The following is a 53,733-nucleotide window of genomic DNA, read 5'->3' as shown; positions in this document are numbered from 1 at the left end:
ATGTTCAGTTTTCAAAGGTCTACCAAGTTATTTACTCTCGTAAACAACTTAATCATCATATCATTTAATCAATATGATGTCAACAAGAAGTTTGATTTAGCAACGTTTCTCGTTGATACGTTATCAAGAAGCGACAACTTAATTAATATAACATTTTGTCATCATAACTGTCAACAACTAATTTCAATCTTTCGAATTGGTCTAGCTGGTTAATCGCCGTGACAACATAAATAACTATACCAAGCACTAGCGTGACCGTCAACTAAAAATATGAAAATAAATGAATCTTTTTTCAAAGGCATATTTTATAATTGTAAACGTCAAAATAGTTATCTGACGGCCGTGTGTTCCCTAGCTTATCGTCCATAACCGTTCGTCTTTATTTTGCACAGAAAAAAGCCTAACCAGCCACATGACCAGTCAGGCTTTCTTAAATGACAATTTAACCTTCAACTCGTGCTAAGAAGTAACGCTTCTTCCCACGCCGAATAATGACAAACTTACCGTCAAAGGCACTTGCTGGATCAATCTCAGCATCTGTATCCGTAACCTTTTCACCGTTGACCCGAATTGCACCGTTCGTTAAGTCTTCGCGCGCTTGACGCCGTGAAGATTCAATCTTAGTGTCATCAACTAGCCATTCAACGATGTTCTTCTTAGCTACACTAACCGTTACGGCTGGCATCTTCTTGAAGCCCTGTTCAATTTCACTAGCCGTCAACTCAGCCACATCTCCGGAGAACAAGGCCTTCGTAATGTGTTGGGCTTCCACGACCGCCTCGTGACCGTGAACAAATTCCGTCACTTCTTCAGCTAATCGCGTCTGTGCTTCCCGCTTCTCTGGATGAGTAGCCACGGCATCGGCCAACTTCTGAATCTCATCTTGGCTTAAGAACGTGAAGTACTTCAAGAATTTCACCACGTCGCGGTCGTCCGTGTTGATCCAGAATTGGTAGAACTCGTATGGCGATGTCTTCTCAGGATCCAACCAGATATTGCCACCTTCGGACTTCCCAAACTTCGTCCCATCGGCCTTCAATAGAAGTGGAATCGTCAACCCGTAAGCACGCGCATCGGCACCCTCTTGTTTGTGAATCAAATCGATGCCGGCTGTGATGTTGCCCCATTGGTCAGCCCCACCAATTTGTAACTGGACATCTTCTGCCTTAAACAAGTGCAGGAAATCAATTGATTGCAGAATTTGGTACGTGAATTCCGTAAATGAAATACCGACCTCCAGCCGTGAAGCAACAACTTCTTTACTCAACATGTTGTTGATGTTAAACAGCTTGCCGTAATCACGCAAGAAGTCCAACAGGGAGACCTTAGACAACCAATCGTAATTGTTCACGATACGGAATGAGCCATCTTGCCCAAACAGATTTTCCATTTGTGCCGTCAAGCAATCCTGGTTATGACGGACTTGATCCATAGACTGCAAGACCCGTTCAGCTTTCTTACCCGATGGATCACCAATGGATCCTGTAGCCCCACCAATTACAATGACTGGCTTGTGGCCCGCTAACTGGAATCGCTTGAGAATCATAAATGGAATCAAATGGCCAATGTGCATGGAATCCCCGGTTGGATCGATTCCCGCATACAAACCAACTGCCTTTTCGTTCACTAACTTGCCTAGACCCTCTTCATCAGTTTGTTGATTGACGGCGCCACGCCACTTTAACTCATCAATAATCGACATTTCTTTTCCTCCTATACTGATTACCAAATAAAAAAGTCCCCAATGGCTACTGCCATCAGGGACGAATTGAACTCCGCGTTACCACCCAAGTTATTGTCATTTAGACAATCTCTCGTCATCTTTAACGGAATGACCCGCCGGAAAACCGGCCGCTCCTCAGCGTAATTCGTGGTTACGGGCGTCCTGACTCTCAGCACCGTCAGGTCTCTTGACCGGAGCCGTTTCCACTACTAAACTGATTCATCGCTTATGAAACGATAATACGCAGATAGTCGCTAAATGTCAATACGTGTTCAATCGCTGCCCCCACGCGGCGCCCAAAATTTATTTTCAATTCCTAGAACAATCCAGTCACACTACCCCAAATAATCTGGAGGTTCAGAATCGTTAAGACAATCGTACATGTCCATGCCAATACCGTAATCCAGCGCTTGTTGACCCAGCGTTCACCCATAATCTTTTTAGATGAAGTGAAGATGGTCAGTGGAATCATGGAAAATGGCAGTGCAATCGACAGGAAGACTTGTGAGTTGACCAGCAAATTATCCAATGCCGTTTCACTCCCCCCGTACAGGATGGTGCAGACAATCACAGGGACTACCGAAATCAGTCGCGTCACTAGACGGCGAACCCACAGGGGCATCTTCAGATTGACAAAACCTTCCATAATGACCTGTCCCGTCAGTGTTCCCGTAATCGTCGAATTTTGACCGGAAGCCAGCAAGGCGACCGCAAACAACGTTGATAACACCGGTGACGCCACTGCACCAGCTAAGTGGTTATCCTGCAACGCCGCGTACAGGTTCCCGAACGTTCCCAGTTGACTAGCGTCCTTACCAAAGAACATCGCCGCCCCCAACAGGAGTAAGAGACAGTTGATGATAAACGCGCCGAATAGCTGAATGTTGGAATCCCAGGTTGTAAACTTAACGGCCCGCGCCATTTCTTTGGGATCACTCCGGTCAAACTTCCGGGTTTGTGAAATGGACGAGTGCAAGTACAAGTTGTGTGGCATCACTGTCGCCCCAACGATTCCTAACGCCATCGTCAGCTGACCGGGATGCATAATTTCTGTCCGCGGAATGAAGTTGGCTACCGCTGCCCCCATGTTGGGTTGCGCAATAATCACTTCGTAGGCAAAGACCACTAAGATCACCGTGATCAGACAGAGCACAATGGCTTCGATCTTTCTGAAACCCAGCTTGGTTAATAATAATAGTAATAACACGTCAAAAACTGTCAGTGAAACACCCAAAATCAGAGGAACCCCAAACAGCAGTTGGAGGGCAATTGCGCCCCCTATAACTTCGGCAATGTCGGTGGCCATGATTGCTAGCTCGGTCACGACCCAAAGAACTGCTCCAATTCGCTTTGTCGTATGTGCCCGAGTTGCTTGGGCCAAGTCCATCTGCGTCACAATGCCCAGTTTAGCCGCCATATATTGAAGCAACATCGCGATTAAACTCGAAATCAAGATAACAGACATCAGCAAGTAACCATACTTGGCTCCCCCACCGATTGACGTCACCCAGTTCCCCGGATCCATGTACCCCACGGCAACCAAGGCACCTGGTCCCGAAAAGGCAATTAAATTCTTCAAGAACCCCTTCTCTTTTGGCACCGCAACAGTACCATTGACTTCTTCTAATGACGGGCCGTTGGCGTAGCCAGTCAGTTTGCTGGTCTTCGTTGAAACGTTGTCGGTCATATTTTCCACTCCTTTTCTCTCTATGCTTCTCACCATTATACAGATAGGAGTAGGCCTGTAAAGACTTATTTTTGACTAGCCTAACTTAAATTTTATATTACCCAGCAACTGATTATTGACCACAACATTTGTTTTCGGCGCTATTTCACGACTCATTCGTCGTTTGAAAGTCGTCATCTTCATTTACAAAATAAATCTGCCAACGCAATAAAAAAACGGTAAGCTCCGAAATCTGACCGTGCTTACCGTCCTGGCTATTCTGCCGCTGACCCCAACTCTGCCAACGTCGTATGTAAAACTTCTGGTAACTGCTGTTGAATCAACAATAATTTTGCCTGCCCCAATGCTGTCAGCGCCAAATAACGACGTCGCCGATCATTGGGCGCGACATGCTGCTTTAAGTAACCCCGTTTACATAGATCCACAACTAGATTCGACGTCCGTGTCGCTGAGAACCCCAACCGATTCGCAACCTGGGCGACCGACAACCGTTCAACCGCGACATCGTTCATCAATTGACACTGGGGGAGATTCAGCGCGAGGCCCGCCACCGGCTGATTGTAGCACCGCGTCACCATCGTATAAATCTGGGTCAACTTCTGTAATTGCTTTTGCTCGACCATCCATCCGCACTCCAATCGACAAACTTTCTCTTAGGGACAACTTCCACATGACTACCAAAATTGGCGCACTGACTAGTAGCTAAAGTCGCTGCATTTGTCCATTTGCCAAAATGTATCCGCTTACATTATAACACGAGCCCTCATCGCTGAGGGGTGACACCTTAGGCCAAACGGTAGGCAACAAACGCAGCGTAGTCCTTCTGCACTTGTTCGGCGTACGCCCAGGCAAAATCGGCAATCGCCACGTCAAACTCCTTGCCACCACCGATATAGCCCCGAATCATCGCCGCCGTTGGGCTTTGACAATGGGCAATCGCCAACGTCCACGCACAGGTCTGCGCGTAAAGTTTAAATTGATCCCAGTCGAGCTGCGCAAGATCAACTGATTCCTTCATATCCCGGAATTGTCGGACGTAAAAGCTCTGTTTCTGACCCGCAAAGTAGCCCAAAAATGGATCGGACGACGACTGGAGAATCTTCTGACAGTCGACGATCCGTTGACCTTCCGTCTGCTCCAAGGCTACCGTGACATCCGTTGCCAGCTGACTTCCTTGCCGTCTAGTTGGGAGCGCTTCTTTCACCTGTAAGACCAAGTGGGACCCGTCGATACTGGTCAGTAAAATCAGGTAACACCGTGAGCCAAAGCTTCCCACCCCCACACTGTGACGAACGACATCCGTGATGTGGTACTGCGACAACAGCAAGTTCACATCTGGCCGCACCGTCTGCCGGTATGCCGCAAAGTAAGCATCCACGTTACTGGTCACATCATCATCCACGTGCGTGGTCCGCGGCGCGTTTTCTCGAAAACACAGGTTGCCCCGCACATCGAGCGTTGTAAATTTCCGGACGACCTGTTCAGAGTCACGCTTATTGGCCCGATTAACGATGGCCGTCAACAAGTTTGAGCTGTCCTCATCCAGTGCACTCGCGGCCACCAATTTACCAACTTCATTTAACGGGTAGAATCGCGCAAGGGTCGTCTGGTCAAACATCTGCTTGATACTCTTGCGGTAACTCTCGGCAACCTTGGGTAATAATTGTTTGAGTTTCTTTTCCTTGAAATCATTGGCCTGTCCCGCCAGTAAGACACTGACCAGTAGGCGTTTTAAGTCCCACTCCCAGGGGTTGATGCCCGCTTCGTCGAAGTCGTTCAAGTCAAATAACAGGCGTCGTTCAGCCGAGGCGTAAAACCCAAAGTTCCCAACGTGCGCGTCACCACAGATGAACGTGCTGATGGTTGAGCTGGGTTGCTGATTCAAGTCCGCTTCCATTAATTCTGCGGTTCCCCGGAAAAATGAAAAAGCCGAAGCTCCCATTCGCTGCGTGCGCTCCGGCAAAAGTTCTGGAATCAATAATTTTCGAATCTTGTCCATCATGTGATTACTGTTACGTTTGACTGGCCGATAAGTTCCTAAAACTTCATAAGGGACTTTTTCCCGTGCTTGCTTCCCCAATTGTCGAAGTTCCGCAATGGTCTTGTTGACCTGCACCCGTCCCGTACTAAATGCTGCTGGCGTCATGGACGCCACCTCCCGCTATGTTTTGCCCTTATTCTACCGCAAACACCCGTTGGCCTCCAGTTCTAATCTAAGCCGTTTACTCCCCATTGTTCCGTGGCTGCTTAACGGCTCAACTGGACTCCTCTGTCCGGTGTACTTTGTTGTTGAAATCCAGTGCAAATAGCGAAAGTTCATGGTGCCGTAACGTTTTGATTAGCCGGTCAAGGTTCTCACCATAGTCCAGTTCCTTGATCCAATGAAAGGTTTCCAATTGGTTGTCCTTCGCAAACGCTAAGGCCAGTGTGTCCGTTCCATATAACACAAGGTAGTTTGAGCGGTGCGCGGCATCAATAACGATTTGATCCGTCAGCAAGCTGAGATGAACGACCCCACTGAGTAGTCGATTGAAAATATCCGTGGTGACCCCGATCATGTCATACGTCACCAGAATCTCAACCCGGGCTGCGGTCAGTGTTAATCCATTCGTATACTTGCTCAAATATTTCTGCACCAATCGCAGGTCTGCCGCCCCGATCTTTCCCGGATACAGCCGACTCATACTCTGAGCAATGGCCAGCGCGGGTGCCGTTGACGCAGCTGTGGGTTGATAGAGTGCGGTAATTTCTGGTCGAAGTAAGGGATCCACGCGAAATAGCAGCATAAACTGACACAGAGCAAATAGCCAGTTGGCGAACCAATTTTTTCCAGTCGCGTAATCTTTTAATTCCGTCACACCGGGGGCTAGCGTATATTCGCCAACCCGCTGTTTCAATCCAGCGTACAGGCGTTGCATCCCCGTCGGCTGTAAAGCACGCACAAAATACGGCGAGCTCGTCAATAAATAATCCAACGTCGCCAGTTCGTTCAAGGCCTGCTGTGGCGTATCCCCCAACGCTGCCATCTGTCCCGCTAATGCCCGTAGATCCGTCAAATGTGCCAGTGGAAAACGTAACGGTGCGTAACGGTAGCCCTGGTCTAACCTAATCAGGGCCAGTCTGATCAAGAGATCCTTGCGTTGCTGCAAGCTGACCGAATCCTGATACAACTTGTCATTCTGATACGTTTTCAAAATTGCCGCATGTAAGCCGCGCAAGCGTGGTGCCAGTTCCGGGAGCTCCTCCGGCGTCGTTAGTGTCGTACTGAACAACATAAAGTAGAGTAACTGAATCAAGGTTTCATTCCCAGTCACCCGCAACGGATTGGCGACCAACTGCAAGTTATACTGCCCCAGCTGCACCTTCATCGCCCGCAAGCGTCGATTGAACGTCGACAAGCTGATTCGATGCTCCGCACAAAATTCGCTGGTCTGTTGATAGCTCTGCTTTAACGTGGCCACCATGACCTGATACGGAATACTGCTGACGTACAGCCAATGGCGATAGTGATCGATCGTCACGGTCGTCACCATTTTATCCTTCGTTAAACTCGTGGTGCCTAACTGCTGTAGGTCTAACCGCAAGCCCAGCAAAATATGATAGGCGCGCGAGTAACTGACGGCTGCCTCCGCTGCAAACTCAGCCAAGTTAAATTGGCCACCGTGATCGTTGATAAACGTCATCAACCGCAGCTTCAGAATATCCTTAGGCGTCAACATGGCAAAATCAATTTTCACGATTCCTCACTCCCCCCTGTTTAGATAGCGAAAACCCCTGAGCTTTGGCTTTCACCAATCACTCAGGGGAATCGCTTAGTCGATACTAGTTATCGTCACACCCTGCGTATCGAATTCCGCCAACGTTTCTTTTAAGATAATTCGGGGATCGTCGTAGCGAATTCCCGGTAAATTGGTACTGACAAAGTTGCCCGTCAACTTGCCCGCCACCACTTCCGGTGAAATACGAACATCTTGGCCATCCTCAGTGGAGAGGGTCACACTCTGCCCCTCAGTCAACCGATCAATTAACGGTAAAATTGGCATCTGCTGCATCATTTCGCTCACCCTCCAATATTTTTTAATCAGCTTTGGTCGTTCTCAGCTAGCTAACAGCGATCGTGGCCACCAGACTGGTCGGTTCTCGCATCGCCCCAGTTTGGCCATTCTGCTCGACCTAACTGCGCTTCGCTTTTCTCCTACATTTTAACACGGCACTTAAAAATACTCGCACGAACCCACTCAGGTATTTACGAGTTGTTATAAATATAATTATTAAAGCTTAGGAATTTACCACGTTTCCCCCAACCCGTTTTCTCACAATGCCGGGCATGCTATGCTCAAGGCTACGTTAGTTTATGCTATTGATGTTTTATTTTAGGGGAGAACAATAAGTTATGTGGTTTAACAATCTAATTTCAGCCTTCGTCGTGGGGTATCCTATCCTGGTGGCCATCATCTGGATCGTCGGCTGTTTATTCTCAGGGCTGCTCCGTAAAAAGCAAGCCCGCACGCTATTAAACGCTGCAACCGAGCCATTTGTTTCAATTTTAGTTCCGGCGCATAATGAATCAGAGACGCTTACTTCAGCAGTCCAATCTTTAGCCGGACTAAATTATCAGCACTATGAAATTATTCTAATTGACGATTGTAGCGATGATGATACTCAGGAAATCATGAGCCGGTTAAAGACACAGTGGGCACCGCAATTGGCCATTACCATCGTCACACTTCCCGTGAACCAAGGGAAGGCGCAGGCGCTCAACCAAGGTTTACGTGTTGCCAAAGGAGACTACCTTGTCGCCATCGATGCCGACAGTCTGCTAGCCCCCGATGCCGTCACACAATTAATGACAACGCTACTCGACCATCCTGGCTATGGCGCGGTTACCGGCAAACCAGTCGTCCGTAATCGGTCCACCTTACTGGGGCGCCTGCAACTGCTCGAGTACATCGGTGTGATTGACTTGATCAAAAAGGCACAGGCTTATTTGACGGGAAGTATCACCACAGTCTCCGGGGTCATCGTTGCCTTTCGCCGCGATGCCCTCTTAACCGTTGGCGGATGGAACCCAGCCGTCATGACCGAAGATATCGACATCACTTGGCGACTGTACCGTCATCACTGGCGCGTCGCCTATGAACCCCGGGCCATCTGCTGGATTTTAGTGCCTGAACGCTTGCAGGGACTGCTCAAACAACGTCAACGGTGGTCCCGCGGTGGTCTAGAAGTTTTGGTCACTAATTGGCGTGGCTTCTATCAAAATCCTTGGGGCCAACGCTTTCTCCTTCTGGAAACCGTGATCAGTAACCTTTGGGCCCTCGTGACCGCATTCAGCCTGTTGGCCTACGCTCTAAAACTCCTCTTCTTACACGAACTCTCGCTCGATGGCAACTTACTCTTGATTCTACTAGTTCTGAGTAGTATTCAATTTACCGTCGGTTTTCTGGCCTCACAACTGACTGCCAGACTGGCCGGTCCAGAGCTCCTATTGGTGCCCGTCTACGTTCTGTACTACTGGATGGTCAACCTGATCAGTTGCCTAGCCGCCATCGCCGCATACTTTATCAGTCCGCAACGTAAAGGCACTTGGCACAGTCCAGATCGGGGGATATAGCATGAAAAAAGCACCATTTGATCCCATCATCCGCCACCAAACGAGTCGTGGGAAACGCTGTATTCGTTTTCTTATTCTGATAACGCTCTGGCTATTTGTTGCGCTCATCGTTGTCGCCAACGTGAGCTTTTCCCTTGGCCTTTACAGTGATACCCTAGTCAGTCTCTACCTCCTACTTAATCTGCAGCCCCACGCGGCACATCACATTCTCGCGTTAATCGGTTGGCTGCTCATCATCGTCCCCCTCTTCTGTGGCTGGCGGTGGTGGCTACTCAGAAAGGCGGCGTCTAAATGAATCCACGTCGGTTCCGTCAAGGGCTTCTGCTTACGCTCCTATTCACCCTCGTCTTTGGCTTGGGGTGGACCTACCAGCGCCAAGCCAATAAACAGCACCGCACTCAGGAAAGTTACGTCTTACCGGCACGCTACCAACAATTGAAGAACGGCATCATGGTCTTTTGTTACCACCGGGTCTTAGCCGACACTTTACCCACCCGCCTTGCGCAGGGCTTGTCCACTAACTCTCAGTTACACGAATTTAACGTTCCCGCAAGTGAATTCGCCGCGCAGATGAAGTTTCTCCACGACCATCACGTCAAAGTGATTTCCAGTCAACAAATGACGCGACTTGTTCGTGCGCACCAGCCCATTCGGGGAAAATATGCGGTCCTGACCTTTGATGACGTCGACCGCAGTGTTAGTGATAACGCCATCCCCATCATGCAGAAATACAGCTTCCCTTTCACCGCCTTTGTCATCACTGGCAACACCGGCGAATACCGCGAAGGCAGTCAAATGGCAACGTGGCGTGAAATCCGCCGTGCCAAGGCAGCGGCTGGTGACCGCATGACGCTAGGTTTACACACCCATAATCTGCATCACCTAACTGCCAAACTTCAGCCAATTTTCACACAGCCACACTACACGGGCAAGTTCAAGCGAGACTTCGACTGCTCACGCAAGACACTGCAGGCGCACACGGGTCTCGCAGCGGATTCCTTTGCCTACCCTTATGGTGGTGGCACCCCCGCCATCAGCCACTTCTTGGCCCAACAGAACCTCAGCTGGGTCGCAACTTTAAATTCAGGAATCGTCACGGCTGACACTGACCTGAATGAAACGCCTCGCCTAATCGTGAATCAGGAAAGTTGGCCCTCTATTCGAGCTTGGCTGACTTAATGGTGTAACTGCTTACCCATGCCATGTATGGGTAAGCAGTTACATCATTAAATTAGGCTAAATTGGGCGCACTCCGGCTGCCAGGGATTCCGCCTGCTGTGGGGTGGAAAACCACAGTCTTCTCGCTCACGACTGGCTCCATCCCTGGCCTCCTCCGGCGCTGATTGTGTTTTATCACGACAACAGTTATAGACCACTGCTACCTGAAATTTTTTGATTCAGCTGATAACAACCGTTACATTGCATTTTCATTGTCGTCCGAAAGCACAATGTAAGCCGAGAGGTCGGCAGATATGAGCTCAGGCGCGTCGTTCTACTAAGTCAGTAAGTGATCTTCTTACTGGCTTAGTAGAAAACCAAGCTTGTAGACTCGTGGTTTGCGAGGCTTCAAGTTGTGTTCGCACCGATCCAGCCCATATCTGCCGGCCGGTAAGGCGACCAGGCCACCAAGTTGCCTACTTTTAGGGCTACTGTTGTTGGTAGAACAGTCATAGTCGGTATTTTGCAACCCATAACCTTTAGCTAAATATGTAAAAAGCAGGCGCTGGGCAAAGGTCCCAGTGCCTGCTTTCTTATTTGTCGTTATTTTTCCCTTACTTCGTTTGAACAGCCTGATCAGGCTTAGGTTGTACGATCCGCATGCCGATCCAGTAGATGACCGCGGTGATTGCCATCGCGATAAAGGTCGCACCAATCGTCGTTGCCACCGCTGGAACCTGCTTGAGGGCCCAGTAAGCAACCACGCCCAATGCCCAACTGGCAACAGCAATCCAGTTGACGCCGTGCGTGTACCAGTAAGCACCACGCACCTTGGTAAATTCACTCAATCGGTACTGCTTGCCCTTTAAGAAGAAGTAATCCACCAAGAAGATGGCGATTTCAGGTCCTAAGAACATGCCAATGCCGTCCAAGAACGTCTCGAAAACATCCAGGAAACTAGCGAGATAAACGGGAATGAAGGTCACCAGTGTGGCAGCAATCGTCACGATCCAGAGACTGACCCGCAGCGACAACCGGTGGGTCATGTTGGTCAATGCGGACCCAGCTGACATCAGGTTGACGGCATTAGCCGTGGTACTGGTCAAAACAATGACCAGCAAGGCAATCACACCTAGCCCTAATTTTGCAGCCACCGTGCTGGGGTCAGAGTTGTTCGGATCAAAATGATTCAATGAAACGGCCGTCCCAATCGTGGCAAACAGACCGATGAAGGCAAACCAGAACAGGCCAAAGTTGGCGCCCAGAAATGATGAGGTCGTGGCTGCCGACTTTTTCGCCGTGAAGCGACTAAAGTCTGATGCCGCCGTGACCCAAGCCAGGTTAAAGGCAGCCAACGTATCGGCTGCGACGCCGGAAGACATCCGCATATTGTGTGGCGGCTGCCAAGTCACGATGTCATGGAAGGAGACCGTCTTGAAGACCACGACGGATTCCCACATCACAAAGATAACCACCAGCACGATTCCGATTCGTTCGATCATCTGTACTGATTTTTCACCAACAGAGATGCTCAATAAATGCAGGACACTCATAATCAGAATGCCCACGATCAGGCCAAATGTGCCACCTGGTTTACCATACAGTGGCCAGCCAAATAATTCCCCAAAAATATAGCTGATCGACGTGGCGGCAATAAACGTGTTAACGGCCGCCCACCCAATGAACTGGACCACGTTGATCACGGATGGAATGAAACTCCCCCGCAATCCAAATGAAGCACGGGTTAATGCCATTGCGGGTAATCCCGTTTGGTAGCCCATATAACTCGCTACGGCTAACAACGCGTAGGACACCAGCCCGACAATGACTAATGTCGTCGAAGCGGTCAAAAAACCGCAGGCCGCAATGACCCCACCAATGTACCACGTTCCGTTGTTCGCGTTGGCACCGACCCAAGTGGCAAAGAGATCCCAATTGGACATGCGCCGGTGCTTGTGCGGAATCGATTCGACACGGCCAAATTCCCGCGGTGCCGCTTGTGATGTCTCAGATTTACTAACCTTCACTTCTTGTGCCATCGATTCTCACCTTTCCCCTTAGTTAAACTTACGACTTACAGAATTTCCCCAACAAATTCGCCAGCAGTCAACGTGTTGAAATCGTACGTTTTGAAATCGTCGACGTTCTTGGTGTACCAGTGCATGCTCTCAGTAATCATCAAGTTAACGGCTTCATCCTTCTCCTGCAGGGCCAGGATCGGTTTGTTGCTCATCGTGGCAACGCCCAGTTCGTACGCCGTCCCAGAATCTAAGTTCTTAGCTTCGAAATCGATGACCGTGACAATCACGTCAGCGGCTGCGATTTGATCCATGTCACGATGGAAAATCTCCGTTGCCCAAGGCTTCGTGAACTGCTCGTTAGCAGCGTCTTGGTGCAAGCGTGGTGAATAGAAATCTTTCACCGTTGGGTTCGCAGTTAAGGCAGCCTCCAGGCGTTTCACCCGGTCGACCTGTTCGGGACTAAAGAACGGACTTGCAACGTAAATCTGTGCCATGTATAAACTCCTCCATGAGTATCGATTTCAACCGCCCGGCCATGAAAAAAGCGGCCGGATCCCGCAAGGATTCAGGCCGCTAGTTCACGTTTAAAGACAGTGAATTCTACCGGACCCTTCTTAGCCTCACGGGACTAAGTTAAAAGGACTATTTGGTTGTTGTTAGGTATTATACGGGGTGCGTCAAAATCCGTCAATCACGCTTCGACAATTTGAAAGGTGAGTTAACCGTTTGACGCCCCGCCTGACTTGCCTTCAAAATTTTCTGAAAATAATTTTAGATTGGTTTGATCACAACCCAACTGTCTAATCGACCAGATAGACCATCCCCTCAGACTAATAATCCACTGGTTTCAATCACCCACGTCCTCAAAAATGTTCACGCCTCCTGGTTGTCAGCGCCCCCGACGATTGCTACACTTAGACTACCAAGGAGAGGAGTTTTCGTATTATGCAACCAACCACACATCATCTACCCCTGCGCATCAAACAGATCTGGGGATACAGCGCCTTGGGGAGTTTTTTGGTGCTGTTCATCATCACCGGCTTACTCTGGCTGACCTACCGCTACTGGGACTGGGCCGTGTGGATTCCTATCGCTGGCCTTGTTTTGACCATCGTCGAACCCATTGTGGAATTGGCCTTCATTCCCTACCGTTATCAGTTTACCCGCTACCAGATCTCTGACTTAGCCGTTGAAATGCAGGCTGGCTTTATTTTTCAAAAACGGGTGGCTATTCCTATTGCCCGAGTTCAAAACGTGACGCTCAACGCTGGTCCCCTGTTGCAATGGCAAAAATTGACAAAGGTCACCGTGGCGACCGCTGCCACCAGTCACAGTATCGAAGGACTTGAACTGCCAGAAGCCGAACAGTTCCGTGAACAAATTATGCGGTTAGCTCGGGAGGCGCGTCATGACAACGCCTAAACGAACCCACCCGCTAGGTCTGTTCCAGCACATCGCCAAGAGTCTCAAGGCCTATTGGTTTCTATTCATCCTGCTACTGTCACAGTGGCACCACATCAATTCCATTTGGTTCTGGGGCACGCTGACCTTAATGATCTTCGTCTTTCTAATTTGGCCCACGTTGAAATGGCTAACGCTGTCCTACATCGTCACGCCCGATGCCATCATCGTTCATTCCGGTATTTTCGTGCGGCACCACGAGCACATCCCTTACTCACGAATCCAAACGGTGCAGCGGAAGCAGTGGTTCTATCTCCGACCATTTCATTTAGAGGAAGTCCTGATTGAAACTGCTAGCCACGACGATAGTGCTCCGGAAGCCCGGCTGGCCGCAGTGCCGACCAGCGTGGCCACCACCATTGAGCATTATCGCCACGCTGCGCCCGTCCCGGCGACGACCGCTGAGGCAACGACCACGTCAGTATTGCCCGCCGAGGCCACAACCACTGCCGCTACCGCTTTAGCACACTACCGCATCAATTCGCGGGACCTGATCAAATTTGGACTGACCTCACTCATCTTTATTCCCTTCTTGTTAGTGCTACTAGGACTGTACAACAAGATTCCGAAGTCCTTCACCAATGCCTTGATCGATGATGCCAGCCATATGGCACTAGCTCTGCTGATTGGCGGTGCGCTGCTCATTATCGTTTTGGCTTGGCTGGGCGCCTTTTTCTGGACGTTGACCCGTTATTACCACTTTGAACTGGAACGGGAGCCCGACCAACTCAGAGCCGCCAAAGGACTTTTTCAACGCAACACCATCACGGCACCGTTAGCGCGCATTCAAGCCGTTCGGATCAAGCAAAATGTCTTGCGCCAATGGTTGCATCTCCAGACGGTTCAGGTCTTGATTGCCTCCAAGGCGGCCAGCGATGACGATGACAATGACTTGGTCATCATGCCGGTCATTGCCAATCAGACCGTCTATCAGACGATGACGCCCTTTATTGACTGGTTACCCCAAACTGCGCCAGATTTAAGTATTCTGCGTGTGCCCCGTAACTGGTACTTGATACGGAATGCCATTTTATTTGTGGCACTACCCGCAATCATCATCGCCTGGTTCTGGCCACATTTGAGTTGGATCAGTCTTTTACTGGTCATCATTGCCGGCCTGCAGGGGCGCTTCGCTGGCCGCAACACGGCCGGGGCGCTACTTAAAGCTGACTTACTTGCCTTACAAACCGGCCACTTCTGGACCCGTGAAGTCTATTACGTCCCTGCCGACAAAATTCAGTCCATGCGCTTTCAACAATCCATCTGGATGAAAAAGACGCAGTTGGCTCATTTGACCGTCAACGTCCGCCACGGGAATCACAACCAAGCGATTGAATTACGTTACATCCCCGTGACCGCCGCACAAGACTTGTATGACTGGTACCTGCACCGAGCTTAACTGACGACCACTTACGGTCTGAAACGTCCCCATGGTAGCCATCGTGCGCCCGATTGGGACTAATTTAACCAATAAAAAAACGACCCACCACGATTGCTTACCGTGGTGGGTCGTTTTCATTTCAAGCCGACGTTCCCCAACGCTGACTTGCTCCCCTTGGTCACGACTGCGCTTCCCCGAGCCGTTTAGTCACCAAACAAATCAATTCTAAAACCTACTCTCTAGCCTCTACGTGAACGCCATCGGTGAAACATTTCGCCCAATCGCGGCCGCCATAACCAGCAATAGCCAAAAATGGTAGACGCCAAGAACCAAAATACCAATGACCAGCCGTCCGTGCCCCACACACTCAGTGAAGTCACGTACACGACGAAAACGATGTATACTGGCACTTTTAACTTCGGAAAGAGTAAATACTCTCCATTATGTTCCAGCGACAAATGATTGTAGAGCGCGGCGCCCCACACGAACAGAATACTTGCCGCCACGAGCCAACTCCCGGCCATGAACCAAGTATTTTGTTCCGCGTTCAGGGTGATGCCACTCTCTCTTAAGATATTAACACTAATCGTGGAAGAACCAACTAAAGAAAGTGTAAAGCCGACGATGGTCACAATCAGTGCACCGGTCTGGCCGACAATCAATGCCGCAAACCAAGTCAACGAAAACAGGCCGATCGATGTGAGCCACCCCACGATCCACGAAGTTAGCACGCCGGGCCAGGCTAAATGAAAGCCAACATCGGCCGGTTTCATTGCCCACACCATGCCATATTCTAAAGCAATTGTGAGGATGGCAATGACCAGTAAGGCCCCCATGGCAACCTTGATTTTAGACCAGTAAACGCGCCGCCGGGAGAACCCACTGCTAAATAAGAATTGATTGAAATTATCCTTCAGGTCCTGATTCATTAATAAAAGACCGACGATCCAGTAAGCCGCCAGTAGCCAGTAAGGATAACCGGAAAAATAGGACTCTGAGTACATATCCCATTTTTGAATGTTGCCACTCACCAGTTGTGTTGCAGAGCTCGGTAGGGTGTGTAGGGAAAGAATCGTGGACATGAAGCATCCCAGTAACGTCACCCCGCCAATGACCAAGAAAAGTCGCCGGTGTCGTCGCCAAATGAGCCGATCTAATTGATTATGCATCCTAATTCCCCCTACTTCATCAGTTGGTAACCTGTATCGTGGGCCAAATTGGCGCGGAACAGGTCTTCCAACGTTAACGGTAATTCTTCAAACAACACGGGTTGTAAGGCTTTTAACTGTTGATCGATTGCCGGCGTGTAATCCGTAATCACGACCACCAGCACGCGCCCGGAAACCCGGATCAACTGGCTGTGTTCCTTGAGCACAGTTGGAATCTGCTTATCCTTGAAGACTAATTGAAGCTTCTTCGCTTTAGCCCGTACATCTTCCAGGTTGTAGTCATGGGCTAAGTGGGTGTCCTTTAGTAACAGGACCCGGTCACTTAGGCCGTCGAGTTCGTTTAAATCGTGTGACGAAATCAAGAACCCTTTTTCTTGGTCCGCAATCTCATCAATAACCATGGTCGCGATATTCTCCCGAACGATAACGTCTAAGCCATCAAACGGTTCGTCCAAGATGATGTACGTGGCGTTTGACGTCAAAGCCAGAATCATATTGGTCAACGCACGCATCCCCTTAGATAACCGGCGATACTGACTATTCTTATCTAGCTTGAACTGGGCCAACAGCGTCAAATAACGCTGATGATCAAATTGCGGATAGACATCCCCATAAAATTCAGGTAATTCCCACAACCGGTAGTTATCTAAGAAATTATATTGCACATCCAAAAAGAAAATTCGGCGCTGCTCTGCCGGCGTGGTCACAATATCATGCCCATCCACCGTCACCTGGCCGGCGTCCGCAACGTACTGGTTCATCATGGTCCGAAACAGGGTCGTCTTCCCGACACCGTTACGGCCGACCAACCCAATGATTTCGCCCGGTGCCCACTGAAAACTGATGTCTTCAATTATGGTCCGGCCGTTGATCTGCTTACACAATTGCGTTACTTGTAATGTCACTACTCTGCCCCCTCATATGCGGCTTTGATCCAGCCAACGACTTCTTCTAACGGGACGCCTAGATAGCGAATCTCCGTTAACAGTGTTAAAAGTTGTTTTTTACTGGCGACGACCTGCGCACTGTCACCATATGCAGCCGCCTCCCGGACATACGTGCCCTTGCCGTGAACCGTGGTGATCACATGCTGGGTCTCCAACTGTTTGTACGCTTTACTGACCGTGTTCGGATTCAACTGTTCCTGTCGCGCCATGTCTCTGACAGATGGTAACCGGTCTCCCGGCTGCAAGATTCCCTGCACGATTTGCTGTTTGACCTGCAGGACTAGCTGCTCATAGTACGGCAGACTAGAATCATTTGCTTGCATTGTTCCTCACCCCTTGGTGTTTGGCTACGTGTCCTGTGTGTACTATTATACCTAGTACACTTGATTTAGCAACCCCCAGATTAAACTTATTTTCTGCAGTTCCACCACCCTTGGGCCCCAAACCAATGGCTGAGCTTGCTACTGTCGAGCCATCATCTTTGCCGACAAAAAATAATGACTTGAAAAATCAGCGATAGATAGTTATGCTATATATAGTTAAACTGTATATTGTTCAACTGCATATTTTGCTGAAAGATTAGGAGACTTAACATGGCACGAAATAAGAATCTGCCGCTGACCGAAACCACTTACTATATCTTACTGGCCCTCACGCAACCCCGCCATGGCTACGCAGCCATTCAGGAGATTGCACAGCTCAGCCAAGACACGGTCCACGTTGCCGCGGGAACCATGTATGGTGCCATTGAGAACTTATTAAAACTGAAGTGGATCAAAGAGGTCCCCAGCAATGATAAACGGCGACGCGTCTACGTCATCACGACCGCTGGGAAATCCATTTTACAATTAGAAACACAACGTCTACGCCACTTGGGGAATTTGGCCGAAGACTTCGGCTATTAGGGAGGAGCAACATGAAAAAATTTCGCGTATTTTTGGACCTTAATCGTGAGGAAGACTGGATCAACGCCGTTCAAGCAACCGGTTATCGGTTGACCCGGGTCAATTCCTATTTTCACTACTATACATTTCAGCCACTGGTAGCTACTGACCAGTTCAATCCTTACACTCGGCTGGACTTTCGTGATAAATGGATGAGTCGCCGAAACTACCAAAATTATCGTCAATTTTTCAGTGACAGCGGTTGGCGGCTCATTGCTGGGGGGCGTCACGGGGGGATTCAGTATTTTCAACAGAAAGCGGCAACCTCAGATCGTGATATTTTTTCGGATGAGCACTCCAAGCTGAGCTGCCGCCAACGGTCCAGTCGCTACAGTGCGCTCTGTGGTGTTCTCTTTCTTTTATATGTTTTCTACATTCTGAAGATGATGTCAAACGTGAACATTTTCGACGTCAAAAGCTGGTACCTAACGCCTGGTTTATGGCAAATGCAGGGCGACTTGTTATGGAAGGCCATTCTATTTGAAACACCGTTTGCCCTCCTGCGCGTGTTGCCGGTATTTCTTTTCCTGATTGTCGGGATCTATTACCTGTGTCGGGCGATTGATGGCTATCATCGGTAACTATTCTGACTAACTAAGGTTGCGAGATGAAATTATGATTGTATCCCAGTATTGGTAAGCATTCGCGCATTAAATTAGTCTAACTGGGCGCACTCCGGCTGCCAGGGATTCCGCCTGCTGTGGGGACGAGCCTGGAAGAACACCAGTCTTCTCGCTCGCTTTGAAGCCACGAAGAACACGTGTCTCCAAAGTCGCCCGGGTTGTAAGCTGGCTAGAAACACCAGCTAACAACCCCTTCACGGCCAGCTCCATCCCTGGCCTCCTCCGGCGCTGACGGTGTTTTATCAAAACAACAGCTATAGACTACAGCTACCTGGCCTTTTTGAATTCGACTGATAACGACCGTTACGGTTATTCTCAAAGTTGTCTGAGAACGCAATGTCAGCCATGAAGTCGACAGATATGGGTTCAGTCGTGTCGTTCGCACCATTTCTAGTCCATATCTGCCAGCCGGTAAGGCGACCAAAGCACCACGCTACCTAGCTTTAGTTCTACTGTTGTTGCTAGAACAGACATGGGTCGTACTTTAAGGCTTTCAACCTTTAGCTGACGCCACCCATAGCCATAATTAAAAAGCGGTGCGTTGAGAAAATTCAACGTGCCACTTTTGTTTGGTGCTATTTGACCTGTTTTACAAAAAGCTATGTGACCACTTTACAGCGTACTATCAGAGTCGTCACTACCAGCATAATCCCTGTTATCGGCATCATCCATGACGTGTGACTGATTCTCCGTTTGCCGCCAGACCAGTTGGTTGTAGAACTTGGCCCGTGCCAAATCGTAGTATGGCATGACGAACAGGAAGGCTAAGCCAAACGTGATGCCACCCAGGATGAACCAGAGAATAAAACTCAGATCCATGATAAATAGGAATGACTTGTAGCCGTTCATCATTTCTCGTGAACGCGTAATGGCTTCCAGCGCCGTGATGTTTTCACCCCGATCGTAGGCATCTCGGTAAATATAGAACGATTGCGAATAGGCGTAGGCCTTGATGATTCCCGGGAAGAACAGGAGTAACGACCACAAGAACGTGAAGATTCCCACCAAAATACAGATGAACAGCCAGCCCAAGAAGTACTGCCCCTTATCAAATAAAGCAAAACTCCGTTGGATCGGGTTATCCATATCTGCCGTTGCCCGGTCGAGGTCGATCATGGTCAACTGCGTCCCCATATGCATCATTGAAGCCACAATAAAGAATAGGCCCGCAAATGAAAATAAACTGTTGAACGACCAGTTGGAACTGGCCTCATTGATCCGAGCAATGAGATTGACGTCTCGGGTGTACATGGTGTCCCCAATCCACCAAAGTGCCAGCCATAAGATTGAGAGTAGCACATAAAATTTATAGTGATCGAGGACCTGTCGTTTGGCCCCCATTTTCAAGTTAACGCGATCTTGTGAATCCATATCTTCCTCCTCTAATTGCGATTAGTCGGTCTCGTTGTTGCTTACTCTTAGTATACAAGCTTACGGCAATTTGACTAGGGGTTAACCTTATTTTCGCGACCAATAGCTAACCTTATCCACCGTTTATCCGGCCAGACCGCCGACCCACTAGGTTGTTTTCACCAATTATAATTGCTAAAATGACACAGTTATCCACTACTTAATTAACAGGTGAGTTATTTAGCAGCTAGCTGATCCGTTATTTCCTGTCAATCCCCCAAAGGAGTTTTACATATTATGAAAAAGTTTTGGAAGATCACCCTTGGCCTTCTGCTGGCCGTGATTATTATCGGTGGCGCAACCGCCTACCATGAGCGCCACAACCTGCGGCAGTTTCTATTAGTCCATCAAAACTACCACCGGAAAAACGTGTTGGCCACGCCCCAAATCAAGCTAAACCTGCGGCCCGCCCTGTCCACCAAGAATACCACGGCGACCAATACGTTAACGACTAAGTACCGGCAAGAACTCCAGGTATTAGAGCCCGGAACGACCAACGCGAAAGTCATCGTGAACCCCTATAAGACCTCACCGTTATCTGGCCTCATCTTAGTCAAGACGCAAGCCGCAACACAGGTCACACTGACGGTGCATGGCGATACGCCGGCTACCACGATCACCAAAAAGTTAGCCGGCTACCATACGACCCATCAAGTTGGCGTGTTAGGCCTCTACGCCGACCGCACCAACCGGGTCACACTAACGTTTACCAAGCACAACGGTCAGAAGTCCTACGCGACCTACACCATGAGGACTGCGGCCGCACCGAAGGCCATTGGCCGCAACGTGCTCAAGACCAGTCACCCGCAAAAAATGGCGTTGGGGGCTGGCCACACGCGGCTCACCTTTGCCGTCAGCAGTCAGGGGATCACCTACGGCCTGGATGCTGCGGGTAAAATTCGCTGGTACAGCACCGAAAAGATCTCGCACATTTTTAAACAACTTTCCAATAACCACCTGTTGATTCTTACCAAGATTTCGCCCAGCGAACACAAGTACAATGCGCTCCGGGAGACGGATTTCTACGGCCGTGTTTACCGCCAATACAACTTCAATGGCCGCTTTCCAACTCGTCAGGACCATAGCAAATTGGAAACCAACACGGTCATTCACCACGACGCCATCGAACTGCCGAACCACAATCTCCTGTTAACGGTAGACGACGGATCCAGCAAGTACGTCGAGGACACCATGATCGAAATCAACTACAAGACGGCTAAAATCGTCAAGGTCATCGACTTGAAGCGCATTTTACCCAAGTCGGCTTACACCCAATACGACGGTACCCAGCGGCCCGACGGCAAGATTGATTGGTTCCATCAGAATTCCATGTACTACGACCAACAGCGTGACGAACTGATTGTTTCTGGGCGCAATCAGGACATGATGTTTGCCATCAACTACCGGACCACCAAGCTCAAGTGGATTTTGTCTTCACCAGAAAAGCTGCCACAGAGCTACCAGAAATATTTGTTAACGCCGAAGTCGACACACTTCCGGTATAGCGGTGGTCAGCACGCCGTCATGCTTCTCCACCCCAACCAGACGACTGGCGACACGATTGACTTGCAGTACTACGACAACAACGTTCCGGTCACCCGGGGCAAGACCAAGCAATCGAAACAGTGGTCCGCCGGTGAAATCGTTCAGATCAACCAGCTGAATAAGACCGTCGACAAGACCTGGAGCTTCGGCAAGACGCTGGGCAAACGTAACTTTACCAACATCGTCGGTAGCAGCTACGCCGTCGGTAAGGGCAATACCCTGATTGGCTTCGGTTATGCCGACAGCGGCAAACGTAGCGAGTTCGTCGAAGTCAACCGCAAGACTGGCAAGATTGTCTTTGATGTCGACCGCACCAAGTTTGCCCACGGTGACTGGAGCTACCGGGCCCAACGGATGTCCCTGTATCCCGGCTCTGCCAAGGTGGGATTGACTGCGATCAAGTAACCTGATTCAAATCTGAAAGCTGGCCTTAAAAAAACAGGTCACAATCTACACAAATAGGCATTCTAGCTAGTCCTTCACGCGCAGGATTAGCTGGAATGCCTATTTCATTAAGTCTTTGGTTTTACATCAGGCCACATCTCTCAGTATGGTAAGTAGTCATACCGTTAAATTAGGCTAAATTGAGCGCACTGCGGCTGCCAGGGATTCCACCTGCTGTGGGAACGCTTCAGCCTGGAAGACCACCAGTCTTCTCGCTCGATTTGAAGCCACGAAGAACACGTGTCTCCAAAGTCGCCCGTGATGTAAGCTGGCTGAAAAACGAACCGCCAGCTAACACCACTTTCACGGCTGGGGCCATCCCTGGCCTCCTCCGGCACTGATTGTATTTTGTCAAAAAAACAGCTATAGACCACAGTTACTCAACGTTTTTGGTCCCGTCAATAACAACTTATCGTTAGTCTCAGTGTCGTCTAAAAGCACAACGTAAGCCGAGAGGTCGGCAGATATGGGCTCAGGCGCGTCGTTCTACTTAGTCAGTAAGTGAATTTCTTACTGGCTTAGTAGAAAACCAAGTTTGTAGACTCGTGGTTTGTGAGGCTTCAAATTGTGTTCGCACCGTTCCAGCCCATATCTGCCGGCCGGTAAGGCGACCTCAACCACCATGTTGCCTAGATTTAGTCCAATCGTTATTAGAACCGGCAGGCACTTTCACCTTTTAACTTACAGAATAAATTTGAGACCATTTAATCGTTGCTCGTTCTTCAAGTAGACGCTCATCGCGTACGTCGAGTCGAAGCGGTGTTGCTTTAAATAGTTGAAGCTCTTTGCCATTTTTCTAACTGATTTAGTCGTTGCCTTATCGAAAACAAACAATTGACGGTGTGCCTTTTGGGTTTGCTTAATGTGGTTATTCAACTGTGGATCCTTGAAGATAGCCTGACCCACTAACGCCGCGTTACCCGCCGTCGCCCAGTAGTCCTGACGTAATTGACTAGCGCTGGCATGGCGATAATAGTCCATGTGACTTGGACTCAACTCCGTCCAAACCACCCCGTATTTGGTATGCTGCGGCGTCTTCAACGTCCCGGCCTCATCATCTGCATCGTTGGCTGGCTGCCAGAGGAGGATCTTCTGATACAGTTGCTTCTTCCCCTGCTTGACCGTCAGCTCTGAAGCCACGGCACCAGTATTGCCCTCTTTTACCAGAAAATAAATAAACCGGATGCCCGAACGGCTTTGGCTCAATTGCAGGCCGACCTGGCCATTCACCTGAGCCTTCAAGCCGTGAAAGGTGTAGCCCGCATGTGCCGCTTGTTTCGTGAGCCGCGCGCTGTCGGGCAGATCAGCCGTCCGCTTGACCTTCGCCGCCGCTGTGACCCCACCCCAACTAACACTGATTCCTAAAATAATGGCGACAATACTAACTTTTAACCATTTTTTCCACTGCACTTAAACTCTCTCCCCGTAAACCAATCTATGGTTAATCCAGTTATACGATTAACCAATAAATTCTAGTATGCCGCTAGCTCAGGCAGGTGTCAATCACCAGTTAATTCAAGGGGAAATGTCGCCGCAATCGCTTAAGACTCGCCTAGTCTCAGATGCTTACGCGCAAGCACATTCCGTAGTGACACGCTACCTATCGTTGCTTAGGCTGGGGGACAAAACTCTTACGCTGAATCAGCTCACAGTCCAGTCGAATCTCGCGCTTAGCCTGCGTTGGAAACAGAATACCATCGCGTAACGTGCTGATAATCGAGCGGGCAATCTCGGTCGTATCAATTCTGAACGTGGTCAGCGGTGGCGACACGTACTTGGCAATATCAATGTCGTTGACGCTGATGATTGCCGTGTCGACAGGAACCGTCACCTTATTTTCATTAAACGCCTGTAGCACGCCAACCGCCAAGGGGTCTGAGGCCACAATGAAGCCCTTCGGTAACGGTTGCTGTGCCATCATCGCGACCAATTTCAGCCCCATTTGATACCCGCAATGCACTGAAAATGCTTCACCAATCAACACGAACCGGTCATCAAAGATTCCCAACTCGCGCATATAACTTTCAAAGTATGTCGTTCGTGGGTCATCCGGGAAGTCCGCGTGCCAGAATTTACCCCCAATTAACCCGATTGACGTGATACCAGACCGGCGAAAGGTATCAATCGCGACGTGGACCATCGACTCATAGTTTGGTTGAACCGAATTAAACGCATGCGGATCGGGATTGACATCCGTAAAGACGGTATTGACCGTCAGTTTTTTCATCGCCTGAATGTCAGCAGGGGTGAATGGCCCCAACGCAATTAAGCCATCGATTCGCTGGGGCACATCTTGCACGTGTCGGTAAAACTGAACGTCCATGTCCGCAGCTTTGCCCGCCGCAATAATGTTCTGCCGAATACTACTAAAGTAAGAATCTTCCAACTCTTTTTGCGGATCAACCGAAAAGAGGACCGCAATCTGATACTGACTACGCTTGGCATTGTCTTCATGGTGATAATTCAGTTCATTTGCCACCCGCATGATGCGTTGCTGGGCCTTCTCCGAGATGGAAAAGGTGGGGTCATCGTTGAGAAAACGGGATACCGTCGCTGAAGAATACCCCGACTTCTGAGCAATTTCTTTAATCGTCGCCAATTTTCTCACTCCCTAATGATACTCGAAATTTCTGTCATGAGTTGCAGTGACTGCAGTCATGCTTTAATTAAACACAAGTCGTTAACTATTTACTAAAAGCGACATAGTAAGCGCTTGCATTTTACTTATATTTAAAAACAAGTTTATCTCTATTTCCCTTCAATCATACCTTAAACCACAATTCAGTGGTACACTAAATCGCTAAATCTCGCTTAAAATCTGTTTACCAATCTTTACTAGTTTACCATTTTTAAGCGCTTTCATTAACTGAATTTTTAGTTTAATATTTACCTTGAACTTAAGCAAATCCGTTAAAAGGAGCGCAATTAATCAAATGACTACTCAATTAAATGTAAGCGATTTCTTACACGGTGGCGATTACAACCCAGAACAGTGGTTAGATCACCCCGAAATTATCGATCAAGACTTTAACTTCTTTAAAGAAGCCAATATCAATGATGTGTCCCTGGGCATCTTCTCCTGGGCACAGCTTGAACCAGAGGAAGGCAAATTCGACTTTTCCTGGTTAGACCATATCTTTGACAAGGTCGAAGCTCAACATGGCCACGTCATCTTAGCCACTCCCAGCGGTGCCAAGCCCCGCTGGCTAGCAGAGAAGTATCCCGAGGTTTTGCGGACCAACGCGGACGGCTCCAAGAACATCTTCGGCGAACGTCACAACCACTGCTACACTTCCCTCATTTACCGGCAAAAAGTCCAGGAGATCAACCGCAAATTGGCCGAGCGGTACGGTCACCGCAAGAGCCTGATTCTCTGGCACATTTCCAATGAATTCGGTGGGTCCTGCTACTGCGACCTGTGCCAAGCCGCCTTCCGCGACTGGCTCAAGGCCAAGTACCACACACTGGACAACCTGAATCGGGCCTACTGGGCCAAGTTCTGGAGCCACACCTACACCAGTTGGGACCAAGTTCACTCACCGTCCCCACTGGGTGATCAAACCTTGTTGGGCCTGAACCTTGACTGGAAACGATTCGTCACCGACCGCACGATTGATTTCTACGAAGCCGAAATCAAGCCATTACGTGAGTTGACACCGAACATCCCCATTACCACTAACTTCATGGGCGGCAACCCACCTGAATCTCACGTCCACTACGATTTAGACTACCAGAAGTTCGCGCAGCACGTCGATATCGTCAGTTGGGACTCCTACCCGAACTGGGCTAACGACTACGAGAGTACCGCTCACCTCGCTATGAAGACGGCCCTCATGAACGACGTGATGCGCAGCCTCAAGCACCAAAACTACTTGATCATGGAGAGCACCCCTTCCCAAGTCAACTGGCACCCTTACAACCGGGCCAAGTTACCCGGCATGCATCAAATGGGGTCACTGCAACAAGTTGCTCACGGCGCAGATGCCGTCAACTACTTTCAACTTCACCAATCCCGTGGCTCTTCCGAAATGTTCCACGGCGCCGTGATCACCCATCAACTCAGCGACCAGACCCGTGTCTTTAAGGAAGTCGCGCAGGTTGGTCAAGACTTAGTCAACTTAAAACCGGCTAAGGACACCCATCATCAACCGGCCAAGGTCGCCATTATTTACGACTATGACAATATGTGGGCACTCGATGATTCTCGCAATTATTCAAATGAAACTAAAAAGTATTGGCGCACCATTCAGGAACACTACCAATATTTCTGGGAACATGACATCCCCGTTGACTTGATTTCAACGCAGGACGATCTGACTCTCTACACATTGGTTATTGACCCGATGCACTTCATGATGAGTACGACCTTTACCGAAAAACTTAGAGATTACGTGCAACAGGGCGGCCACTTAGTTGGCACCTACATGACCGGCCTCGTCGACAAGGACTTCTTAGCTTATCTTGGTGGCTGGCCTAAGGCACTGCATGACGTTTACGGCGTTGAATTTCAGGAAACGACGACGCTCTACCCGAAGCAGCACAACCACGTGACCGCTTTTGACAAAACGTATACGGTGAACGACTACGCCGACACACTTACGGTTGACACTGCCCAGACGCTGGGAAAGTACCAAGACGACTTTTTCGCCGGTAGTAGCGCGTTGACCAAGAACAGCTGTGGTCAAGGTACCGCCTACTATGTCGCTGCCCGCACAGAAGTCGCCTTCCTTGAAGACTTCTATGACCAACTCGCTGACAAGTTGACCTTAAAACCCACCCTGCCCATTGAAAAGCAAGGACCAGCCGTCTCCATTCAGGTTCGTGAAAAGGCAGGCCAACAGTTCTTCTTCGTGATCAACTTCAGTGACAAACCAGCGACCGTTACCACGACTAAGTCATTGACCGAGGTTCTGTCGGGGCAAGCCGTAACCGCCGGTGCCCAAGTGCTCAAGCCATTCGACGTGAAGGTCTACACCGTCTAAAACCTTTGGCAAGTTGTCTATCCGTAACTTCAACCTGTCATCACCAATCGACTGCTACTGAATTTTACAAAAAATGAGGCATAAACATGGAAAATACAAATCAACCAGCCGCCGTTAAGCAACATTTAACGGGGCGGCAATGGATCGAACGGATTTCATTTTCATTTGGGAATTTAGGCCATTCCGCTTTCTATGGTGCGTTAAGTACGTACTTCATCATCTACGTGACTAGCGGCATGTTCGCTGGCCTCCCAAAAGCCATTGCTAGCAAGCTTATCGGCCTGATTACCGGGTTAGTCGTGATCATCCGGCTGGCCGAAGTCGTCATCGATCCCATCTTAGGAAACATCGTCGATAATACCAATACCCGCTGGGGCAAGTTTAAGCCCTGGCAAGTGATCGGCGGGGTCACCAGTTCCGTTCTGCTAGTCATCCTGTTTACCGGGATCTTTGGCCTTGCCAAGGTCAACTGGGTGCTCTTCGCCGTGGTCTTCGTGATTCTCTTCGTGGCCCTCGATATCTTCTATTCTCTCTGTGACGTTTCTTACTGGGGCATGGTCCCCGCTATCAGTGAGGATAGTAAGGAACGGGGCGTCTTCACCGCGTTAGGCTCCTTTACTGGGTCAATTGGGTGGAATGGTCTGACCATGATCGTGGTCCCCGTAACGACCTTCTTCACCTTTATTGCCACTGGTAAGCATGAACAAGGTCCCCAAGGATGGCTCGCTTTCGCCATTATTATTGCCATCGTTGCCATTCTATCCGCCTTGGCCGTGGTCTTTGGGACGACGGAAAAGCAAAACGTGATTCGCGACGCTGCCAAGGAAAAGACCAGCATCAAGGACGTCTTCTTAGGCATCATCCACAACGACCAGATTCTCTGGACCAGTTTGGCCTACCTGATGTACTCAATTGCTTACGTCTCAACCAATGGGGTTCTGTATTACCTCTTCAAATTTGTCATTGGTCGGCCCAACGAATTTTGGATTGCCGGGTTAGTCGCCACCATCATTGGGTTCTGTACGGCACCCCTCTATCCCATCTTCAATAAGTTCATTCCCCGGAAAATGCTCTTCACGATTGGGCAGGTCAGCATGATTCTTTCCTACATCCTGTTGATCACCGCCCGGACCAACCTCATCATGGTCATTATTGGTCTGGTTCTCTTTAACTTTACGTTTGCCCAACTGGTCACCGTTCTGACATTGACTGACTCTATCGAATACGGCCAATTGAAAAATGGGAACCGGAACGAAGCCGTTACCCTGACGATTCGGCCAATGATCGATAAGATCTCCGGCGCCTTATCAAATGGGATTGTCGGCTCCATCGCCTTGGTTGCTGGCATGACCGGTAGCGCCACCGCTAAGGACATGACGTCGACCAACATTCATACGTTCGAACTGTTTGCCTTCTACGCGCCGATGGCCTGCGCCATCCTAGCGTTACTGATTTTCTCCTTCAAGGTTAAGATCACAGAAAAGATGCACGCCGAAATCGTCGATGAACTCCAGGCCAAATTAGCCAAGGGAGACATCGCCGTTGCACCAGAAGACACGACCCCAGTAGCCACTGATGCAGCCACGACTATCTTGGCACCAGTCGACGGTGAGCTCGAAGACTTAATGGCCATCCCGGATGAACTAAACGGCTTCCCTGGTAAGGGATTTGCCATCAAACCGACTGACAATCACCTGTTTGCGCCATATGACGGTACGGTTAAGTTTACCTTCTCGACCCGTCACGCCCTGGGAATCGTCTCCGATTCCGGTGTGGAAATGATCATTCACGTTGGTATCGACACCGTCAACCTGCGTGGTGAAGGCTTTGTCACCCACTATGAAGACGGGCAGAAGATCAAGGCCAACGACTTATTGATGACCTTCGACCTCGACCGGATTCACCAAGCCAACTTGGATGACACCGTGGTCGTCTTCTTCACCCAACCCGCTCGCGTGCAGAACATGACCACCCTGACTAGTGGCTCTATTCGCCACGGTCAAGCGGTGACGGACGTAACGTTGACTGCTAAGAAATAATTAGGTTGCTGTTAGGTGCCTGACTTATCCCGTGATGTAACTTCCAATTACTACCACCTAAACAGCTAGACTAAAGGACCTCACCACTCAAACTCACTGGTGAGGCCCTTTAGGTATCCTGGTACTTGGTAAAAAAGGTCCAGCAAAATTTACAATTTCCGACTATCCTAGAGAGGTAAACACGCCGAAAACTGGAGGTCTTCAAGATGGAATTTAATGTCACACGTGATGGCTTAACTTTAGCCGGAATTTATGAACCAGCCCCCCAACCAACTGGGACCATCGCCATTCTGATGCATGGATTTACGGGCGACCGCGGTTATGTGAGCACCGCCCTACTGGTCCAGCTCGCGCAACACTTACGCCACCATGGTGTGGGTACCGTGCGTTTCGATTTCAACGGTCACGGCCACAGCGATGGTGACTTCACTAACATGACGGTGCTCAACGAAATTGCTGACGCCCAAGCTGTTTTAGCCGCCGTTCAGACTCGACTCGCACCGCAACGAATCGATCTCTTAGGCCACTCTCGGGGCGGGGTCGTGGCGAGCATGCTAGCTGGTTACTATCCCGATGTGATTCACAAATTAGTGCTGATGGCCCCTGCCGCAACTCTCAAGGATGATGCCATTGCTGGCCATACCCGCGGACTCGTCTACGATCCCCACCATATCCCAGACCAATTGCCAATGGGTAATGGTAAAACCTTAGGCGGCTTCTATCTCCGAACAGCCCAATGCCTTCCAATCTACGAGACCGCGCAGAACTTCACTGGTCCCGTTTGCCTGATTCACGGTGACGCTGACCACATCGTTGCCTATCAGGCTTCACAACGGTACGACGACGTTTATCAAAACAGCACCTTTCACCTGATTCCCGGTGCTAGCCACGGGTTAGACGGTGATGCTCGCGAAACGGTCCTTCAATTGGCGACTGACTTTATTACGGACTAAAGGTTGACCCTACCAAAAAGGCCTCACCAGCAAGTTCAAACTGGTAAGGCCTTTTGTTTTATCATAATGAGGCTCATTTTTTGCAAACCAGACCGTCCGTGTCCGGCCTACAGGTTAAAGCTATCATTTTCAATGCTGCCTTCGCGCAGGCCAAGAAATGCCGTAAGAATCAACAGGTCAGCTGATCCACCCAGGCTCAAATTGTCGCGATCAAACACTTGATTTAGGTCCACCAATTTTGCCCAGCCAGCGGTGGTCTTACTGCCGCCCGCCGCCAGGTAGTCCCGCGCCTGTTGATGCGCCCACGGAATGATCTCCGCATTGCCGGCCCGTTTAACTAGGTTCGTATCCGTGGAATTGGCCACGATAGTCAGCAGGGTGTCCAGTAGGCGCTGATTGAGGGTCCCCGTGCTCTGACGTAACGCTGGCAGCGCCATGTCAAAGACGGTCGGATACCCCGCCTCGGCTTCTCCGCGAATTCCGGTAATCCCATCGCGCAGATACAATTTTTCTCCCGCTGTCAATTGGTCAACTGGCTTGTCAGCTAATCCGTCAAAGTCATGCGTGGTCAGTCCCTGTAACATTGCCTTGACCGTTGCCCGCAAGTCCAAATCAGCTTGCGCGGCGTAGGCACTGGCCGTGACCAGAATGCCCAGTGAGAAAATCGCACCTTTATGCGTATTCACGGCATTCGTCGCGGCGCGCATCGCCTGTTCGGCAGCGACCCCGAGTGGGCGAATCTGGCCAAATAACGCCGTCAGATCACTCCCCGTAAAGGCTTCCCCCGCTGCCACACACTGCGTGAAGTAGGGTTGAAGACTCAAGGCGCTGTCGATGAAGGTGAACACCGTCATATCCGGATGCGGCCCCTGTGAGGCAGGGTCTACTAGTCCTGGTTTCGGGGTCACTGACACCTCATAGAGCAGTGCTCGTAAGGCATCCGTTGCTAACGTTGCAGTTGGTTTAGTGGTCGTCACGGGTCATATCCTCCTCGGGGTCAAACAGCTGGTGGTACCGATCATCAATATAAGCTTGTAGTTCAGCAACGCTGTGGCGACGCGACCGGGCGCACTCCTTGGCCGGTCGATTGCAAATAAAGCAGCGCCGGGATTCGGCTCCCAATTCGGTGCGTGACCAAGAATGCCCCGTGCCGTCCAGCACATCAACGTCAAAGATCCGTCCCAGGTCGGTCGTATCTTCAAACGTTGCGGCCAGCTGCTTCACGGTCGCAGCGGCAGTCGTTGTCCGTAAAAACAATTCATTGCCGGCAACCGTTCCCCAACTGGCTAGCTGTTCGACAGAGATCCCATTAGCCGTCAAAGCCGTCCGCAACTCCTGGACACCGCGTTGGAAAAGTTGGGTGATGGCCGCATTATTCTTAATGGGACCGGGAATATTCAGCTTGATGGCCAACAGCGTCTGGTTCGGATCGGCCCGTAGTGCTTCTCGTTGAAAAGCAGCCCGCCGATCCTTGTTTGCCAGCACCCCCGCAATGTCCAACGGCGTTCCCGTTTCAAAAATAGATGTCGTCATCACAAACTCCTCCTCGTCATTCTTTACAACAATAGCCATTGTAGCCAGCCAAGTCGCCAGCCGCAATGGCTATTCGCATTTATATGGTTAATGTATTCGCCTTACCGGCCGGCAGATATGGGCTGGAACGGCGCGAACACAACTTTAAGCCTCGAAGAACACGAGTCTTAAAGATTGGTTTTCTACTAGCCAACTAAGTAGAACGACGCGCCTGAGCCCATATCTGCCGACCTCTCGGCTTACACAGTCAATGCATGGCAACACTAAGTTACACTGGTCATCCCCCAATTGTGGGGAATTTACCGCCTGTAGCATTGGAAATCAATCTAAACCAGAGGCGACCAGGGGATGGAACGACCTTGAAGACACGTGATTTCCGTGACTTTGAAGCATTCCCGCCGCAGTGTGTCAATTCAAGGCTAGTCTTTAACTTCCTTAACCGTGTCGATCACAGTCCCATCGCGGTATTCGATCAGGGCAACAGTCCGGTCAGTAAATTCCAATGGCTTTGGCGTACCAACGCGCTTTTCAGCCATCTTCTGGAGGTCTTCGATCTTGTAGACTGGCAGCCCAGGAATGTTACTCAAGACAGCGATCAGGTCGGTGCGCTTGGGGTTGATGGCAATCCCAAATTCAGTGACCAGGACATCAACGGAGTCCCCAGGCGTTACAACGGTCGTCACATCTGGCACAACGGTTGCGATTCGGCCCCGAACTAATGGGGCGGAAATAATCGTCAGTTTCCCAGTAGCGGCATCTTGGTGACCCCCAATGGCCCCACGAATGACACCATCGGAACCGGTCATGACGTTAACGTTAAACTTCGTGTCGATTTCTAGGGCACTCAAGATGACAACGTCCAACTGGTCGACCATGGCCCCCTTGTTGTCGGGATCGGCATACCAAGATGCATCGATTTCTTGTTGGTTACCGTTGGTGTGCATAGAATCTGCAGCGCCCTTGTCGAAGTCTTGCACGTCCATGACCTTCTTGACCAGGCCTTCATTTAACAGGTCGGTCGTTGGCTTGGTAATCCCACCTAAGGCAAATGAGGCCTTGATTTGGTTGTCGATCATGGATTGACGCAGGTAACGGGTAACGGCCAAAGCTGCACCACCGGAACCGGTCTGGAATGAGAAGCCGTCCTTAAAGTATGGGGAGTGGGTGATGACATCGTTGACCATGGACGCAATCTTCAATTCCTTAGGGTCCTTGGTGAAACGAGTGGCACCGGAACCAATCTTGTCCGGGTCCCCTACTTTATCAACTTTAACCACATAGTCAACTTGCGTTTGCTTGATGGAAGCTGGCGTGTTCGGGTAGTCGACGATGTTGTCGGTCAGTAAGACCACTTGGTCAGCATATTGGGCATCCATCAGGGCGTAACCCAATGAACCAAAGACCGCGTTTCCTTCCATCCCGTTAGCGTTTCCTAACCGGTCGGCACTTGGCACTCCTAAGAAGGCCACGTCGATCTTGATGTCACCGTGTTCGATGGCCCGCGCCCGGTTCCCGTGTGACCGGAAGATAACTGGGTTCTTCAAACCACCGTGAGAAACGAAGTCCCCGAGGGAACCACGCATCCCAGAACTGGTGATATTGGTAATGGTCCCGGCCTTGATGGCTTCGATGACCATATCGTTCATAACACCCGTCAATGAGGATGGCGCCAACGTTAAGTTCTTGATACCGGCGTCAATGATGACCCGCATCACTTGGTTGAAGACGAAGTCCCCGTTACGGAAGTGGTGATGAAAGGAAATCGTCATGCCGTCTTTAACGGTGTCCACAACGACTTGCTTGATGGAGTCGACAACCTTGTCGTCCCCAGTTGAAACGTGGACCTTAGGCGCTACCCGTTGGATTTCAGGATGGCCGATTTCGGTCGTTTCAAATGGCTTGTAATTGAGTTGGTTCATTAATTCATCTGGTAACTCGCGATTTACTTTACTTTTCAAGATAATTACCCTCCTCATCAACTAAGTTAGATGCTTTCGCTAACTTCATGACCCGTTGTGCCCGGAGCACGACTGGCCGGTCGACCATTTGGCCGTTCATGGAGATCACACCGGAGCCCTTTAATTTGGCTTCTTGAATGGCATTGATCACGTTACGTGCATTCTTGATTTCTGCTTCGGTTGGTTCGTAGACTTTGTTGACCATTGGAATCTGCCGTGGGTTGACCAGGGACTTCCCATCGAATCCAAGTTGGTGAATGTATTCCGTTTCGCGGTAGAAGCCTTCCGTATCATCCATGTTGGTGAAGACCGTATCGAAGGCGGCCACACCAGCAGCCCGTGCGGCATGGAGAACCATGTTCCGCGCAAATTCAAGTTCACGGCCATCTGGGTAACGGTGGGTCTTCATATCCGTTGTGTAATCTTCGGCGGACAAGGCAATCCCAATCATCCGGTCGGAAGCAGCGGCAATGTTCGCCGCCTGTAAGACACCCTTAGCACTTTCGATGGCAGCCATCAGGTGAGTCGAACCGGCTTCACGACCAAACTGCTTTTCAGCAGCGGCGATGTCGGCATCCAGCTTTTGGACCATTTCAGTGGATTCTGCCTTTGGCAACCGAATCACATCGATACCGGCCTTGACCATGGCCTTCACGTCATTGTCGTAAAATGGCGTGTCTTGCCCGTTGACCCGGACGACCATTTCAGCATCGCCGTAGTCTTGCGTCTGTAAGGCTTCATAGACCAATAAGCGCGCAGCATCCTTTTCAGGTAAGGAGACGGAATCTTCCAAGTCAAACATGATGGAGTCGGCACCGTAAATCCCGGCATCCTTGACCATTGCGGGGTTGTTCCCAGGAACGAACATCATTGTCCGGCGTAAACGTTCTTCATTCTCAGCCATTAGAGCACCTCCCATGCTGGTGTATCGGTCGTTTCAGCTGCACGTTGAACGGCAGCGATTGTCCGTGCCTTGATGACACAGTCCAAAGCACCTTTGTCGACAGCCTTGACCTTAGCGGCTGTGACACCCATGGCCTTTAACGTGGTCGTGATGACAGCCTCGATTTGATCACCAAAAACTTTTTTTACATCTGATTGCAAGTCGATCGTAATGCCACTGTCGGCTTGAGAAATCATTAACTGAATGTCGGAAGATTCCAATGTTCCGGCAATCGCAGTCTTTTTAATTTCCATTAATGTTCATTCCTTCCTGAATTCTAGCTTGTAACATCTTTAAGTTTTGCTGCATAAATTGATAGGTGGTCGCGGGGACCCAGTCACGAACCGTAGCCAACTGATCAGCCGCGATTGCGCGCCGAACCTGAGTAGCCGTAATGACAGTGTCGCCACTGGTCTGCCGGTCGATGACCTTAACGCTTACGGCCGGTGGAAGCTCCGTTTGTAGGACCTGGTTGTAGATCCCTGTGGTACGGGAGAACGGTTCACTGCCCAGATAACGCGTGGTGATGTGTAACGCTGCCGCTATCTGGTCACGGAACAGCCGGGCGTCCAGCGTGGTCTGGTAACGAATCGCATCGTCTTGCGTGGGCAAGAAGTAGGCCGGGAATGTCACGTAGCTGACCATGTATTGGTCACCACTAACCACGACCACGTTCGCCAGATCCTGCGTTCCCGCCTTGACCAGGGCTAACCGTTCAGCCGTGGTGAACAGCGACACATCGTCGTTGACCACGAAGACGTAGACCAGGTCATTTTCACGAGCGGCCTGTTCGACCAGGTAACGGTGACCCTGAGTAAACGGATTGGCGTTCATCACGATGGCGCCCACTTTGCCAGTCGGTGGCAACTGCCGGTCGGCGGCAACCTGCGCGACGCGGTGAACGTAATCACTGACATCCGTGTCCCCCGTTTCCAAGATAACGCCCAAGTCGGTACGCGCTAGTTCGTGGAACCCCACGTGCTGAAAGCTAGTCGCATACTTGACCTTGGTGAAGACGAAGAGGTGAAAGACACCCCGTTGTGCCAGCAGGTTCATCAGCGCTGACACGATGGAATTGAAATGACTGCCCTGCGTGGAAAATTTGTTGCACACGCCGACATACTTCAGGACGTTTCCCGCCACGGACCCGGTCGCAATCAAATTGCCGCGTTCGTTATAAATCCCTAAGGTGGTGTCGATCTGCTGGAGCTCGTTGGCTTGAAAATTCGTAATGCCTAACGACTCCAGAAATTCCTGCCATTCCTTGAAGACGGCTGGGTCGTTCAAGTTCAACGTTTGGACTGCCTGTTCGATGGGCAATCACCCCTCTTCCCTTTTTCTTTTTTAAACTTGCTAAACTTTAAACTTGCTAAACTTTAAACTTGCTAAACTGGGCGCACTCCGGCTGCCAGGGATTCCGCCTGCTGTGGGGCCGCTTCAGACTGGAAGAACCCCAGTCTTCTCGCTCGCTTTGAAGCCACGAAAACCACGTGTCTCCAAAGTCGCCCGGGTTGTAAGCTGGCTAAAAACACCAGCTAACAACCCCTTCACGGCCGGCTCCATCCCTGGCCTCCTCCGGCGCTGATTGTGCTTTATCAAAAAAACAGTTATTTAACGGTTTTTGGTCCAGTCAATAACAATAGTCTCAATGTTGTCTGAGCACACAACGTAAGCCGAGAGGTCGGCAGATATGGGCTCAGGCGCGTCGTTCTACTTAGTCAGTAAGTGAATTTTCTTACTGGCTTAGTAGAAAACCAAGCTTGGAGACTCGGCTTTTTCGAGGCTTCAAGTTGTGTTCGCACCGTTCCAGCCCATATCTGCCGACCGGTAAGGCGACGCAACCACTATGTTGCCTAGTTTAGCGCCACTGTTGTTGATGAGGCAGGCATAGGCGGTAGCTAAGCCACTATTAACTAAAGGTTCTGTAACACCATGATGATTGGCACAACGACGATGAAGAGCACGGACGTGGAAACCACGATGTTCGTTGCGAACTTCACGTCACCATGGTATGTGTTGGCCAAGATTGGCAATACAGCCAAGGAAGGCGTTGCGGCTTGAATAATCAACGTTTGCTGGAACACACTGCCCATGTGGACGCCAACGTGTAGGCCAGCGAAGATGATGATGGCCATGATGATTGGTGAAACCACGAAACGACCAAGTAGCGTGCAGATGACGTTACCATCGAAGCGCATGTTGAGAATCCCAAAGCGCTTCAACATAATCCCAATATAAATCAATGATAGCGGCGTTACCAGCGCACCAATGTCCGATAAGGCCGTGGTGGCGAAGGTCAACTTCATCAACCCATTTTCCCAGCCTGGAATGTAAATGAATGGCAGGGAGATGATGAAGCCCCAAAGTGGCGTTGGAATCAAGTGATGCCAGTCAAAGCTGGCCTTGTTGCCGCCGTCACGGTCAACGGTCGGGTCATCCCCAGCGATTACCCAAACACCCAGCGTCCAAATGATAACCGTGTTGACGATGTAATACGTCAGCAGGTAAGGAACAGACACTTGACCAAACAGGGCCACGTTCAAGGGCATTCCAATGAACACGGTGTTGGCCCCGTTAATCGCCGTCATCATCAATCCACGACGACCGCGGGGCACCTTAACGACCCGGACAAAGGCCCAGGCAACTAGGTAACCCACCAGGATGGAAATGATCGTATAGATGACTCCAGTGGACAAAGTGGCTAACTTCGTTGGATTGAAGAACTTCATCATTGCCATGAAGATTGAAGCTGGCAATGCAATTTTCATAATTAATTTTGACAGTGAACCGGAGAACTTTTCATCGAACCAACCCATTTGTTGGCCGTAATAACCCACAGCAATCATGAGGACGATTGCCAGGACACTTTGAATTGACGTCAAGAAAACACTCATAAGGCTAAAACTCCCTTTATCAACAAATTATTTTGCGGCATCCATAATGGCTTTCGTAACGGTTGCAACAACACCTTCATCGAAGACGCCTGGTACGATTCGGTCAGCCGTTGGTTCGGCAACAAGACTGGCAAGCGCCTTAGCAGCAGTGGCTTCGATATCGAGGTCCACGCGCTTCAACCCACTTCTGAGCAGTCCCTTGAATAACCCAGGGAAGACCAGGATGTTGTTGACTTGGTTGGCATATTGACTAGAACCCGTGGCAATCACCGTGGCACCGGCATCAGCTGCAAGTTGCGGATTGATTTCCGGCTTGGGGTTAGCCAAAGCAAAGATGATTGGGTCAGTGGCCATCCGCTTCACTTGGTCGGCGGAGAGCACGTCAGCATCAGACAAGCCAATGAAGACATCTTGATCATCGATCACATCGTCCAAGGTCTCGCCAGTCACGTTTAGGCCAATTTCCTTAGCCAAACCAGTTTGGTAAGCATTGTAGCTAGTTGAATCTGGCTTAACGACCCCGTCAATATCAACCAAGGTGATGTGCTTGATACCAACCCCATTGAGTAACTTCGCGGTCGCCACGCCAGACGCTCCGACCCCGTTCATCACGATCTTCAAGTCCTGCAATGGCTTGTTGACGACCTTGGCGGCGTTGATCAAGCCAGCGAGAACGACGATGGCTGTTCCCTCTTGGTCATCATGGTAGACTGGAATGTCTAATTGTGCGGCTAACTTCTCTTCAATTTCAAAACAACGTGGTGCAGCGATGTCCTCCAAGTGAATTCCCGCAAATGAGAGGGAAATGTTCTTGATAGACTCGACGAAATCGTCAACGGGCACCTGGTTCACGGCCAGTGGTAAGGCATTGACACCAGCTAAGTCTTTATATAGAAGCGCTTTGCCTTCAACGACTGGTAAACCACCAGCGGGGCCAATGTTCCCTAAGCCTAAGACGGCTGACCCATCGGTGACGACGGCGACCAACTTGCCGCTCATGGTCAACTTGTCTTTTAATTCGGGATCATGTTCGATAGCCTTAGAAATCTGGGCCACCCCTGGCGTGTACGCCTTCCCGAGATCGGTCTTGTTCTTAACGTCCATCTCAGCACCAATCTCAAGCACCCCGGTATTTTCCTCATGGAGCTCAACAATTTCATCCTTGTCCATTAGGTTCATTCCTTTCTGTTGCTAATCTCTAAATTCGACCTTCTAAATAGCTCGTGTAACTTTTAACAAGTCCCATCTTACTCGCAGATTTTAAATTTTGCAAATTTTTATTTTATTTTTTGACATTTTTAAAAAGAATAGTTTTAAATGTTAAAATAATAGCGGTAAGTTTTAAATGTAATCGGATACTTGATTGCTTACCGCAAACTTTTAGCCACCTTTTCACCGGCTTTGACGTCAATTAGCCGGCCAGCACACAGGCTGTCCAGCTAAATTATGCTTGTCCCCCAGCTCCGCGGCGTCCAAAACCCCCGCCTTAGTTCCTTTACTTCCCCAACCAGGCAGCCACCCGTGAACGCATCATTGAACTCACACGCCAGGTTAATTGCTAAAATGGTATACTTGATTTCAGAATGCGACCAAGCGCGGTTAGTGCTATCCTTTGGTCATGCATACCTGGTGGCCTTCCCGACCGCGACAGATCGTATTTCTGCCGGCCACAGCGCGGCGGGCCACCCCACATTAAGATTGACTTGTTACAATCAAACCTGATCATTCAAAACCTAAACCCATAGTGGAGGATTGCAGTATGGAAAAGAACCTGACCCATGAGGAACAACTCGTATTAATCGCCCAGGATTATTACTACGGTAACCTGGCCATCTCGGACATTGCCCGAAAATATAATCTGAGCCGTTATCTCATTACTAAAGACCTCGACGAAGCGCTCCAATCCGGGATTGTCTCCATTCAGATCAATGCCCCCGTTGCGCGCAACTTCCAACTGGAAACAGAATTTAAGAAAGCCTTCGACATTCCCCACGTTGCCATTCTGCGTGGTGATGGCAACTCCGACATGAATGCCGGCAACATCGTCGCTTATGCCGCCGAACGGATCGAACAACTGATCACCGAAAGCCACGTGGTCGGCCTGGCTTGGGGCAGTACGGTTCACACCATCATCGACCATTTCAAATCCGAATTGCAAGAGGACCTGACCTTCACCCAATTTGTCGGTGAAAATATGAAATACAATTCCCGGGCCGGATCCACCCGGATGGTCGAACACGCCGCCTCACGGTTTGAAGCCGACTACGTGACGTTGCCGGCGCCCCTATACGTGACTAATCAAGCGGTTCACGATTTGTTGCCACAAGAACCCGCGCTCCAACGCACCATGGCCATTGCCTCGCGAATGGACATGTTATTCTGTGGCATCGGGACCATCGCCTCGATCGATTCGATCGCCGTTTGGAAAGCTGCCAAGGCACAGATCTTCCCAGGCGTCGACACCACCCAGATTGCGGGCATGCTATTCGGTCGGCCCTACGACATTCAGGGAAACTTTTTGATTCCGGAAAGGGACACCGTCGTCGGCATCTCACTCGACGAAGTGCTGGCCACGCCCCGACGTTTTGCCGTAATCAAGAGCAAGTTTAAGACCTACGCCGCCCTCGGCGCATTACGTGGAAAATTGTTAACGGACCTCGTGATGGACGAAGGAATCGCCCAACGGATTTTAACGGCGGCTAAAGAAGTTTAAGTGACCACAAAAAGACAGCAGGTGAGTTTCCATTGGGAAACTCACCTGCTGTCTTTTTGACCATACTTTTAAATGGTCCGTAAAAAGTCAAACAAAATCTGATTGAAGGCCGCCGGCTGTTCCGCCATGACCACGTGGCCGGCATGGGGGACCACTTTTGCCGTCCCGTTGTGCGCCATCCCCGCACTGACCGCCGCAAAGTCGCTGTCAAAGTACGGTGATTCTTGGCCAGCCACGATGAGGAGCGGTGCGTGCAAATGAAGCAACACATCGCGCCAATCCTGAGCGGCGTGGTCGATCAATAAGGGGGCATTCAACGTTGCGTCATATGGCGCTGCTGCACTGGCTGCCTTGACCTGCGCATAAACGGCATCGTCGATGGGTCCTGCAGTGGATTTTCCTAACGGCGCCGTCAATAGATCGGGAAAGTTAGCCCAAGTGAGGTCCTTAAACCCATATGACCAGCCTTCCTCCGCTACCATTTTGGGACTCTGGTCAACGTCGATAACGGCCTTGACCCGCTGTTCACCGAAGAGGGAGAGGTAGGCAAAAAAGGTCGCTGCCCCCAGTGAATTGCCCAGTAAAATAACCTGATCTAAGTTCAACTGTTCGAGCAGCTCCGCCACATCCATTGCGTGCCGGGTAATTCTCCGCCCGTAGATGGTGTGTGCAGAGGCGCCTTGGTTCCGAGCATCCATGTTGATGACCCGGTAGCCGGCCGCGACTAAGCGGGGCACCTGGGCCGACCAGATGACACGACTGCCACCGATTCCGGTTAGAATCACGATGGGCGTGCCGGTCCCCTCATCGTCATAGCTGATGGTCACACCGTCATTTGTTTTAAACTGCATCCGTCGACTCCCCTTTTCCAAATTGTCATTTAGTTTACGGCTAACTGCCGTGGGGGTCAACCCGCTACTGTTCTGGTAACTGCATTTAGGTAAAACCATTTAATGTTCGTTAATTGCTGCTACTGCTACTTTGTCCTGGCGCCCCACCTGGCTTCCCAGCTGGCCGGCCACTCATCCCTGCTGGCGCCTTTTTCATCTGGGTCGTCTGGGCCGACTTGGCTTGCTGCTGACCAAGCATGTAGCCCGTGCCGCCACCCCCGGCGAAGAGGATAACGCCTGCAGCTAGAACACCTAGCCACTTTTTAGATCCTTGCTTTACTGATTTCATCGTTTAGTCATCCTTTCCATTAATGAATGGCTCATTAACCTGTTAACCAGTATACGAAAGTTTTCTTAACCGCGGCTAAAATCGTTCAACTGACCCCTTGCATTCCCACAGGCAGTTCGTTAATATAAGAACTATCGAACGGGTTCGTTTTTATAATGTTCGTAATAAGAGGAGAGATTAAAGCCATGCGAAATGTCTATTTTAACCACGACGGTAGCGTCGACGATTTAGTTTCCTTACTGTTATTACTGCAAATGCCAGATGTCACCCTGACTGGGGTGGGCGTGATTGGTGCCGATTCCTACTTGGAACCAGCGCTGGCCGCAAGTCGCAAGATTATCGACCGCTTCGGTCACGGCGCCCAATTGAACGTTGCGGCATCGAATTCTCGCGGTGTACACCCCTTTCCTAAAGAATGGCGGTTAGACGCCTTTAGCCTTGACGCCCTGCCTATCTTAAATGAGGCCGGCACCATCACCACCCCCGTTGCTTCCAAGCCTGCTCACCTTGACTTGATCGACAAGGTCCAAGCAACTGCCGGTAAGACGACGTTGGTCATGACGGGGCCTTTAACGGACTTAGCCCGCGCACTGGAAGTTGACCCGACCATCACGGAAAAGATCGACAAGCTCTACTGGATGGGCGGTACCTTCGACGGCCGGGGCAACGTTGCGGAACCCGAACAGGATGGGACGACTGAATGGAACGCATTTTGGGATCCCCAAGCCGTTAAAACGGTCTGGGATAGCGATATTGCCATTCAAATGGTTGGCTTGGAAAGTACTCGCCAAGTGCCATTGACGCCAGCGATTCGGCAACACTGGGCACTGCAACGGCAACATCCAGCGCTTGACTTCATTGGTCAAGGGTATGCGTTGGTTCCAGCACTCCAACACTTCGAGACCAACTCGACTTACTTCCTGTGGGACGTCTTGGCAACCGTTGCCAGCGAATCCCCAGCCGTGGTGACGACCAAAGAAGTCACGAGTGACGTCTTAACCACGGGCCCCGGTCGTGGCCGGACCTTTGAAATTCCCGACGGCCGCCCTGTGACGCTGGTCACTACAGTCGACCATGACGCTTTCTTCAAACGAATCGACGAACTCGCCATTTTGGCGGACAACTAAACCCATCAGCAAGGAGTGGTGAATAGCCGCTCCTTTTTATATGTAAAGATGGTGTCATCTATCTGCCGCCTTACCGTTCGCCAAATTTGAATCGGAACGCGGTGGGGAGGACGGCCAAAGCCTGAGGAACGGTCTTTGCCCTCGCTTTGAGCCAGAAAATCACCGTCTCAAAGACGCCATTTTTCAAGCAGACCACTTGAAAAATCCCACGGCTGGATTCAAATTTGACTCACTCACGGCTACTTAAACGCGTGCTAAATTCCTTAGTAGCCAACCGTTGTTTCAATTATATTTTGATGAACCCTAGTTGCTAAAACAGAACCAAGATAGTAGCTGTGACGCCGGTAATACTTTTCGGACTATCTAAGTGATTGCATCACCATTATCAGCTGGTGGCTAATACCTGTTCAACCTTTACCGGAAACACACTAAACTGAGCGCACGGTAAAGCGACAATCTCGTCGCTGCCTGCACTATCATAAAATGATTTATCCCAACATCACATTTTAAATGCATTCCGGTTGTCAAGTGGCCAATCCCCTTCTATACTGAGTGAAATTTCCAATGATGAAAAGAAGTGATCCTCATGATCATCCCGCTACCCAAACAGCTCAGTCTTCGAACCGTTCAAGTAATCAGCGGTGTTCTGTTAGGTGTTGCCTGGCTTAAACAGACCCGCTTGTTTACGGTTAGTTTCAATGACCTGAAAACCTTGGTTCTTCTTATTTTTACGGCTATCTTGGTCTTAATTTTAGTGATTTCAGCGATGGCGAACCACCTTCCCGATCGCTTAAAAACGCAACTTCCCCCAGATCTGCTTTGTTTCTTTTCACTCTTCACCATCACATTGATTGCCTATCCCCAACTCTTCACGGCTAAGCAGTTGGCAATGCCTAAAGTTGATACGGGCCTCATTTTTATTGGTCTCGCTTTACTGACAGCCTACGTTCCTAGGAATCCCATTATCGGTGTCCGACTAAGCGCCTTCATCACATTAAGTCCCCAGAATCAACGGCGCGTTAACTTGTTGGCCGCTAGACTCACGCTCGTCGTCGGCATTGGCTGCCTCGTGACCGCTACTTTCAGTCCTAGCATCTTCGGCTTAACCTTATTTGTAACGACCTTAGCTCTCTTGGTTGGGGTTCTGATCGTCGCTTCCAAACTAGCTGAGTGAGCGATTGCCAACTAAAAAAGGCAACCCGCAGATCACCTTCACGGGGTCCACGGATTGTCTTTTCGTTCACACTAATTTAAAGTTCCTTCCAGTCCTGCCACAACGCCTCAACTGCAGCCAGCGACTCCGTATCACCAGTTGCCTTCTCACGAGCAAGTTCAGCCTGAAGTTGCTCCTTACTCAATTCAAGGTCAAACGGTAAGTCGTGATCGGTCACCGACTGCTGCAAAAATAAATGAATCGCCGTTGTCAGACTCATCCCGTACTGTTGGTATACCTCAGTCACAGCTCGTTTGAGATCCGCGTCAATGGTAATGTCTAGGTGCTCCGATTGATTAGCTGAATCATTCGTGTTTTTCATGATTAGTCTCCTTCATCAAACCCTATCCTTCACCTGCGCCCCAACCATAGCATGGCCTCATAGGGCAAGACAACCCTTATCGTTTTAGGCGTTGCGGCAATTAAGAGGTTAAATCTTTTCCCAGACAAATGGCAACTAGCGCTAAATTTCAGAGGCTTGTTTAATTGCACCTCGCATTTCTAATCATCAAAAAACGATGGTTTTGCTCCCTCACCGCAACCGGCAAGGCGAGAAAAACCATCGTCTGAACGATCTATTCTATTATTCTGCGTCGTACAACGCCGCAACCTGTTCCTGAACCTCTTTGTGACCCAAGAATTCGTCGTAGGTCGTATCGGCCCGATCAACGATGCCCTTAGGCGTCACTTCAATGATCCGGTTGGCGATCGTTTGGATGAACTCGTGATCATGAGACGTGAAGAGGATGCTACCGGTAAAGCCAACTAGGCTGTCGTTCAATGCCGTGATGGATTCCAAGTCCAAGTGATTCGTCGGATCATCCAATAACAGAACGTTGGCCTTACTCAACATCATCTTAGACAGCATGGCACGAACCTTTTCGCCCCCAGACATCACATCGACTTCCCGGTTCACGTCATCCCCAGAGAAGAGCATCTTTCCTAAGAAGCCCCGCAAGAAAGTATTGTCGCTTTCTTCCTTGGATGCGAACTGACGTAACCAGTCGATCACCGTCATCTGGTTTTCGGCAAAGTAGTCGTTAACGTTCTTCGGCAGATAAGTCGTGCTGGTCGTTTGCCCCCAAACCACGTTGCCGCTGTCTGGCTCGAGTTCCCCGGAGATGACCCGCATCAGTGTCGTGGTCGTCACGTCATTACGGCTGATAAAGGCGATCTTTTCGCCTGGTCGTAACGTCATGCTGACGTCATTTAGAATCGTCACGCCATCGATAGCCTTGGAGACGTGCTCCAAGCGCACCAGGTCGTTCCCCAATTCGCGTTCTGGATTGAACTTGATGAAGGGGTACTTCCGGGAAGATGGCTTGATGTCATCCAACGTAATCTTTTCCAATTGCTTCTTCCGCGACGTGGCCTGCTTCGACTTCGACGCGTTGGCACTGAATCGCGCCACGAATTCTTGGAGTTGCTTAATCTGGTCGGCCTTCTTGGCGTTGGCGTTGGCCTTCAATTGGGCCGCCAATTCGCTAGATTCCATCCAGAAATCGTAGTTCCCAACAAACAGCGTAATCTTCCCAAAGTCGACATCGCACATGTGCGTGCAGACCTGGTTCAAGAAATGCCGGTCATGGGAAACCACGATAACGGTGTTTTCGTAGTCGGCCAAGAAGTTTTCCAGCCAGCTAATGGATTGGACATCCAACCCGTTGGTCGGTTCGTCCAAGAGCAGCACATCGGGATGACCAAACAAAGCTTGGCCCAAGAGGACCTTCACCTTTTGAGGTTCGGTCAATTCACTCATGGGCACTTGGTGGAGTGACTCGTCGATGCCTAAAGCCTGTAACATTTGACTCGCTTCGGCCTCGGCTTCCCAACCGCCCATTTCACCAAATTCACCTTCCAGTTCAGCGGCCCGAATCCCATCTGCGTCGCTAAAGTCGGCCTTCATGTAAATGGCGTTCTTTTCAGTCATGATATCGTATAACTTCTTGTGTCCCTGGATGACCGTGTCCATGACCAAGTTGTCTTCAAAGGCAAAGTGATCTTGGTTCAAGCTAGACATCCGCTCGTTCGGCCCCATGGAGACGTTCCCCGACGTTGGCTTTAATTTGCCTTCGATGATCTTCAGGAACGTTGACTTCCCAGCGCCGTTAGCGCCAATGACCCCGTAGCAGTTTCCTGGGGTGAACTTGAGATTAACTTCGTCGTAGAGCTTCCGGTCGGAGAACTGCATACTGACATTATTGACGGTTAACATGAACGATACCCTCCTGTTTTCGCGTAAAAAACCAACGTGTCTAGTCACGGCAACGTTGGCTTCTACAATTCTATTCGTTAGTTGACATGTTACGGTAGTTTACCATAAAAAATAAGAACAAGCAACGTTTACGCTACGACCACGTCTGTTGGGCTGCATAACGTTCGCGATACGTCTTGGGGGTCATCTGAAAATGCTGCTTGAAGGTCACAAAGAAGTTTTTTTCCGTACGAAACCCGGTCCGCAGCGCAATTTTTTGAATCGAGTCCTGCGACGTCATCAATAACTGTGTCGCCCGTTCGAGTCGAATTTGACCCAGATAAGCCTTGGGCGAGACCCCCATGTATTCTTTGAAGTACCGGGAAAAATACACACTGGAATAATTCAATTCAGTGGCCATGTCCGCAATCGAGACCGGCTGACTATAATTTTCCTGAATCATGGTGACCGCTTGCCGCAGCGAATGTGGTAGCGGCAATTGATCGCTGGTGACCCGCCCATTAACGGTCAAATGTTTCAAGAGTTGGCCGACCAATTGATATTCGGCCCCCAGACTCGCCAAGTAATCGGCCCGTTCGGTCGGCTCGGTAACGGCATTGGTCGCTAACGTGTGCACAAACTGACCCAGCTCATGGTAGGGCTCCGCACGCAAGTCCAAGTCCAATGGTCCCCAGACCGGTAACTGTTCACTGGCAACCACGTTTCGAACCCAGGCAGCCGGCAGCAGAAGCGTTACAATTTGATTGTCCTCATCCAAAAACGTCTCATAACTGTGAACCACTTCCGAGTTGACCACGTATAGGTGTTGTTCCGCCATTTCATAGGTCGATCCGCCAATGTGGACGGTGCCCGGACGGCCCTTAAACGCGTACGCCAACTCGACGGCTTGGTGCCAGTGTGGCAGAACCATCTTAGGCCCCACTGTGCCATGTGAGATCACGCGTAGTGGTAGTTCTGTCATAAAATTCAATCGTTCATGATACGGCCGTGGCATATCAGTTCCCCCTTAAATTTGATGCCCATCTACTTACTCTTTTTTAACCCGACTAATTGTTAACGCATTCATTTTCTTCTATATTAAAGCAGATCATCTCGAAACGCATCCTTTTCTACGTGCCATCCCCAACACCGTCAGCGCTTATTTACTTACTGTAAGTTAACTAGACCAATTTAATCACTCATTTGTTAATAGCATACCACGTCTAGTATCAACATGGTTAAATTTAGTAATCCAATCATTATATTGCGGGATTATAGAAATGTGTCATCCCCGATATAATGTACTTGTAACATCCCGATGGGGGCAAAAGGATATAGCCCTTAAATCGTTCCCATCGATCTATCGACCGTCCTCGTTGGCATACCGCAACTTGGGGAAGTTATCGGTGTGACCAACAGCTTTAGCTGGCCGGGGCCGTAACCCGGCACTATCGTGATTTATTTGACCCGTAACGGTTTTGGTCGATTGGGGATCGACTGAATGACCGATCACTTCCAACTAACAGAGGTAACTTAAACCTGTCTGTGATCACTGTTTTCTTTTGGGGAAGAAAGTCAGCGTCACCACGGCTAACGTTACCTGAGATTCACATGGCCATCGAGGGCTTTTGGGGGGAGCAGCTAGACAAGTCTGTCTGGCTGTTTTTTTGTTTGCCAAGTGACCTGATTATCAGTTTACTTTTTAGAGGTTCCGCCGTATGCTCAGCGTATTCCATCTTAAAGGGAGTCTGGACTTATGAACGAATCGCAATCAAAAATTTCTGCCAACATCTCCCCCGTCGATGTTGGCTATATTGATCTGCTAGTCAAACAAGGCGCGTTCACGTCCCGTACAGACTTTTTGCACGAGGCGATTCGTAAAGAACTTGACGAAAATCAGGCCGTCATTCAAGCAACGATTCAACCGACAACACACAGTAATTCATTAGAGACCCTGGTCGGCAGTTACACGTACACGGACGCCGACATTCAGAAGCGTCTGAAAAATGGTGAGCGCAGTACCTTAATCGTCATCGGCAAACTCAATCTATTAGGCGTGACCAACACCACGACTCTATTTGCAGCCCTCAAGACGATCACGGTCTTTGGCAAGTTCACGGCGAATCCTGATGTAATCGCCCATTATAAAAAGTAAGCACAAAAAAGGTGAGATTCTCCGACAAATTCGTTGGGGCCTCACCTTTTTATGCTCTGGAAAAATTCCCCAGAGTATTGCGTGCATCCACACGCGCTAATTTTCTATTCGACTGATTGTTTTTGCATCGTATCCGGTCGTTTCAACATAAACGCCATCAGGTAGGACACAATGAGGAAGACCGCCACCACTAAGTAGGGGTAGTGAGTGTTCCAGTCTAGCAACATCCCGGACATGATGGGCCCGACAATGTTTCCAATGCTGGTCAACGACATGTTCAAGCCGTTGATCAGGCCTTGATTGGCCTCACTGGCCTTCGTCAGCAGTGTCGTAATGGCTGGCCGTAACAGGTCAAATGCAGAGAAGATGATCAACGTGGCCACCATCACTTCTAACTTTGTGTGCGCCTGCGTAATCCAAATCGTACAGATGGCTGCCAGGAAGAAACAGATGCGAATCACGCGTCGTTCTCCAAACTTGCTGACCAACGTGTCGAACATGGCCACTTGCAGAAATAATGAAATCAATCCGTTCAGGGTCAGCACTAACGCAATGTTGCTCAGGCTAAAGTGGAACACCTCGTTGACGTAGATACTGTAGATACTTTCAAACCCTTGCAGGCCAAATGAGGAGACAAGGATCATGGTAAACAGGATGATGATTGGCACCGTCCAGAATGCCCGCGTCATTGGATGCGCGGCCGGCTTGGCGTCCTCGTCCGGTCCATTTTCCACGATACGGTTCTCTTCGGCATCGTTGGGCAGGAGCGCAATCAGGACCACGGCACTGATCAGGCCCAACGCACCCGCGACCCAAAATGGCGTCTTGTAACTGATACCGGCCAGAATGCCCCCAATACCAGGGCCCAAGATCAGCCCACCACTAAACGCTGCAGACAACCAGCCAATGACTCTGGCCCGTTGGCGCTTCGTCGTAATATCGGAAGCTAAGGCCATGGCGGTTGGCACGACCATGGCGGCGGATAACCCACCGATCAACCGGGAAATATCGAAGACCCACAGGTAGTTGGTCAACGCGAACAGCACTTCGGAGACCATGTATAAAATCAGCCCCGCCGTCAGGACTGGCTTCCGCCCAATCTTATCGGACAGCCGCCCAATGAGGGGTGACGCGACGAATTGCGCGAAAGCAAACAGGGCGTTCATAATCCCCATATCGGTCGCTGACAGATGCAGCTCGGTTTTCAAGAATGGCATAACTGGAATGATCAAACTAATTCCCAAACACACTAAAAATTCACTAAATATTAAGATAAAAATGGCCCGTTTCGTTTTTTTCGTCACGATGGCTCACCCCTTCTCATAGATTTTTAACAGCAATGTTACCATTCTAACAATATTTAATGGTGTTTGTCTAATTCTATGCTCAACGATTTATAGGAGTTTTTAAATCACAGGGCAAGCTATCCTGGTGGTGAGTGCTCGATGTTGCTATTTTGGCGCATCTCCCTATCAAAACTAAGTGGCTTTCACAGGCTCTTGTCTGTATACTTTCTTGGTTTTTAGCCTATAATCTAAGCACAAAAGAAATTGCAGGTGACCTGATGAAGCGTAAAAATAGATTTGCTTTTCTTCAAAAAGGTAACTTTTGGTTAGGACTTTTTTTCTTCATTTCGTCGGCTCCTCTTCTCATTCCCGGTAATCAATCCTCTGATAGCCTCTCTGGCATTCAATGGTTCTTGAATCTTACTGAATTCTTGATGAGCTTAGTTCTCATAATTAGTGCCATCCTCTCCAGCAACGAGTCAGAGTAGCTGTGAACAAACCTTTTTTTAATAAAAATAATAAGCGGGTCCAAAAATCAATTCGTTGATTTTTGGACCCGCTTATTGACCAATTCATGCGCCGCAAAAAAATTAATGTTTACCCCACTTTAGTTACCGGCCACGCAATTCACGTGCCCATTGCCGGTAAGCAGCCGTATAGAAGCTGTCGCGGGCATAGACCAAATCCAGGTCGTGGCGGAGATGACCCGCTGGCAGTTGCAGAACCTTCAGCTTGCCAGCCGCCAATTCATCGGCGACCACCAAACGGTAGAGAAAGCTGACGCCCACGCCGCGCAATAAGAGTTGGCGAATGGCCGCCGGATTGTTGACCGTCAGGAGTTGGGGGAACTCCGCTAGCGTCACGTTGGCCGCCTGCGCCAGGTTCACTAGAATTTCACGACTCCCTGACCCTTCTTCCCTGACAATCAGCGGCAACGTTGTCAGGTCGGCCCAAGTCACCGTCTGTCGCTGTGCTAAGGGCTGGTCAGCAGCAACCACGGCTACGAAAGGTTCCTGCCGGACAATCTCATAGTCATAGCGGGACTTGTCGAAGTTCCCCTCGATCAGTGCGAAATCACTGGTCCCTTCGTCAATCGCCGTCAAGGCTGCTTGCGTGTTGGTCACCTGACAGGTGATTTGCCGATAATCTTGTTGTAACCGCTGAATCAACTGCGGGGCTAAAAACTCACTCAGTGACAGGGTCGTACTAAACGTGACCTGTTGGGCGGCTTGCGGATGACGGAGCGTCCCCACCAGCTTATCCGCTTGCACCTGAACGCGCTGAATGAACGCTGCCAGCTCCACGCCAGCCGGGGTAATGGTCAGCTGTGGGCGTTGATACCGAACCAATTGCACGCCCAAGTCGACCTCCAATCCCTTGATCTGCTGGGAAACGGCGGGTTGGGTGATGAACAATTGCCGTGCCGTTTCCGTATAGGACTTAGTCTGCGACAGGACATAAAAGGTATGATACCGAGCATCCAACATCATTGTGACCTCCTTGATAAGTAAAATTTATAGCGTTATTAAATATACCAATTTTAACTTATAATCCGTTTCAGGTAAACTAAGGCTATTGATTTTTTTGATGCGACTCACATCGTGAAGCCGCATCATTGAGGAGGAGATTGATTTGGATATTCGAACAACGATGGTGACGCGGAGTTTCTGGGGGGCAGCTGCTCTGGCCTTGGTTTGCGCGGTCGCCGGAAGTGAACTCGCCCAGCTACCCTATTTGAACCTGGTGGGGGCCTTGGTCATCGCCCTATTGCTGGGAATGGCTTGCCAATTAGCGCCCCGCGCGGTCAACGCGAATCGGGAAGGCATCGGCTTCATTAGTAATAAATTTTTACGTTTAGGCATTATTCTTTTAGGTTTCAAATTGAACTTGATTCAACTCGCACAAGCTGGGGTCAAAACCATTACCCTGGCCGCCGTCGTGGTCACGGGAATGGTCCTGTTGACCTACAATTTGAGTCGTAAGCTAGGGGTCGAACGCGACCTCGCCATCTTAACGGCAACTGGGACCAGCATCTGTGGTGCCGCCGCGGTGATGGGCGTTTCACCCCAGATCAAAGTGAGTCCCGACAAGGCCGAACGGCAACGTGAAAACGAAGTGTTGGCCGTCGCCATCGTCGCGATCTTAGGAACGGTCTTCACCCTGATTGAAATTGGGTTGAAACCCCTCCTCCATTTAACGGCAGTCCAATTCGGTGTCATGACCGGGGGCTCGCTCCATGAAATCGCGCACGCCGTTGCCGCTGGTAGCGCCGGCGGTCCAGTCAGCTTGGACACGGCCATTATCACAAAGCTCTCACGGGTCCTCTTATTAGCCCCGGCAGCGCTGATTATTGGCTGGTGGTACCAACGCCAAACCACCACAGCTGCTGCATCCGAAGGCCACACGAAGCTGCCAATTCCTTGGTTCATGGCTGGCTTCCTGTTAACCAGTGTGATTGGCACGTGGTTGCCACTGGGAACCGCCGCATTGGCCGGTTTGGTTAAATTAGCCTACATCTTCCTCGGGATGGCCATGGCCGCTCTGGGCATGAGCGTCAACTTCCGCGTCATTTTCCAGCGGGGTGGCAACGCCTTTCTCGCCGCAACCTTGTCCTCCGTGGTCCTGATGACGGGTGTGACGATTGCTAGTAAATTATTCTTCTAAAATATGCCATTTAAAAAGGTCTGCGACAGCCATCGCAGACCTTTTGCTTACCCCAATTGCAGTAAATGTTGAACCGTGCCATTATCCCAGATAATGTATAAGCCAATCAAAATATAAACGGCAACGGTAATGTAACGTCCTTGCTTTTCCAAGACCTCTGCCACCTTGGGCAAGCAGGCCAACCGATAGCCCAGCTCCCAGAAGATGACGACCATGACGGCAAACGTCAGTAAAATCAGTGGGATACTGCTTGGGGCTACCGTAGTAAATAACGGCACGTAGATGCCAACGTTATCCGCACCACACGTGGCCATCGTGATCAAGGCCACACTGATGATGAGGCTCTTGGGGTCGCTGACCTTGCCAGCAATCGCGTCTTGATCGTCATCGTCGCCTTGGACCCACAACTTAATTCCCAGATAAATTGGAATCAGCCCCAGTAATCCCAGGAGCCATGGTGCGGGAACGAAACCCAAGAAGAACGCGATGGCGAGCGAACTTCCAACCAACACGATAGTCCCTAAAAAGTCCCCGATTAGGACCACCCAACGGTCTTGGTGCTTTACGCGGCCGAAGATTACCATTAAAATAACTAGGTAGTCGAGCCCGGTTGAAATGTAGGCCGTGACTCCCGTTAAAATCGTCTTTAACATGTGCCCACCTCCCTATGTATGTTATCCATAACATATGTTAACATGTTCATATGAAAGGAGCAACCCTCAAATGGCGGATTCACCAAATTTAGTCAAACTCATTCAAAAACCAGCGCTAGATGCCTCACAAGACATTTTCAAGTTACTCAGTAACACTACGCGTTTACAGATTCTGTACCTCCTGGAACAGCGAGAACTCAACGTGAGCGAACTCAGCGACCTATTGCAAGTGGAACAGTCGGTCGTGTCACATCAGCTGGCCCTCTTGAAGAAAGAACAGCTGGTCACAGCCAATCGCGTGGGCAAACAAAGCATCTATCAGCTGGACGACCCGCACATCTTAGACATCGTCAATGAAACCCTGGCCCACGTGGACCACGTGCTCCGTGGCAAAACGCATGGCCATTAAAAGACGGCTCGGAAGTTACTTCCGGGACCGCCTTTTTTAGTGAACTTTGACTTAATTGTTTATTCTTTCGCCTTTAAAGTAGTGGTTCGCATATTTTTTAGCCAAGTGTTTACTTTGATAACCATGCGAATCCGTCCAAAACCCAGCACCACTGGCCGTTTGTAGAATACGGTGCCGTTGACCACCGATTTTGTGATTAACTTGACGGTAGGACTCCCCATCGCCAGCCGTTTGGTACCAGCCCATGACGTTGACCCAATGTTCATGATCCACCGTCATCATGCGAGCCGTTACCCAAGATGGATGCTTCATTTTGGCACCCGACTTAGGATAAGCCGTCACTTTTCGCGAATGAAGGCGACTAGTAAAATCAGTTCCCGTCATTTTCTTAGCGGTAATCTTAATCCGATACATCTTGTGATATTGATAGCTATACCAAGTTCCCCGAATACTCTTAGGGAATGTTTTCATCGTATATCTAGCTTTGGCATAAGCCGTTTGATTTGATGTGGTTGCGGCCATCCCTAAGCCTAAAACAAGTGATAGAACTAACAACAGTAACATCCCACGACGTCTTAGCTTCATATGTATTCCTCCCGAAAAACTATATTGTTGACACACAGTATATTATGTATCAACAATTGTTTTCAATCAATATTATATTCACCAATGACCCGTTGTTACTGGTACTACTGTCTAACTGCGTTGAAT

At 49.9% G+C, this 53,733-nt stretch carries 48 protein-coding genes and 1 other annotated feature; of the genes, 17 read left to right on the top strand and 31 right to left on the bottom strand.

Annotation, left to right across the window (positions count from 1 at the left end):
- Nucleotides 1-442: 442 nt before the first annotated feature.
- The 6 genes from tyrS to FAY32_RS06090 form a co-directional block, all read right to left on the bottom strand.
- Nucleotides 443-1,702, bottom strand: coding sequence for a tyrosine--tRNA ligase (gene tyrS, locus FAY32_RS06115; protein WP_143462567.1), 1,260 nt, complete (start codon nucleotides 1,700-1,702; stop codon nucleotides 443-445).
- 54 nt (nucleotides 1,703-1,756) lie between these two features.
- Nucleotides 1,757-1,955, bottom strand: a binding site (T-box leader).
- 84 nt (nucleotides 1,956-2,039) lie between these two features.
- Nucleotides 2,040-3,410: an Nramp family divalent metal transporter gene (locus FAY32_RS06110; protein WP_143462566.1), complete on the bottom strand. Its 1,371-nt coding sequence runs from the start codon at nucleotides 3,408-3,410 to the stop codon at nucleotides 2,040-2,042.
- A gap of 254 nt (nucleotides 3,411-3,664) precedes the next feature.
- Complete coding sequence (locus tag FAY32_RS06105) at nucleotides 3,665-4,033, bottom strand: MarR family winged helix-turn-helix transcriptional regulator (RefSeq protein ID WP_143462565.1); 369 nt, start codon at nucleotides 4,031-4,033, stop codon at nucleotides 3,665-3,667.
- A 161-nt stretch (nucleotides 4,034-4,194) separates the two neighbouring features.
- Complete coding sequence (locus tag FAY32_RS06100) at nucleotides 4,195-5,556, bottom strand: DUF2252 domain-containing protein (RefSeq protein WP_143462564.1); 1,362 nt, start codon at nucleotides 5,554-5,556, stop codon at nucleotides 4,195-4,197.
- Nucleotides 5,557-5,665: 109 nt separating this feature from the next.
- Nucleotides 5,666-7,147 carry a helix-turn-helix domain-containing protein gene (locus tag FAY32_RS06095; RefSeq protein ID WP_143462563.1) on the bottom strand — a complete coding sequence of 494 codons (1,482 nt, stop codon included), beginning with the start codon at nucleotides 7,145-7,147 and terminating at the stop codon, nucleotides 5,666-5,668.
- Nucleotides 7,148-7,222: 75 nt separating this feature from the next.
- Nucleotides 7,223-7,465, bottom strand: coding sequence for a hypothetical protein (locus FAY32_RS06090; RefSeq protein ID WP_143462562.1), 243 nt, complete (start codon nucleotides 7,463-7,465; stop codon nucleotides 7,223-7,225).
- A gap of 338 nt (nucleotides 7,466-7,803) precedes the next feature.
- On the opposite strand from FAY32_RS06090, the gene FAY32_RS06085 reads away from it, so the two are divergent.
- From FAY32_RS06085 to FAY32_RS06075, 3 genes are read left to right on the top strand one after another with little or no spacing between them, the layout of a single operon-like run.
- The gene (locus tag FAY32_RS06085; protein ID WP_143462561.1) at nucleotides 7,804-9,024 is read left to right on the top strand and encodes a glycosyltransferase family 2 protein; all 1,221 of its coding nucleotides are present in this window, start codon (nucleotides 7,804-7,806) and stop codon (nucleotides 9,022-9,024) included.
- 1 nt (nucleotide 9,025) lies between these two features.
- Entirely contained in the window at nucleotides 9,026-9,319 is a 294-nt protein-coding gene (locus tag FAY32_RS06080) for a hypothetical protein (protein WP_143462560.1), read from the top strand.
- Complete coding sequence (locus FAY32_RS06075) at nucleotides 9,316-10,203, top strand: polysaccharide deacetylase family protein (RefSeq protein WP_143462559.1); 888 nt, start codon at nucleotides 9,316-9,318, stop codon at nucleotides 10,201-10,203. The genes FAY32_RS06080 and FAY32_RS06075 overlap by 4 nt, the downstream gene beginning before the upstream one ends.
- Before the next feature lie 593 nt (nucleotides 10,204-10,796).
- On the opposite strand, the gene FAY32_RS06070 is transcribed toward FAY32_RS06075, so the two are convergent.
- Both FAY32_RS06070 and FAY32_RS06065 read right to left on the bottom strand, forming a co-directional pair.
- Complete coding sequence (locus tag FAY32_RS06070; protein WP_143462558.1) at nucleotides 10,797-12,221, bottom strand: cytosine permease; 1,425 nt, start codon at nucleotides 12,219-12,221, stop codon at nucleotides 10,797-10,799.
- Between the two features lie 35 nt (nucleotides 12,222-12,256).
- Nucleotides 12,257-12,697: a nucleoside 2-deoxyribosyltransferase gene (locus FAY32_RS06065; RefSeq protein WP_143462557.1), complete on the bottom strand. Its 441-nt coding sequence runs from the start codon at nucleotides 12,695-12,697 to the stop codon at nucleotides 12,257-12,259.
- Nucleotides 12,698-13,148: 451 nt separating this feature from the next.
- Here FAY32_RS06065 and FAY32_RS06060 point away from each other — a divergent pair, with 451 nt between their 5' ends.
- Nucleotides 13,149-13,625: a PH domain-containing protein gene (locus FAY32_RS06060; protein WP_191988149.1), complete on the top strand. Its 477-nt coding sequence runs from the start codon at nucleotides 13,149-13,151 to the stop codon at nucleotides 13,623-13,625.
- The gene (locus tag FAY32_RS06055; protein WP_143462555.1) at nucleotides 13,612-15,063 is read left to right on the top strand and encodes a PH domain-containing protein; all 1,452 of its coding nucleotides are present in this window, start codon (nucleotides 13,612-13,614) and stop codon (nucleotides 15,061-15,063) included. The genes FAY32_RS06060 and FAY32_RS06055 overlap by 14 nt, the downstream gene beginning before the upstream one ends.
- Before the next feature lie 221 nt (nucleotides 15,064-15,284).
- Here FAY32_RS06055 and FAY32_RS14595 read toward each other — a convergent pair whose 3' ends face one another.
- Genes FAY32_RS14595 through FAY32_RS06040 form a run of 3 tightly spaced genes read right to left on the bottom strand, consistent with a single transcriptional unit; the run spans nucleotide 15,285 to nucleotide 17,484 of the window.
- Complete coding sequence (locus FAY32_RS14595) at nucleotides 15,285-16,214, bottom strand: ABC transporter permease (protein ID WP_158727547.1); 930 nt, start codon at nucleotides 16,212-16,214, stop codon at nucleotides 15,285-15,287.
- An 11-nt stretch (nucleotides 16,215-16,225) separates the two neighbouring features.
- Nucleotides 16,226-17,119, bottom strand: coding sequence for an ATP-binding cassette domain-containing protein (locus FAY32_RS06045; RefSeq protein WP_143462553.1), 894 nt, complete (start codon nucleotides 17,117-17,119; stop codon nucleotides 16,226-16,228).
- On the bottom strand, nucleotides 17,119-17,484 hold the full coding sequence (locus tag FAY32_RS06040; protein WP_143462552.1) for a GntR family transcriptional regulator: 366 nt from the start codon (nucleotides 17,482-17,484) through the stop codon (nucleotides 17,119-17,121). Before FAY32_RS06040 ends, FAY32_RS06045 begins: the two co-directional genes overlap by 1 nt.
- A gap of 270 nt (nucleotides 17,485-17,754) precedes the next feature.
- Between FAY32_RS06040 and FAY32_RS06035 the strand changes: the two genes are divergently transcribed.
- Nucleotides 17,755-18,066 carry a PadR family transcriptional regulator gene (locus FAY32_RS06035; protein WP_143462551.1) on the top strand — a complete coding sequence of 104 codons (312 nt, stop codon included), beginning with the start codon at nucleotides 17,755-17,757 and terminating at the stop codon, nucleotides 18,064-18,066.
- An 11-nt stretch (nucleotides 18,067-18,077) separates the two neighbouring features.
- Nucleotides 18,078-18,686, top strand: coding sequence for a DUF2812 domain-containing protein (locus FAY32_RS06030; RefSeq protein WP_143462550.1), 609 nt, complete (start codon nucleotides 18,078-18,080; stop codon nucleotides 18,684-18,686).
- Between the two features lie 654 nt (nucleotides 18,687-19,340).
- Here FAY32_RS06030 and FAY32_RS06020 read toward each other — a convergent pair.
- Nucleotides 19,341-20,099 (bottom strand): DUF975 family protein, encoded by a 759-nt coding sequence (locus FAY32_RS06020; RefSeq protein WP_143462548.1) that lies wholly within the window; start codon nucleotides 20,097-20,099, stop codon nucleotides 19,341-19,343.
- A 276-nt stretch (nucleotides 20,100-20,375) separates the two neighbouring features.
- Here FAY32_RS06020 and FAY32_RS06015 point away from each other — a divergent pair, with 276 nt between their 5' ends.
- Nucleotides 20,376-22,088, top strand: a complete 1,713-nt coding sequence (locus FAY32_RS06015; protein WP_143462547.1) for an aryl-sulfate sulfotransferase — start codon at nucleotides 20,376-20,378, stop codon at nucleotides 22,086-22,088.
- A gap of 720 nt (nucleotides 22,089-22,808) precedes the next feature.
- Here the strand turns inward: FAY32_RS06015 and FAY32_RS06010 are convergent.
- The gene (locus tag FAY32_RS06010; RefSeq protein WP_143462546.1) at nucleotides 22,809-23,537 is read right to left on the bottom strand and encodes a hypothetical protein; all 729 of its coding nucleotides are present in this window, start codon (nucleotides 23,535-23,537) and stop codon (nucleotides 22,809-22,811) included.
- 190 nt (nucleotides 23,538-23,727) lie between these two features.
- Complete coding sequence (locus FAY32_RS06005; protein WP_143462545.1) at nucleotides 23,728-24,726, bottom strand: LacI family DNA-binding transcriptional regulator; 999 nt, start codon at nucleotides 24,724-24,726, stop codon at nucleotides 23,728-23,730.
- A 334-nt stretch (nucleotides 24,727-25,060) separates the two neighbouring features.
- Between FAY32_RS06005 and FAY32_RS06000 the strand changes: the two genes are divergently transcribed.
- From FAY32_RS06000 to FAY32_RS05990, 3 genes are all read left to right on the top strand, one after another.
- The gene (locus FAY32_RS06000) at nucleotides 25,061-27,109 is read left to right on the top strand and encodes a beta-galactosidase (protein WP_143462544.1); all 2,049 of its coding nucleotides are present in this window, start codon (nucleotides 25,061-25,063) and stop codon (nucleotides 27,107-27,109) included.
- Nucleotides 27,110-27,195: 86 nt separating this feature from the next.
- Nucleotides 27,196-29,148, top strand: a complete 1,953-nt coding sequence (locus FAY32_RS05995) for a glycoside-pentoside-hexuronide (GPH):cation symporter (protein ID WP_143462543.1) — start codon at nucleotides 27,196-27,198, stop codon at nucleotides 29,146-29,148.
- Between the two features lie 206 nt (nucleotides 29,149-29,354).
- Nucleotides 29,355-30,101 carry an alpha/beta hydrolase gene (locus FAY32_RS05990; protein ID WP_143462542.1) on the top strand — a complete coding sequence of 249 codons (747 nt, stop codon included), beginning with the start codon at nucleotides 29,355-29,357 and terminating at the stop codon, nucleotides 30,099-30,101.
- A 107-nt stretch (nucleotides 30,102-30,208) separates the two neighbouring features.
- Here the strand turns inward: FAY32_RS05990 and FAY32_RS05985 are convergent, their stop codons facing one another.
- The 8 genes from FAY32_RS05985 to FAY32_RS05950 form a co-directional block, all read right to left on the bottom strand.
- Nucleotides 30,209-31,078, bottom strand: a complete 870-nt coding sequence (locus tag FAY32_RS05985; protein WP_143462541.1) for a triphosphoribosyl-dephospho-CoA synthase — start codon at nucleotides 31,076-31,078, stop codon at nucleotides 30,209-30,211.
- Nucleotides 31,065-31,634, bottom strand: a complete 570-nt coding sequence (citX, locus tag FAY32_RS05980; protein WP_143462540.1) for a citrate lyase holo-[acyl-carrier protein] synthase — start codon at nucleotides 31,632-31,634, stop codon at nucleotides 31,065-31,067. The genes FAY32_RS05985 and citX overlap by 14 nt, the downstream gene beginning before the upstream one ends.
- 419 nt (nucleotides 31,635-32,053) lie before the next feature.
- Complete coding sequence (gene citF, locus FAY32_RS05975; protein ID WP_143462539.1) at nucleotides 32,054-33,592, bottom strand: citrate lyase subunit alpha; 1,539 nt, start codon at nucleotides 33,590-33,592, stop codon at nucleotides 32,054-32,056.
- Nucleotides 33,582-34,496, bottom strand: a complete 915-nt coding sequence (gene citE, locus FAY32_RS05970; RefSeq protein ID WP_143462538.1) for a citrate (pro-3S)-lyase subunit beta — start codon at nucleotides 34,494-34,496, stop codon at nucleotides 33,582-33,584. The genes citF and citE overlap by 11 nt, the downstream gene beginning before the upstream one ends.
- Nucleotides 34,496-34,789, bottom strand: a complete 294-nt coding sequence (citD, locus tag FAY32_RS05965) for a citrate lyase acyl carrier protein (RefSeq protein WP_143462537.1) — start codon at nucleotides 34,787-34,789, stop codon at nucleotides 34,496-34,498. The genes citE and citD overlap by 1 nt, the downstream gene beginning before the upstream one ends.
- The gene (gene citC / locus FAY32_RS05960; protein ID WP_143462579.1) at nucleotides 34,779-35,849 is read right to left on the bottom strand and encodes a [citrate (pro-3S)-lyase] ligase; all 1,071 of its coding nucleotides are present in this window, start codon (nucleotides 35,847-35,849) and stop codon (nucleotides 34,779-34,781) included. The genes citD and citC overlap by 11 nt, the downstream gene beginning before the upstream one ends.
- 599 nt (nucleotides 35,850-36,448) lie before the next feature.
- The gene (locus tag FAY32_RS05955) at nucleotides 36,449-37,429 is read right to left on the bottom strand and encodes an AEC family transporter (RefSeq protein WP_143462536.1); all 981 of its coding nucleotides are present in this window, start codon (nucleotides 37,427-37,429) and stop codon (nucleotides 36,449-36,451) included.
- 27 nt (nucleotides 37,430-37,456) lie between these two features.
- Nucleotides 37,457-38,599 (bottom strand): NAD(P)-dependent malic enzyme, encoded by a 1,143-nt coding sequence (locus FAY32_RS05950; protein ID WP_143462535.1) that lies wholly within the window; start codon nucleotides 38,597-38,599, stop codon nucleotides 37,457-37,459.
- 589 nt (nucleotides 38,600-39,188) lie between these two features.
- Between FAY32_RS05950 and FAY32_RS05945 the strand changes: the two genes are divergently transcribed.
- Entirely contained in the window at nucleotides 39,189-40,142 is a 954-nt protein-coding gene (locus FAY32_RS05945) for a sugar-binding transcriptional regulator (protein WP_143462534.1), read from the top strand.
- A 68-nt stretch (nucleotides 40,143-40,210) separates the two neighbouring features.
- On the opposite strand, the gene FAY32_RS05940 is transcribed toward FAY32_RS05945, so the two are convergent.
- Nucleotides 40,211-40,993 carry an alpha/beta fold hydrolase gene (locus FAY32_RS05940; RefSeq protein ID WP_143462533.1) on the bottom strand — a complete coding sequence of 261 codons (783 nt, stop codon included), beginning with the start codon at nucleotides 40,991-40,993 and terminating at the stop codon, nucleotides 40,211-40,213.
- 109 nt (nucleotides 40,994-41,102) lie between these two features.
- Nucleotides 41,103-41,321, bottom strand: a complete 219-nt coding sequence (locus FAY32_RS05935) for a hypothetical protein (protein ID WP_143462532.1) — start codon at nucleotides 41,319-41,321, stop codon at nucleotides 41,103-41,105.
- A 185-nt stretch (nucleotides 41,322-41,506) separates the two neighbouring features.
- Here FAY32_RS05935 and FAY32_RS05930 point away from each other — a divergent pair, with 185 nt between their 5' ends.
- Together FAY32_RS05930 and FAY32_RS05925 are read left to right on the top strand one after the other, a co-directional pair.
- Nucleotides 41,507-42,448: a nucleoside hydrolase gene (locus FAY32_RS05930; RefSeq protein ID WP_143462531.1), complete on the top strand. Its 942-nt coding sequence runs from the start codon at nucleotides 41,507-41,509 to the stop codon at nucleotides 42,446-42,448.
- A gap of 586 nt (nucleotides 42,449-43,034) precedes the next feature.
- Nucleotides 43,035-43,622, top strand: a complete 588-nt coding sequence (locus FAY32_RS05925; RefSeq protein ID WP_143462530.1) for a hypothetical protein — start codon at nucleotides 43,035-43,037, stop codon at nucleotides 43,620-43,622.
- A gap of 76 nt (nucleotides 43,623-43,698) precedes the next feature.
- On the opposite strand, the gene FAY32_RS05920 is transcribed toward FAY32_RS05925, so the two are convergent.
- The 3 genes from FAY32_RS05920 to FAY32_RS05910 all read right to left on the bottom strand — a co-directional run bounded on the left by FAY32_RS05920 (nucleotide 43,699) and on the right by FAY32_RS05910 (nucleotide 46,870).
- Complete coding sequence (locus FAY32_RS05920) at nucleotides 43,699-43,983, bottom strand: type II toxin-antitoxin system RelB/DinJ family antitoxin (protein ID WP_143462529.1); 285 nt, start codon at nucleotides 43,981-43,983, stop codon at nucleotides 43,699-43,701.
- A 261-nt stretch (nucleotides 43,984-44,244) separates the two neighbouring features.
- Entirely contained in the window at nucleotides 44,245-45,876 is a 1,632-nt protein-coding gene (locus FAY32_RS05915) for an ABC-F family ATP-binding cassette domain-containing protein (RefSeq protein WP_143462528.1), read from the bottom strand.
- Nucleotides 45,877-46,009: 133 nt separating this feature from the next.
- Nucleotides 46,010-46,870 carry an AraC family transcriptional regulator gene (locus FAY32_RS05910; protein WP_143462527.1) on the bottom strand — a complete coding sequence of 287 codons (861 nt, stop codon included), beginning with the start codon at nucleotides 46,868-46,870 and terminating at the stop codon, nucleotides 46,010-46,012.
- A gap of 741 nt (nucleotides 46,871-47,611) precedes the next feature.
- Between FAY32_RS05910 and FAY32_RS05905 the strand changes: the two genes are divergently transcribed.
- Nucleotides 47,612-48,010: a hypothetical protein gene (locus FAY32_RS05905; RefSeq protein WP_143462526.1), complete on the top strand. Its 399-nt coding sequence runs from the start codon at nucleotides 47,612-47,614 to the stop codon at nucleotides 48,008-48,010.
- Nucleotides 48,011-48,114: 104 nt separating this feature from the next.
- On the opposite strand, the gene FAY32_RS05900 is transcribed toward FAY32_RS05905, so the two are convergent.
- Both FAY32_RS05900 and FAY32_RS05890 read right to left on the bottom strand, forming a co-directional pair.
- Nucleotides 48,115-49,314, bottom strand: a complete 1,200-nt coding sequence (locus FAY32_RS05900; protein WP_143462525.1) for an MFS transporter — start codon at nucleotides 49,312-49,314, stop codon at nucleotides 48,115-48,117.
- Between the two features lie 593 nt (nucleotides 49,315-49,907).
- Complete coding sequence (locus tag FAY32_RS05890; RefSeq protein ID WP_225428297.1) at nucleotides 49,908-50,786, bottom strand: LysR family transcriptional regulator; 879 nt, start codon at nucleotides 50,784-50,786, stop codon at nucleotides 49,908-49,910.
- Between the two features lie 160 nt (nucleotides 50,787-50,946).
- Between FAY32_RS05890 and FAY32_RS05885 the strand changes: the two genes are divergently transcribed.
- On the top strand, nucleotides 50,947-51,960 hold the full coding sequence (locus FAY32_RS05885; protein ID WP_191988151.1) for a YeiH family protein: 1,014 nt from the start codon (nucleotides 50,947-50,949) through the stop codon (nucleotides 51,958-51,960).
- 47 nt (nucleotides 51,961-52,007) lie between these two features.
- Here the strand turns inward: FAY32_RS05885 and FAY32_RS05880 are convergent, their stop codons facing one another.
- Nucleotides 52,008-52,613, bottom strand: a complete 606-nt coding sequence (locus tag FAY32_RS05880) for a CadD family cadmium resistance transporter (RefSeq protein WP_143462522.1) — start codon at nucleotides 52,611-52,613, stop codon at nucleotides 52,008-52,010.
- Between the two features lie 70 nt (nucleotides 52,614-52,683).
- On the opposite strand from FAY32_RS05880, the gene FAY32_RS05875 reads away from it, so the two are divergent.
- Entirely contained in the window at nucleotides 52,684-53,022 is a 339-nt protein-coding gene (locus FAY32_RS05875; RefSeq protein ID WP_125686714.1) for an ArsR/SmtB family transcription factor, read from the top strand.
- A gap of 51 nt (nucleotides 53,023-53,073) precedes the next feature.
- Here the strand turns inward: FAY32_RS05875 and FAY32_RS05870 are convergent, their stop codons facing one another.
- Complete coding sequence (locus FAY32_RS05870; RefSeq protein WP_143462521.1) at nucleotides 53,074-53,607, bottom strand: hypothetical protein; 534 nt, start codon at nucleotides 53,605-53,607, stop codon at nucleotides 53,074-53,076.
- Nucleotides 53,608-53,733: the final 126 nt, after the last annotated feature.

The sequence above is a fragment of the Levilactobacillus enshiensis genome (assembly GCF_007115095.1).
Classification (GTDB): domain Bacteria; phylum Bacillota; class Bacilli; order Lactobacillales; family Lactobacillaceae; genus Levilactobacillus; species Levilactobacillus enshiensis.
The sequence above is the reverse complement of the archived record's forward strand: the minus strand, read 5'-3'. Positions and strand labels throughout refer to the sequence as shown.

Coding starts and splice junctions, on each gene's coding strand:
- citE (WP_143462538.1), bottom strand. CDS start 34,496: ATGGCTGAGAATGAAGAACGTTTACGCCGGACAATGATGTTCGTTCCT.
- citX (WP_143462540.1), bottom strand. CDS start 31,634: ATGACGACATCTATTTTTGAAACGGGAACGCCGTTGGACATTGCGGGG.
- FAY32_RS05910 (WP_143462527.1), bottom strand. CDS start 46,870: ATGCCACGGCCGTATCATGAACGATTGAATTTTATGACAGAACTACCA.
- FAY32_RS06030 (WP_143462550.1), top strand. CDS start 18,078: ATGAAAAAATTTCGCGTATTTTTGGACCTTAATCGTGAGGAAGACTGG.
- FAY32_RS06070 (WP_143462558.1), bottom strand. CDS start 12,221: ATGGCACAAGAAGTGAAGGTTAGTAAATCTGAGACATCACAAGCGGCA.
- FAY32_RS06110 (WP_143462566.1), bottom strand. CDS start 3,410: ATGACCGACAACGTTTCAACGAAGACCAGCAAACTGACTGGCTACGCC.
- FAY32_RS14595 (WP_158727547.1), bottom strand. CDS start 16,214: ATGCATAATCAATTAGATCGGCTCATTTGGCGACGACACCGGCGACTT.
- FAY32_RS05915 (WP_143462528.1), bottom strand. CDS start 45,876: ATGTTAACCGTCAATAATGTCAGTATGCAGTTCTCCGACCGGAAGCTC.
- FAY32_RS05945 (WP_143462534.1), top strand. CDS start 39,189: ATGGAAAAGAACCTGACCCATGAGGAACAACTCGTATTAATCGCCCAG.
- FAY32_RS06020 (WP_143462548.1), bottom strand. CDS start 20,099: ATGGATTCACAAGATCGCGTTAACTTGAAAATGGGGGCCAAACGACAG.
- FAY32_RS06085 (WP_143462561.1), top strand. CDS start 7,804: ATGTGGTTTAACAATCTAATTTCAGCCTTCGTCGTGGGGTATCCTATC.
- FAY32_RS05930 (WP_143462531.1), top strand. CDS start 41,507: ATGCGAAATGTCTATTTTAACCACGACGGTAGCGTCGACGATTTAGTT.
- FAY32_RS06055 (WP_143462555.1), top strand. CDS start 13,612: ATGACAACGCCTAAACGAACCCACCCGCTAGGTCTGTTCCAGCACATC.
- FAY32_RS05875 (WP_125686714.1), top strand. CDS start 52,684: ATGGCGGATTCACCAAATTTAGTCAAACTCATTCAAAAACCAGCGCTA.
- FAY32_RS05920 (WP_143462529.1), bottom strand. CDS start 43,983: ATGAAAAACACGAATGATTCAGCTAATCAATCGGAGCACCTAGACATT.
- FAY32_RS05950 (WP_143462535.1), bottom strand. CDS start 38,599: ATGGACAAGGATGAAATTGTTGAGCTCCATGAGGAAAATACCGGGGTG.
- FAY32_RS06040 (WP_143462552.1), bottom strand. CDS start 17,484: ATGCAAGCAAATGATTCTAGTCTGCCGTACTATGAGCAGCTAGTCCTG.
- FAY32_RS06015 (WP_143462547.1), top strand. CDS start 20,376: ATGAAAAAGTTTTGGAAGATCACCCTTGGCCTTCTGCTGGCCGTGATT.
- FAY32_RS05935 (WP_143462532.1), bottom strand. CDS start 41,321: ATGAAATCAGTAAAGCAAGGATCTAAAAAGTGGCTAGGTGTTCTAGCT.
- FAY32_RS05990 (WP_143462542.1), top strand. CDS start 29,355: ATGGAATTTAATGTCACACGTGATGGCTTAACTTTAGCCGGAATTTAT.
- FAY32_RS06100 (WP_143462564.1), bottom strand. CDS start 5,556: ATGACGCCAGCAGCATTTAGTACGGGACGGGTGCAGGTCAACAAGACC.
- FAY32_RS05885 (WP_191988151.1), top strand. CDS start 50,947: ATGGTGACGCGGAGTTTCTGGGGGGCAGCTGCTCTGGCCTTGGTTTGC.
- FAY32_RS05940 (WP_143462533.1), bottom strand. CDS start 40,993: ATGCAGTTTAAAACAAATGACGGTGTGACCATCAGCTATGACGATGAG.
- FAY32_RS06000 (WP_143462544.1), top strand. CDS start 25,061: ATGACTACTCAATTAAATGTAAGCGATTTCTTACACGGTGGCGATTAC.
- FAY32_RS05995 (WP_143462543.1), top strand. CDS start 27,196: ATGGAAAATACAAATCAACCAGCCGCCGTTAAGCAACATTTAACGGGG.
- FAY32_RS05905 (WP_143462526.1), top strand. CDS start 47,612: ATGAACGAATCGCAATCAAAAATTTCTGCCAACATCTCCCCCGTCGAT.
- FAY32_RS05890 (WP_225428297.1), bottom strand. CDS start 50,786: ATGATGTTGGATGCTCGGTATCATACCTTTTATGTCCTGTCGCAGACT.
- FAY32_RS06065 (WP_143462557.1), bottom strand. CDS start 12,697: ATGGCACAGATTTACGTTGCAAGTCCGTTCTTTAGTCCCGAACAGGTC.
- FAY32_RS06105 (WP_143462565.1), bottom strand. CDS start 4,033: ATGGTCGAGCAAAAGCAATTACAGAAGTTGACCCAGATTTATACGATG.
- FAY32_RS05880 (WP_143462522.1), bottom strand. CDS start 52,613: ATGTTAAAGACGATTTTAACGGGAGTCACGGCCTACATTTCAACCGGG.
- FAY32_RS05870 (WP_143462521.1), bottom strand. CDS start 53,607: ATGAAGCTAAGACGTCGTGGGATGTTACTGTTGTTAGTTCTATCACTT.
- FAY32_RS05955 (WP_143462536.1), bottom strand. CDS start 37,429: ATGAGTGTTTTCTTGACGTCAATTCAAAGTGTCCTGGCAATCGTCCTC.
- tyrS (WP_143462567.1), bottom strand. CDS start 1,702: ATGTCGATTATTGATGAGTTAAAGTGGCGTGGCGCCGTCAATCAACAA.
- FAY32_RS06080 (WP_143462560.1), top strand. CDS start 9,026: ATGAAAAAAGCACCATTTGATCCCATCATCCGCCACCAAACGAGTCGT.
- citD (WP_143462537.1), bottom strand. CDS start 34,789: ATGGAAATTAAAAAGACTGCGATTGCCGGAACATTGGAATCTTCCGAC.
- FAY32_RS06035 (WP_143462551.1), top strand. CDS start 17,755: ATGGCACGAAATAAGAATCTGCCGCTGACCGAAACCACTTACTATATC.
- FAY32_RS06090 (WP_143462562.1), bottom strand. CDS start 7,465: ATGATGCAGCAGATGCCAATTTTACCGTTAATTGATCGGTTGACTGAG.
- FAY32_RS05925 (WP_143462530.1), top strand. CDS start 43,035: ATGATCATCCCGCTACCCAAACAGCTCAGTCTTCGAACCGTTCAAGTA.
- FAY32_RS06060 (WP_191988149.1), top strand. CDS start 13,149: ATGCAACCAACCACACATCATCTACCCCTGCGCATCAAACAGATCTGG.
- FAY32_RS06075 (WP_143462559.1), top strand. CDS start 9,316: ATGAATCCACGTCGGTTCCGTCAAGGGCTTCTGCTTACGCTCCTATTC.